Source organism: Thermostichus sp. MS-CIW-38, from assembly GCF_054058415.1.
Genome location: NZ_JBSSAH010000009.1, coordinates 1 through 54,485, shown reverse-complemented (window position 1 = coordinate 54,485; position 54,485 = coordinate 1). Strand labels below are relative to the sequence as shown.

59 protein-coding genes, 2 tRNA genes, 2 pseudogenes and 1 riboswitch (1 of these 64 running past the window's edge) are annotated in these 54,485 nt (G+C 58.3%); of the genes and pseudogenes, 30 read left to right on the top strand and 33 right to left on the bottom strand.

The annotated features are described in order from the left end of the window. A protein-coding gene (locus ACVWXZ_RS05335; protein ID WP_414424518.1) for a PhoH family protein crosses the window boundary here: on the bottom strand, positions 1-399 show its 5' end (the start). The gene continues 585 nt to the left of window position 1, outside the view; 399 of the gene's 984 nt are visible here — the first part of the coding sequence; it begins with the start codon at positions 397-399; the stop codon falls past the left edge of the window. 558 nt (positions 400-957) lie between these two features. On the opposite strand from ACVWXZ_RS05335, the gene ACVWXZ_RS05330 reads away from it, so the two are divergent. After that, positions 958-1,506: a hypothetical protein gene (locus ACVWXZ_RS05330; RefSeq protein WP_457403277.1), complete on the top strand. Its 549-nt coding sequence runs from the start codon at positions 958-960 to the stop codon at positions 1,504-1,506. Positions 1,507-1,661: 155 nt separating this feature from the next. Continuing rightward, positions 1,662-1,752: transfer RNA gene (locus ACVWXZ_RS05325), tRNA-Ser, on the top strand. A gap of 236 nt (positions 1,753-1,988) precedes the next feature. On the opposite strand, the gene ACVWXZ_RS05320 is transcribed toward ACVWXZ_RS05325, so the two are convergent. From ACVWXZ_RS05320 to ACVWXZ_RS05310, 3 genes are all read right to left on the bottom strand, one after another. Further along, on the bottom strand, positions 1,989-2,300 hold the full coding sequence (locus ACVWXZ_RS05320) for a hypothetical protein (RefSeq protein ID WP_457403278.1): 312 nt from the start codon (positions 2,298-2,300) through the stop codon (positions 1,989-1,991). Between the two features lie 182 nt (positions 2,301-2,482). After that, positions 2,483-2,770, bottom strand: coding sequence for a hypothetical protein (locus tag ACVWXZ_RS05315; protein ID WP_011433893.1), 288 nt, complete (start codon positions 2,768-2,770; stop codon positions 2,483-2,485). A 111-nt stretch (positions 2,771-2,881) separates the two neighbouring features. Then, entirely contained in the window at positions 2,882-3,037 is a 156-nt protein-coding gene (locus tag ACVWXZ_RS05310) for a hypothetical protein (protein WP_457403279.1), read from the bottom strand. Positions 3,038-3,312: 275 nt separating this feature from the next. On the opposite strand from ACVWXZ_RS05310, the gene ACVWXZ_RS05305 reads away from it, so the two are divergent. Next, a complete protein-coding gene (locus tag ACVWXZ_RS05305) occupies positions 3,313-4,443 on the top strand; it encodes a geranylgeranyl reductase family protein (protein ID WP_414342010.1) in 1,131 nt (376 codons plus the stop codon). On the opposite strand, the gene ACVWXZ_RS05300 is transcribed toward ACVWXZ_RS05305, so the two are convergent. The 3 genes from ACVWXZ_RS05300 to ACVWXZ_RS05290 form a co-directional block, all read right to left on the bottom strand. Then, the gene (locus tag ACVWXZ_RS05300) at positions 4,420-4,932 is read right to left on the bottom strand and encodes an ATP-binding protein (protein WP_457403280.1); all 513 of its coding nucleotides are present in this window, start codon (positions 4,930-4,932) and stop codon (positions 4,420-4,422) included. The two genes, ACVWXZ_RS05305 and ACVWXZ_RS05300, sit on opposite strands and share 24 nt — an antisense overlap. Before the next feature lie 119 nt (positions 4,933-5,051). Further along, positions 5,052-5,867, bottom strand: a complete 816-nt coding sequence (locus ACVWXZ_RS05295; protein ID WP_414342005.1) for an OmpA family protein — start codon at positions 5,865-5,867, stop codon at positions 5,052-5,054. A gap of 151 nt (positions 5,868-6,018) precedes the next feature. Next, the gene (locus ACVWXZ_RS05290; protein ID WP_457403281.1) at positions 6,019-6,678 is read right to left on the bottom strand and encodes an XRE family transcriptional regulator; all 660 of its coding nucleotides are present in this window, start codon (positions 6,676-6,678) and stop codon (positions 6,019-6,021) included. Between the two features lie 403 nt (positions 6,679-7,081). Here ACVWXZ_RS05290 and ACVWXZ_RS05285 point away from each other — a divergent pair, with 403 nt between their 5' ends. The 6 genes from ACVWXZ_RS05285 (at position 7,082) to ACVWXZ_RS05260 (ending at position 10,589) form a co-directional block, all read left to right on the top strand. Then, positions 7,082-7,330 carry a hypothetical protein gene (locus ACVWXZ_RS05285; protein WP_457388813.1) on the top strand — a complete coding sequence of 83 codons (249 nt, stop codon included), beginning with the start codon at positions 7,082-7,084 and terminating at the stop codon, positions 7,328-7,330. A 100-nt stretch (positions 7,331-7,430) separates the two neighbouring features. Continuing rightward, positions 7,431-7,793, top strand: a complete 363-nt coding sequence (gene ndhC, locus ACVWXZ_RS05280; RefSeq protein ID WP_457482246.1) for a photosynthetic/respiratory NAD(P)H-quinone oxidoreductase subunit C — start codon at positions 7,431-7,433, stop codon at positions 7,791-7,793. Continuing rightward, on the top strand, positions 7,790-8,524 hold the full coding sequence (locus tag ACVWXZ_RS05275) for an NADH dehydrogenase subunit K (RefSeq protein ID WP_457384275.1): 735 nt from the start codon (positions 7,790-7,792) through the stop codon (positions 8,522-8,524). The genes ndhC and ACVWXZ_RS05275 overlap by 4 nt, the downstream gene beginning before the upstream one ends. A gap of 1 nt (position 8,525) precedes the next feature. Continuing rightward, positions 8,526-9,077, top strand: a complete 552-nt coding sequence (locus tag ACVWXZ_RS05270) for an NAD(P)H-quinone oxidoreductase subunit J (protein ID WP_011433902.1) — start codon at positions 8,526-8,528, stop codon at positions 9,075-9,077. A 47-nt stretch (positions 9,078-9,124) separates the two neighbouring features. Continuing rightward, a complete protein-coding gene (locus ACVWXZ_RS05265; RefSeq protein ID WP_011433903.1) occupies positions 9,125-9,298 on the top strand; it encodes a hypothetical protein in 174 nt (57 codons plus the stop codon). Between the two features lie 40 nt (positions 9,299-9,338). Beyond that, positions 9,339-10,589 carry a class I SAM-dependent methyltransferase gene (locus tag ACVWXZ_RS05260; RefSeq protein ID WP_457482245.1) on the top strand — a complete coding sequence of 417 codons (1,251 nt, stop codon included), beginning with the start codon at positions 9,339-9,341 and terminating at the stop codon, positions 10,587-10,589. Positions 10,590-10,624: 35 nt separating this feature from the next. Here the strand turns inward: ACVWXZ_RS05260 and ACVWXZ_RS05255 are convergent, their stop codons facing one another. Continuing rightward, complete coding sequence (locus ACVWXZ_RS05255; RefSeq protein ID WP_457482244.1) at positions 10,625-11,524, bottom strand: hypothetical protein; 900 nt, start codon at positions 11,522-11,524, stop codon at positions 10,625-10,627. A 575-nt stretch (positions 11,525-12,099) separates the two neighbouring features. On the opposite strand from ACVWXZ_RS05255, the gene ACVWXZ_RS05250 reads away from it, so the two are divergent. Next, positions 12,100-13,647: a glycoside hydrolase family 3 protein gene (locus ACVWXZ_RS05250; RefSeq protein ID WP_457482243.1), complete on the top strand. Its 1,548-nt coding sequence runs from the start codon at positions 12,100-12,102 to the stop codon at positions 13,645-13,647. A 35-nt stretch (positions 13,648-13,682) separates the two neighbouring features. Here ACVWXZ_RS05250 and fabD read toward each other — a convergent pair whose 3' ends face one another. The 4 genes from fabD to hmpF all read right to left on the bottom strand — a co-directional run bounded on the left by fabD (position 13,683) and on the right by hmpF (position 18,602). Continuing rightward, positions 13,683-14,549, bottom strand: a complete 867-nt coding sequence (gene fabD, locus ACVWXZ_RS05245) for an ACP S-malonyltransferase (RefSeq protein WP_457482242.1) — start codon at positions 14,547-14,549, stop codon at positions 13,683-13,685. Positions 14,550-14,553: 4 nt separating this feature from the next. Then, positions 14,554-15,555, bottom strand: a complete 1,002-nt coding sequence (locus tag ACVWXZ_RS05240) for a beta-ketoacyl-ACP synthase III (RefSeq protein WP_457403287.1) — start codon at positions 15,553-15,555, stop codon at positions 14,554-14,556. Then, positions 15,542-16,666 (bottom strand): phosphate acyltransferase PlsX, encoded by a 1,125-nt coding sequence (plsX, locus tag ACVWXZ_RS05235; RefSeq protein ID WP_457482241.1) that lies wholly within the window; start codon positions 16,664-16,666, stop codon positions 15,542-15,544. The genes ACVWXZ_RS05240 and plsX overlap by 14 nt, the downstream gene beginning before the upstream one ends. A gap of 208 nt (positions 16,667-16,874) precedes the next feature. Then, a complete protein-coding gene (hmpF, locus tag ACVWXZ_RS05230) occupies positions 16,875-18,602 on the bottom strand; it encodes a pilus motility taxis protein HmpF (RefSeq protein WP_457482240.1) in 1,728 nt (575 codons plus the stop codon). A gap of 263 nt (positions 18,603-18,865) precedes the next feature. Between hmpF and trpC the strand changes: the two genes are divergently transcribed. The 6 genes from trpC (at position 18,866) to ACVWXZ_RS05200 (ending at position 25,114) form a co-directional block, all read left to right on the top strand. Continuing rightward, positions 18,866-19,786, top strand: a complete 921-nt coding sequence (gene trpC / locus ACVWXZ_RS05225) for an indole-3-glycerol phosphate synthase TrpC (protein ID WP_457403291.1) — start codon at positions 18,866-18,868, stop codon at positions 19,784-19,786. A 63-nt stretch (positions 19,787-19,849) separates the two neighbouring features. Further along, positions 19,850-20,089, top strand: coding sequence for a DUF5340 domain-containing protein (locus ACVWXZ_RS05220; protein ID WP_041436722.1), 240 nt, complete (start codon positions 19,850-19,852; stop codon positions 20,087-20,089). Positions 20,090-20,148: 59 nt separating this feature from the next. Further along, positions 20,149-20,343 (top strand): heavy-metal-associated domain-containing protein, encoded by a 195-nt coding sequence (locus ACVWXZ_RS05215; protein ID WP_099813329.1) that lies wholly within the window; start codon positions 20,149-20,151, stop codon positions 20,341-20,343. A 112-nt stretch (positions 20,344-20,455) separates the two neighbouring features. Then, positions 20,456-22,771 (top strand): heavy metal translocating P-type ATPase, encoded by a 2,316-nt coding sequence (locus ACVWXZ_RS05210; protein WP_457403293.1) that lies wholly within the window; start codon positions 20,456-20,458, stop codon positions 22,769-22,771. A 127-nt stretch (positions 22,772-22,898) separates the two neighbouring features. Further along, positions 22,899-23,034: riboswitch (cobalamin riboswitch) on the top strand. Between the two features lie 30 nt (positions 23,035-23,064). Then, positions 23,065-24,108 carry a sirohydrochlorin chelatase gene (locus ACVWXZ_RS05205; RefSeq protein ID WP_457403294.1) on the top strand — a complete coding sequence of 348 codons (1,044 nt, stop codon included), beginning with the start codon at positions 23,065-23,067 and terminating at the stop codon, positions 24,106-24,108. A gap of 97 nt (positions 24,109-24,205) precedes the next feature. Continuing rightward, positions 24,206-25,114 carry a hypothetical protein gene (locus ACVWXZ_RS05200; protein ID WP_457482239.1) on the top strand — a complete coding sequence of 303 codons (909 nt, stop codon included), beginning with the start codon at positions 24,206-24,208 and terminating at the stop codon, positions 25,112-25,114. Positions 25,115-25,122: 8 nt separating this feature from the next. Here ACVWXZ_RS05200 and ACVWXZ_RS05195 read toward each other — a convergent pair whose 3' ends face one another. Genes ACVWXZ_RS05195 through obgE form a run of 4 tightly spaced genes read right to left on the bottom strand, consistent with a single transcriptional unit; the run spans position 25,123 to position 27,993 of the window. Then, positions 25,123-25,752, bottom strand: coding sequence for a PAP/fibrillin family protein (locus tag ACVWXZ_RS05195; RefSeq protein WP_457482238.1), 630 nt, complete (start codon positions 25,750-25,752; stop codon positions 25,123-25,125). Between the two features lie 36 nt (positions 25,753-25,788). After that, positions 25,789-26,502, bottom strand: coding sequence for an L-threonylcarbamoyladenylate synthase (locus ACVWXZ_RS05190; protein ID WP_457403298.1), 714 nt, complete (start codon positions 26,500-26,502; stop codon positions 25,789-25,791). Between the two features lie 18 nt (positions 26,503-26,520). Continuing rightward, positions 26,521-26,895, bottom strand: coding sequence for a hypothetical protein (locus ACVWXZ_RS05185; RefSeq protein ID WP_457403299.1), 375 nt, complete (start codon positions 26,893-26,895; stop codon positions 26,521-26,523). A gap of 60 nt (positions 26,896-26,955) precedes the next feature. Next, entirely contained in the window at positions 26,956-27,993 is a 1,038-nt protein-coding gene (gene obgE, locus ACVWXZ_RS05180; protein ID WP_457403318.1) for a GTPase ObgE, read from the bottom strand. A gap of 195 nt (positions 27,994-28,188) precedes the next feature. On the opposite strand from obgE, the gene ACVWXZ_RS05175 reads away from it, so the two are divergent. Then, positions 28,189-29,157, top strand: a complete 969-nt coding sequence (locus ACVWXZ_RS05175; RefSeq protein WP_457482237.1) for a 30S ribosomal protein S1 — start codon at positions 28,189-28,191, stop codon at positions 29,155-29,157. 315 nt (positions 29,158-29,472) lie between these two features. Here the strand turns inward: ACVWXZ_RS05175 and ACVWXZ_RS05170 are convergent, their stop codons facing one another. The 3 genes from ACVWXZ_RS05170 to ACVWXZ_RS05160 all read right to left on the bottom strand — a co-directional run bounded on the left by ACVWXZ_RS05170 (position 29,473) and on the right by ACVWXZ_RS05160 (position 32,368). Further along, positions 29,473-30,351: a hypothetical protein gene (locus ACVWXZ_RS05170; protein WP_457403300.1), complete on the bottom strand. Its 879-nt coding sequence runs from the start codon at positions 30,349-30,351 to the stop codon at positions 29,473-29,475. Positions 30,352-30,395: 44 nt separating this feature from the next. After that, complete coding sequence (locus ACVWXZ_RS05165) at positions 30,396-31,364, bottom strand: CobW family GTP-binding protein (protein WP_457403302.1); 969 nt, start codon at positions 31,362-31,364, stop codon at positions 30,396-30,398. Positions 31,365-31,942: 578 nt separating this feature from the next. Beyond that, entirely contained in the window at positions 31,943-32,368 is a 426-nt protein-coding gene (locus tag ACVWXZ_RS05160) for a VOC family protein (protein WP_457403304.1), read from the bottom strand. 195 nt (positions 32,369-32,563) lie between these two features. Here ACVWXZ_RS05160 and topA point away from each other — a divergent pair, with 195 nt between their 5' ends. Then, positions 32,564-35,347 carry a type I DNA topoisomerase gene (topA, locus tag ACVWXZ_RS05155; protein WP_457482236.1) on the top strand — a complete coding sequence of 928 codons (2,784 nt, stop codon included), beginning with the start codon at positions 32,564-32,566 and terminating at the stop codon, positions 35,345-35,347. 93 nt (positions 35,348-35,440) lie between these two features. Here topA and ACVWXZ_RS05150 read toward each other — a convergent pair whose 3' ends face one another. From ACVWXZ_RS05150 to grxD, 6 genes are all read right to left on the bottom strand, one after another. Beyond that, positions 35,441-35,608, bottom strand: coding sequence for a hypothetical protein (locus ACVWXZ_RS05150; RefSeq protein WP_457403307.1), 168 nt, complete (start codon positions 35,606-35,608; stop codon positions 35,441-35,443). Between the two features lie 37 nt (positions 35,609-35,645). Continuing rightward, positions 35,646-36,806, bottom strand: a complete 1,161-nt coding sequence (locus tag ACVWXZ_RS05145) for a SpoIID/LytB domain-containing protein (RefSeq protein ID WP_457403308.1) — start codon at positions 36,804-36,806, stop codon at positions 35,646-35,648. Positions 36,807-36,857: 51 nt separating this feature from the next. Then, positions 36,858-38,414 (bottom strand): B12-binding domain-containing radical SAM protein, encoded by a 1,557-nt coding sequence (locus ACVWXZ_RS05140; RefSeq protein ID WP_457403309.1) that lies wholly within the window; start codon positions 38,412-38,414, stop codon positions 36,858-36,860. 327 nt (positions 38,415-38,741) lie between these two features. After that, positions 38,742-39,098 (bottom strand): phage holin family protein, encoded by a 357-nt coding sequence (locus ACVWXZ_RS05135; RefSeq protein WP_457403310.1) that lies wholly within the window; start codon positions 39,096-39,098, stop codon positions 38,742-38,744. Positions 39,099-39,142: 44 nt separating this feature from the next. Then, on the bottom strand, positions 39,143-39,433 hold the full coding sequence (locus tag ACVWXZ_RS05130; protein WP_414383123.1) for a BolA family protein: 291 nt from the start codon (positions 39,431-39,433) through the stop codon (positions 39,143-39,145). A gap of 29 nt (positions 39,434-39,462) precedes the next feature. Beyond that, the gene (grxD, locus tag ACVWXZ_RS05125; protein WP_011433932.1) at positions 39,463-39,804 is read right to left on the bottom strand and encodes a Grx4 family monothiol glutaredoxin; all 342 of its coding nucleotides are present in this window, start codon (positions 39,802-39,804) and stop codon (positions 39,463-39,465) included. A 459-nt stretch (positions 39,805-40,263) separates the two neighbouring features. Between grxD and arsB the strand changes: the two genes are divergently transcribed. Next, a complete protein-coding gene (arsB, locus tag ACVWXZ_RS05120; RefSeq protein WP_457392819.1) occupies positions 40,264-41,274 on the top strand; it encodes an ACR3 family arsenite efflux transporter in 1,011 nt (336 codons plus the stop codon). 282 nt (positions 41,275-41,556) lie between these two features. Here arsB and tilS read toward each other — a convergent pair whose 3' ends face one another. Together tilS and hrcA are read right to left on the bottom strand one after the other, a co-directional pair. Further along, positions 41,557-42,540 (bottom strand): tRNA lysidine(34) synthetase TilS, encoded by a 984-nt coding sequence (tilS, locus tag ACVWXZ_RS05115; protein ID WP_457482235.1) that lies wholly within the window; start codon positions 42,538-42,540, stop codon positions 41,557-41,559. Positions 42,541-42,593: 53 nt separating this feature from the next. Next, entirely contained in the window at positions 42,594-43,745 is a 1,152-nt protein-coding gene (gene hrcA, locus ACVWXZ_RS05110; RefSeq protein ID WP_414344420.1) for a heat-inducible transcriptional repressor HrcA, read from the bottom strand. A gap of 427 nt (positions 43,746-44,172) precedes the next feature. On the opposite strand from hrcA, the gene ACVWXZ_RS05105 reads away from it, so the two are divergent. The 3 genes from ACVWXZ_RS05105 (at position 44,173) to ACVWXZ_RS05095 (ending at position 45,324) form a co-directional block, all read left to right on the top strand. Then, a complete protein-coding gene (locus ACVWXZ_RS05105) occupies positions 44,173-44,475 on the top strand; it encodes an urease subunit gamma (RefSeq protein ID WP_011433938.1) in 303 nt (100 codons plus the stop codon). Positions 44,476-44,524: 49 nt separating this feature from the next. Beyond that, positions 44,525-44,947, top strand: coding sequence for an urease subunit beta (locus ACVWXZ_RS05100; protein ID WP_457403312.1), 423 nt, complete (start codon positions 44,525-44,527; stop codon positions 44,945-44,947). A 122-nt stretch (positions 44,948-45,069) separates the two neighbouring features. After that, positions 45,070-45,324: a hypothetical protein gene (locus tag ACVWXZ_RS05095; RefSeq protein WP_011433939.1), complete on the top strand. Its 255-nt coding sequence runs from the start codon at positions 45,070-45,072 to the stop codon at positions 45,322-45,324. Between the two features lie 95 nt (positions 45,325-45,419). Here the strand turns inward: ACVWXZ_RS05095 and ACVWXZ_RS05090 are convergent, their stop codons facing one another. Together ACVWXZ_RS05090 and ACVWXZ_RS05085 are read right to left on the bottom strand one after the other, a co-directional pair. Further along, complete coding sequence (locus tag ACVWXZ_RS05090; RefSeq protein ID WP_457441805.1) at positions 45,420-47,855, bottom strand: endonuclease MutS2; 2,436 nt, start codon at positions 47,853-47,855, stop codon at positions 45,420-45,422. 7 nt (positions 47,856-47,862) lie between these two features. Next, the gene (locus ACVWXZ_RS05085) at positions 47,863-48,033 is read right to left on the bottom strand and encodes a hypothetical protein (protein ID WP_187147233.1); all 171 of its coding nucleotides are present in this window, start codon (positions 48,031-48,033) and stop codon (positions 47,863-47,865) included. 295 nt (positions 48,034-48,328) lie between these two features. Between ACVWXZ_RS05085 and ACVWXZ_RS05080 the strand changes: the two genes are divergently transcribed. The 6 genes from ACVWXZ_RS05080 to ACVWXZ_RS05055 all read left to right on the top strand — a co-directional run bounded on the left by ACVWXZ_RS05080 (position 48,329) and on the right by ACVWXZ_RS05055 (position 51,630). Continuing rightward, positions 48,329-48,733: an NIL domain-containing protein gene (locus ACVWXZ_RS05080; RefSeq protein ID WP_414344412.1), complete on the top strand. Its 405-nt coding sequence runs from the start codon at positions 48,329-48,331 to the stop codon at positions 48,731-48,733. Positions 48,734-48,841: 108 nt separating this feature from the next. Next, positions 48,842-49,063, top strand: coding sequence for an NAD(P)H-quinone oxidoreductase subunit L (gene ndhL / locus ACVWXZ_RS05075; RefSeq protein WP_414331907.1), 222 nt, complete (start codon positions 48,842-48,844; stop codon positions 49,061-49,063). Between the two features lie 28 nt (positions 49,064-49,091). After that, entirely contained in the window at positions 49,092-49,406 is a 315-nt protein-coding gene (locus ACVWXZ_RS05070) for a DUF3007 family protein (RefSeq protein ID WP_414399663.1), read from the top strand. 289 nt (positions 49,407-49,695) lie between these two features. Next, complete coding sequence (locus ACVWXZ_RS05065; RefSeq protein ID WP_457482234.1) at positions 49,696-50,262, top strand: response regulator; 567 nt, start codon at positions 49,696-49,698, stop codon at positions 50,260-50,262. A 273-nt stretch (positions 50,263-50,535) separates the two neighbouring features. Further along, positions 50,536-51,459, top strand: a complete 924-nt coding sequence (locus ACVWXZ_RS05060; RefSeq protein WP_011433945.1) for an NAD(+) kinase — start codon at positions 50,536-50,538, stop codon at positions 51,457-51,459. Positions 51,460-51,549: 90 nt separating this feature from the next. Continuing rightward, positions 51,550-51,630: transfer RNA gene (locus tag ACVWXZ_RS05055), tRNA-Leu, on the top strand. A 76-nt stretch (positions 51,631-51,706) separates the two neighbouring features. Here the strand turns inward: ACVWXZ_RS05055 and ACVWXZ_RS05050 are convergent. The 3 genes from ACVWXZ_RS05050 to ACVWXZ_RS05040 all read right to left on the bottom strand — a co-directional run bounded on the left by ACVWXZ_RS05050 (position 51,707) and on the right by ACVWXZ_RS05040 (position 52,900). Then, positions 51,707-52,198 carry a pentapeptide repeat-containing protein gene (locus ACVWXZ_RS05050; RefSeq protein ID WP_457403317.1) on the bottom strand — a complete coding sequence of 164 codons (492 nt, stop codon included), beginning with the start codon at positions 52,196-52,198 and terminating at the stop codon, positions 51,707-51,709. Between the two features lie 167 nt (positions 52,199-52,365). Beyond that, positions 52,366-52,662, bottom strand: coding sequence for a hypothetical protein (locus ACVWXZ_RS05045; RefSeq protein WP_011433947.1), 297 nt, complete (start codon positions 52,660-52,662; stop codon positions 52,366-52,368). A 64-nt stretch (positions 52,663-52,726) separates the two neighbouring features. After that, a complete protein-coding gene (locus tag ACVWXZ_RS05040) occupies positions 52,727-52,900 on the bottom strand; it encodes a hypothetical protein (protein ID WP_414332112.1) in 174 nt (57 codons plus the stop codon). Positions 52,901-52,925: 25 nt separating this feature from the next. Between ACVWXZ_RS05040 and lptB the strand changes: the two genes are divergently transcribed. Further along, positions 52,926-53,654 (top strand): LPS export ABC transporter ATP-binding protein, encoded by a 729-nt coding sequence (lptB, locus tag ACVWXZ_RS05035; RefSeq protein ID WP_011433949.1) that lies wholly within the window; start codon positions 52,926-52,928, stop codon positions 53,652-53,654. Positions 53,655-53,666: 12 nt separating this feature from the next. Here the strand turns inward: lptB and ACVWXZ_RS05030 are convergent. Continuing rightward, positions 53,667-54,242 (bottom strand): annotated as a pseudogene (locus tag ACVWXZ_RS05030) (pyruvate kinase); the annotation flags it as partial. A 75-nt stretch (positions 54,243-54,317) separates the two neighbouring features. Here ACVWXZ_RS05030 and ACVWXZ_RS05025 point away from each other — a divergent pair. Further along, positions 54,318-54,485 (top strand): annotated as a pseudogene (locus ACVWXZ_RS05025) (RNA-guided endonuclease TnpB family protein); the annotation flags it as partial.

Here is a 54,485-nt window from a genome sequence, read left to right as displayed (position 1 = left end):
GCGAATGGCTCGCACGTACTCCTGTTGGCGGGGCGTTTTCGGTCGGATAAGCTCCCCTTTGCGGGTGCGGGCCAAAACTCCTGCTTGTGCTTGCTGATAGGCGGCAGCCTCCTGGCCGGAGAGGGCGCGAAAAGCTTGCTCTGCATCGATCACAGTGACGGGGTGCCCAGTTTGCCAAAGCGGCCTCAGCAATTCTAGCCATTGCCGCACCTGCTGCCGCTGTTGGGGAGTGCCTTTCAGGTACAGGTCCTGTCCGCGCAGCGTTACAGAAGCACCGCTGGAGCGACTGATCCACCTCAGGTTGGCCTCCTGAGTGCCCGCCAAAGACATGGCCTGTTGAGGATTGGACAGAGAGATGACTTCGAAATCAGAAGAGAGGGAAGTAGGGTTGTCGTGCATGCCGTGGGCGCCGGGCACCCTGGGAGACCTGTAGGGGTGATCTTACCAAAAACGCTTGTCAGGGCGCTCTGGGCTGTGGAAAGCCGCTGCAGAGCCCAGGGGTCGAGCGCAAGAGTGCTTAACAGGCGATTACACCATTAATGTGTTCCAAAATACAAGCTTCTGGAAGATCTGCAGCAAACCTGGATTTGGGTTCTGGCCTTCATTGGCAGCCGAGTCACAGGGAATTAGCAACTCCCTAAGGTTCCCTAAAAAAGTATTGCAAAGGGCTATCTTTTCGGGAATAGCTTTTATTCATCAAGTAACGTTGATCTATCTGCTAAAGGAGCTTGAACTCCCAACCTCTCATCCGTTTGGGCAAGAGCTTGAGGTTTTCAACTCCGTTGGTCATCGTGCATCTGACATTCTCTACCCAGCAGGGGAGATGTGGATAGGTTGGTCTCTTACAACCCTTCCCTAGACACATTTTTGGGATCCCTGCGGCTCCTCAATCTCTGGGGAGGGAGCCCATCCTTTCTGGAGTCATTTTGAAAAATCAGATGGAAAAAGGAGAGATAGATGTTTACCCAATCTGCGTCTGATACCCTGGGGTTGGCACAACTGGATTTGGCGCAAATTCCGCGGCAGATCACCTGCGATGGCAGTGACTTGGATTGGAGCCAGGCCCTGGCCATCGAAGGGATCCAACCTGAAGAAGAAGCTTTACAGGCTTGGATGGCTTTCCGTGACCTGCGGGTGAACCAAGAGGCGGGCAACATTTTACGCTGGCAAGGGCGTCCGTTGCGGGCCAGCCGTATCCGCTTTTTCCCCAGGAATGTGGCTTGGCGCTATGGCTTCTCGTTTTCCACCAGCATCCGCTCGCCCCTTGGCAAAGGGATCCCGACCCCTGAGGAGTGGCGCTACCCGGGCCTCTGCCGCTACGGGATTGTGCTGTTTCAACCCAAAGCCCAACTGGTGGCCCATCAGGTTTTCGAGTCCTCGCCAGAGCAGCCCCAAGAGGTGGATCTGGATCCCAACCTGGATATTGCCTTCAACATCAATGACGCCAAGGGCAGCTACGGCGACAATAGCGGCAGCTTCGATATTTACCTGCAGGTGGTGAGCTAGACTCACCCAACCCCAGGAGGGATCCCGGCTGATCGCGATAGCGGGACGGAGTCTTTGCAGGGCGGGTCAGGGGGCAGTTGCCGGGTGGGATCCCATCCCCTACAATGAGTGAACTGGTGTCTGGATCCCAGCTTGCCATTGCCCTTCCTGGCCCTGGAGAGGTGGCTGAGTGGTCGAAAGCGGCTTCCTGCTAAGAAGTTACGGGGCCCAAAAGCTCCGTCGAGGGTTCGAATCCCTCCCTCTCCGTCCATATTTGCTGTCCATATTTGCTGACCAAGGTTGTTGACGTCCTCTGCGCGCCGTTAGCTTACTTCCCCATAGCGGTAGGGCGGGGCTTTTCTCAGTAGCTCGGGCGTCTCAGACTAACCTGAAACGACCATAGAGGCCAACTCCGCTACCAGTCATGGGTCGTGGAAGCAGGAAGAAATCAGAGACGTCACCTCCTATTGGGGTTTCGTAAGTTTTTCAGAGGGGTGTAGTCCTCAATCCAAATAGGCGCTCAACTCCTCCTCCAATGTAGGCAGTTGCACCTCTCCCTGCTCCAGCTCTTCCAAATCTTCCAGTTGCTTGCGCAAACGGGCGATCCGCTCTTGCAGGCACTCTTTGATGCCTTTGGCCCCCAAACCGAGGCAGCTGCGGCAGACTTCCCCGTAGATTTGCCCGCGGTCGTTATAGACCACCGCCAGCAACACTTGGTGCCCTTTTTTCTGGATGGGGTTGGCCCATCCCCCACAGATAATGCAGGGCACTCGGCCATTGCCCCCGTAAATGCTGCGTTCCCAGACGATTCTCACGCTCAGCCTCAATGCAACTTGTTGCCCACCAGCATAAAAACCCAGGGGGATCCCTTGCCACCCCAAGATGCCGCGTTCCTTCCCTTCCCATTGCGGTGAAACGGTTTGCTGGTTAAATGCCTGCCCCCCTCTCCCCCTGGGAGAGGGGCTTGGGGGTGGAGGCCAAAAAGGGATCCCAGTGGCTAGGTGCTGGGCCGGGCAGATTGAGAGCGGTCGATGGTGCGATAGGTGAGGCTGGCAGCCACCTCTAGAGCTTTGGCGGCGTCGCGGAAATAAAACCCCAACTCCTCATCCTTCTCCGTGCGGTTGGGCTTATTGAACTTGGCCTTGAACTGCACGTTGCAATACATGGCCAACCCCACCAGAACCTCTGACAGTCCGTGCTGGTTGATCAGCCGCTCCACGTCCGTAAGCAGGCTTTTGATCAAGGCATCGGCTACTGGTTCTGGCAAACTGTCCAGGTCGTGCATGGGGGCTCCTCAACCAACGAGAGCAAACAAGCCAACGGGTCTGGGATCCCGAAGGCAACCTCTCCTGATTTTCCTGCATCTTTTCCAGAATGCCCAATCCCCTTGCCAAGGCTACCACCACTGCCGCAGCCAGCCCCACAGGCCCGGATAACGAATGGAGCGCTCCCGGGCCGCTTGTTCCAGATGATGGGCGTGGTCTTGGATGCCGGGATCCCGCAGACGATTCAGGCGCATCAAATAGGCATAGCGGTGGATCTGTTCTCGCAACTGAACTGGGGGAAGAGCAAAGCACTCTGGGCAAATAGGGCCGAGATTCAGACCCCTATCGTTGAAAAGGCAACGAACTCGCTTCCCGCCCGCAAAACGCTTTCCGCAGGCGGCACAGTAGCAAGCTGAGGGCTGGTTGGCAAGGCGCTGCCAGCGAATTCGCATGGTCTTCCCGACAAAAAGGCAAGCAACGTGCAGGCAATTCGCTGTAGCCATAATAGGCTAGAAGCTGGTGAGCAGAACCCAGGATGGGGGGGCCTGGAGTATCGAAAACCATGCCGCAACTCTACGACTGTGTCATCGTCGGCGCCGGCCCTGCTGGAGGATCTGCCGCCTACCATCTGGCCAAGCGGGGACGCTCGGTGCTGGTTCTGGAAAAGGATCCCTTGCCCCGCTACAAACCCTGTGGGGGCGGCGTTTCTCCTATGGTGGCGGCTTGGTTTGACTTCGACTTTGGCCCCGCCATTTCCCTCAAGATCCGGCAAATCCGCTACACCTGGCGCGGCGGCGATCCGGTGGTGGTCGATTTGGATTTGAAAGAGCCCGTTTGGATGGTGCGGCGGGATGTTTTCGACCACTACCTGATTCAGCAAGCGCAAAAGCAAGGGGCTGCGCTCCAGGCAGAATGCCCCGTCTCCGGCCTTGAGTGGCAAAGCGACCGCTGGCAAGTGATGACAACTGCCGGCCCGGTCTGGGGTCGGTACGTGATCGGGGCCGATGGGGCAAAAGGCTCAATGGCCAAGTGGCTGGGCTTTCAGGAACGCCGCCGTCGCCTGGCTGCCGCCTTGGAAGCAGAAGTGCCCCTCTCGCAGCCGCAAACTGCAGCCGCCCATTTTGACTTCGGCGCCGTCAGCAATGGCTACATTTGGAACTTCCCCAAGGCTGATGGCTACTCGATTGGAGCCGGCACCTTTCGGGGTGGAGAAAAACAAAACCTGCGGGAAATTGCCGCCCAATATGCCCAAAGCTTTGGCGTAGACTTGAAGTCGGTCAAGCCGTTTGGCCATCCCATCTGCCTCTGGGACGAAGATCAACCGCTACACACCCAAAATGCCCTCTTGGTGGGAGATGCCGCCTGCGTCATCGATCCGTTTACCGCCGAAGGGATCCGCCCTTCCCTTCTCACCGGCATGTTGGCGGCCCAGGCCATCGATCAAGCTCTAGGCGGGGATACAGAAGCTCTGGCGAACTACTCTGCCCGCGTGCAGCAGGAATGGGGCTCAGAAATGCGCTGGGCTAAGCGGATTGCGGCGTTGTTCTATCGCTTTCCGGGCGTGGGCTACAGGGTGGGCGTCAAACGACCGGGAGCCACTCGGCGCATGGGCCAGATCTTGGCCGGTGAACTGCGCTACAGCGATGTGGCCAGCTCAGCTATTCGCAAGTTAAGCGGTGGTCTGCTCGCCTAAGCCCGGCACCGACAGACGCGGGCGAGATCCAGGATCGTCGAAGCGCTTGCCGATCAACAGGCAGTTGCGACCATCCGCTTGGCGGCTGTAGCTGAGGTGAGTAGAGAGAGCTTTCATCAGCAGAATACCCCGTCCCCCCTCGGACTCAAGATTGGCGTTGGGCGATGTGGGATCCGACAAGTTCCGAGCAAATCCCTCCAGATCAAACTCCTGCCCCTGATCCCAGATGCGCAACTCCAGCCCTTGCGGCATCAGCAGCAGCTCAATGTCGATGGGCGTACTTTCCGGCAGAGCGCAGTGGGCGTGGCGAACGGCGTTGGTAAACCCCTCTACCAAAGCCAACTGACATTCCGCCCAAATGGGATCCGGGATGCCCGCATTTCGGAAAGACTCAAACCAGGTCAAAACCTGGTCAAGCGCGTCCAGGGTTGTGTCAACCCTCAGCGCAAACGTTTGCCTCTTGTCCAGAGGGATCCCTGCCGCGTTCAAAACCGAACCCCAACGATGAGGATTGAACTCAAGCCCATCAATCCTGGCCGGATTGACCCTACCAGATTCTAGACCAGAGCCCTGCTAGAACGTGTCATCCCCCACTTTGGGGGGTGCAGCTAGGGAGCGATGACCAAATCCACACGGCGGTTCCGCTGCCGTCCGGCTTCTGTGTCGTTATCGGCAACGGGCAAGGTGGGACCAAAGCCAGAGGTTGTCCAACTGATGGGATGGCCTTCCGGCAGCAGCTTCGTCAAATAGTCCTTAACCGCATTGGCGCGGCGCAGAGAAAGGGCCAAGTTGTAGTTTAAGGGCCCGATGTTATCGGTGTGGCCATTCACTTGAACGCGGGCGCCGGGCATAGCTTCCAAGGACTTGGCCACCTGGGCCAACAGCGAGGCTGCTTCAGGTCGAATCTCGGCTTTGTCAAAATCGAACAGCAAATCGCCCGGCAGGCTGATGGTTTGGGTTCCCACCTGAAAAGAGGTCGGCGTTTTGGTCGGGGCTGGGGTGCTTTCTTCTCCTGGGACGATCTCGGCAGCAGTGGAAGATTCCCTGACAGGCTCAGGGGCTGTTTGAGAACGCAGCCGTTGCAGCCGCGACTCCAATTCCTCAATTCTGATCAAGAGCTGGATCACCTGCTGGCGGATCTCCCGAATCTCTGCCTCCAGATCCGTGGGGCTCTCATGATTTTCCTCTGGATCTGCATCTGCTGTTGGGCTGGCCACCGGAGGATTGGCCTGGGGCGGAGCCAAGGTGGGCAGGATCGGTGGTGTGGGAGAAGCGGGTTGAGTGGGAGAGATGTTGGTCTCCGGCTGGGGCTGAGGTTGGGCCTGCTGGGGAAGCACCATCCCGACCCAGATTCCGCTGCTGACCAAGAGGATCCCGCTTAGGGAATGGAGAGCGACTGTTAGGAGCTGGGACGAACGAGCCATTGCAGGCAAACCTCCGGCTGGATGGGCGCAGGCAAGGAGCAGGAACTCCTCTCAACTCAACCCTCAAGACCCATCCTAACCGGCGACCCGATCTCGCCAAGGGGATTCTCGGTCGGTCCAACTGCCACTTCCCGCCATCTGCTGTGGGAGGCTAATCAAAACTGATGCGACCTCGATAACGCCCTATGAGGGTTAGGCCGTTGATGGGATCCGCCAAATCCGCCACAAAAGGGGGAAAGCGGGGATTGTCGCTGATCACCTTCACCTGGGATCCGGGCAGGCGCTGCAGTCGTTTGACCAACAGATCCCCATCCATCTGAAAGACGTAAATGCCTTCACAGCTTAGATCCCCGCCCTCTTGCCGTTCCACAAAGATCCAGTCGCCATCCTCCAACGTGGGAGACATGCTATCCCCCTGCACCCGAATCAGACTTAGATCGGCAGGGTTTCCCTTCAAGTGCGTCCGCAGCCAGTTTCGCTCAAAAGCAACCACCGATTCGATCGATTCTTCGCGCACCAACACCCCCGCTCCGGCAGAGGCGGCTACATCGACAAAAGGCACATACACATACTCTGCTTTCGCGTCGGGATGCAACTGCGGGGATCCCTCCCCTGTAATCAGCCAATTGAGGTTGACCTGGCCCACTTGGGCAATTTTCACGGCCTTGTCAATGCTGGGCACGGATCCCTTCAGGTAGCTGCGCAAGGCCGTATCGCTAATTCCGGCCCGTCGCCCAAACGCATAGACGGCTTCATCGCCAATCACCCATCGCAAGCGGTCTGCAAAAGAAGAGCCAGAGGAGATGGACATCGGCTTAACGCTACATATTGTGTATAAACAGATTTTTACCACTATATCTTGACAAGTCAACGACCGGTGCAGCCATTTGGGGAGAATCTTCAACCTGAGCTGACCAAGCGGCAGAAGGGAAATCTCACTTATTGTTAGCAGGCTGGCTGGGGAATCCTACTGGCGCTACCGTGGTTTTGGGTTGTGTTCACAGCGGGTCAGCAGCGGGCCGGCACAGCTTACTCTACCCAAAAAGGTGCACGTGGGATCTTCACCAAGTGCTGGGGTAAGCTACCCTGTCTGTTGAACTTATTCCGGCAGTCTGTCTGGGTGAAAGATGCTGAGATATCGGCATTAGCGGCCCAAAAGGTTCGGTTCCCAGATTGCCTCTAGGTCTCCTTCAAGCTGCTCTACCTCAATCCCCATGACTTCCTCTGACTTTAAGCGCTGGCTGGATAACTTCCTGATTGCCGTTGTCTTTCTGGTGTTCGCCGGGTTTGTCTGGTTTGTCTTTTCCGTAACCGGGGCTTTTCTTGGGATCCCACTGGGCTACAAACTTTGGATGCGGCTCTGGCTGCCTTTGTTTCAGCCGGCTTTGGGGATCCTGATGGCCGGGGCGGTGGTGAGCGGAGTGTGGGGCTGGCTGGAAAAACGCCGCTCCCAACAATCATGATCATCAATAGAACTGAAGATCCCGTGGCGCAGGGGAGCCCCAGACTGGCTCTATACTGGAAACGTATCTAAATGTTGAGCACCTGAGGCAGTCTGGCGTCGTGTTTGTTCTGTCCGGCTACGAGTATTTGCTGGTTTTCCTGATCCTCTGCTCTCTGCTGCCGATTTTGGCTCTGGGGGCTTCCGTACTCTTAGCGCCAAAGCGGCGGGGATCCCTGCGGCGCAGCACTTACGAGTCGGGCATGGAGCCGTTTGGGCAAGCCTGGATCCAGTTCAACATTCGCTACTACATGTTCGCACTGGTCTTCGTCATTTTCGATGTAGAGACGGTGTTCCTCTATCCCTGGGCAGTGGCGTTTCACCGCTTGGGGCTGTTGGCCTTTGTGGAGGCCCTGATTTTCATCGCCATCCTTGTGGTGGGTCTTGTGTACGCCTGGAGAAAAGGAGCATTGGAATGGTCATGACGTCTGAGAAATCGCAAGTCTTGTTTCCGGGGGCTGCCCCCCAGGTGACTACCGACCTCTCCAACAACGTCGTTCTGACGACGGTGAACGACCTGTACAACTGGGCCAAGATGTCCAGCCTCTGGCCGCTGCTCTACGGCACTGCCTGTTGCTTCATCGAGTTTGCCGCCATGCTGGGATCCCGCTTCGACTTCGACCGCTTTGGCCTGCTGCCTCGTTCTTCGCCGCGCACGGCTGATTTGATCATCACGGCAGGTACGGTCACCATGAAAATGGCGCCGGCGTTGGTCAAGCTCTACCAGCAAATGGCTGAGCCGAAGTACGTGATCGCCATGGGGGCCTGCACCATCAGCGGTGGCATGTTCAGCTCCGATTCCTACACGGCAGTGCGGGGGGTGGACAAGCTGATCCCGGTGGATGTGTACATTCCCGGCTGCCCTCCTCGTCCAGAAGCGATCATGGATGCCATTGTCAAGCTGCGCAAGAAGATCGCCGCCGAGGACATGCGGGAACGAGGCCGTCTGCAGCAAACCCACCGCTACTACACGGTTAAGCACAACCTCAAGCCTGTGCCGGAGATCATCACCGGCAAGTATCTGGAGAGCGAGACTCGCCAAGCTCCCCCGCCAGAGCTGGCTGCGGCCATTGGCTTGCCAGTGCCCCCGGCTTTGCAAACTGCCGACTTTAAGCGGGCGGAACAGCAGCTCAAAGCCTTGCAGGGAGGAGTGTGAGATGGCAGAGGAGAATGCCCAGGAAAAACAAGCGCCGCCATCCGCAGGCGAGCAGTCGGAACCCTTGGTGACGTTGGAGCGGGGCCCGGTTTCCCAGTTTCTGGCCGACAACGGCTTCGAGCACCAGTATTTGGGGAGAGACGCAGCGGGGGTAGAGCTGTTGGAGGTGGAGCGGGACTTTCTCCTACCCTTGTGTACCGCCCTCTATGCCTACGGCTTTAACTACCTGGAGTGCCAGTGCGGATATGACCTGGGGGCAGGGCAGCCACTGGTCAGCCTTTACCACCTGATCAAGCTGTCAGACGGGGCGGATCGCCCTCAGGAGGTGCGGCTCCAGGTAAAGTTGCCTCGCCAGGATCCACGCCTACCTTCCGTATACTGGATTTGGAAGTCGGCGGATTGGCAGGAACGGGAAACCTACGACATGTATGGCATTGTTTTCGAGGGACACCCGAACCTGAAGCGGATTTTAATGCCGGAAGACTGGATAGGGTGGCCCCTGCGCAAGGACTACATCACGCCTGATTTTTATGAGCTGCAGGATGCCTACTGATTGGGGATCCCTGACCTGGTGAGCAGCGTTGAACAGGATGGGTTGAGATGTGGCCTTTTTTGCTCTTGGCAATCTATGCAGGTGGAGTTTGGTACTCGGCCCGCAAGGCGGATCGCATCTATTCGGGATCTGGGAAGTGGCTGGTATCGGCCCTCTGGCCGGTGCTGCTGCTCTCAAACCGTCAGTTTCGCCAAAATTGGCGTCGTCCCCTGAACAAGTAAGTTTGAGTTGAGTAAGTCTGGATCCCTGGAATCCTCACCTGTGATCGCTCCTGAGCAACACCTACGCGACCCGAGTCTTTCTCTATCGACACCTCAGGCCACGCAGAAGTTGCGGGAGTTGATTGTCAGCCGCATTCGCGCTCAGGGACCGGTGACCTTTGCCCAGTTTATGGAGTGGGCTCTCTACGAGCCAGGGTTGGGCTATTACGAGCAGGGATCCCCGATTGGCCCCGACTACCTCACCTCTCCCCACCTGGCGGCGGACTTTGCCCAACTGTTGGCGGAGCAAATCCACCAGTTCTGGCACATTTTGGGATCCCCCTCTGCCTTCACGGTCATCGAGATGGGGGCAGGCAGCGGTCGCTTGGCCCAGGATTGGCTGACCTACGTGCGCTCTGCAAGGCCTGCGGCCCGCTTACGCGAACAGCCCTCTTTTTGGCAGGCGCTGGACTATGGGATTTTGGAGCGTTCTGCCCATCTGCGGCAGCTCCAGCAGGAGCGGTTGGCCCCTTTTGGGGAGAAGGTGCGCTGGTTGGATTGGGACGGGATCCCGGATGAGTCGGTCACAGGCTGTTTCTTCTCCAATGAGCTGGTGGATGCTTTTCCGGTGCATCGGGTGCAGGTGCAGGATGGGGCTTTGCGAGAAATCTATGTCGATTGCGGCGAGGCTGCAGAAGCCAACTTCCGGGAAGTGCTGGGGGATCTGTCCACCCCTGAGCTGAGGGAGTATTTTGCCCGCTTGGGGATCCCTGTAGAAACCTATCCGTCGGGCTACCAAACCGAGGTGAACCTAAAAGCCTTGGAGTGGCTGCAGCTCCTGGCCCGCAAGCTCCGGCGAGGCTACGTGCTCACCATCGATTATGGCCACACCGCCCAGCGCTACTACAGCCCCCACCGCGCCCAAGGTACGCTCCTGGCCTATCGACAGCACGGCAGCTACACGGATCCCTATGTTCGGGTGGGATCCCAGGATCTCACCGCTCATGTGGACTTTACCACCCTAGAGCAGGTGGGAGAATCTCTGGGGCTAAAATGTCTGGGGTTCACCCGGCAAAGCAGCTTTTTGGTCAACCTGGGATTGACCGAGCGGCTGGCCGCCCTTAGCCAAATGGGGAACCCGGTTGATGGCGAAGCTGTGGATGTGGGCCAGGTTTTGCGGCGGCGACATGCTCTTCACGCGCTGCTGGATCCCATGGGGTTGGGGGGCTTTGGGGTATTGGTGCAGGCTAAGGGCTTGATCCCCTCAGAACACGCTCACCCTCTGCGGGGCTTTGGCGAGCCAGAGCTGTGAACCGTTTCGGTGCTATTGGGATGGGATGTCTGCCCCTACCGGCTACCGTTGCCTTCCATCGATGCCAGTTCTGCCATTGCTCTGGCGCTATCTTCCAGGTTGTCGATTCGCTCCTCGAGGGTTGCAAAGACTTCGTCATATTTGTCGGCCCATGCGACGCCGGCGGCAGTTTTGGTCATGCGGGCCGAGCCAAGAGATACGTCTGAAGACCCTTTCGCGGGCATAGGTGACCGTTTAATGGAGTTACTAGAGCCTGTTGACCGACAAGCCTGGGTTAAGCGGGCAGTATCCTGCTTCAGGAGATTCTGTTTTGATTGGAGTTGTTCTACCTTGGCTATGCCCTCCTTATGGGACTGAATGAGTTTCTGTTTCTTGGCTTGTAAATCTCCAATCGAGGCTTTCAGGCTTTGCTCTTCTGCGCGTAACTGAGGAAGTCGTTCTTCTTGAGATTGGATCTGGATCTCTGTTTCAAAATGAAGCTGAGGAGTTTGAGCTTGCGAACGAGCCTCATCATAAGGTTGGGCAGCAGCCACCCCCTTCTGCTGGACTTTTGCCCAATCTTCAAGGGCAGCACGCAGGTTGGCCAGTTCGCTTTGCAGTTGCTGTAGGTCTGAAGGAGTGATTTCGTTTTGCTTCTGTCGATTTTCGAGGTGCTGCAGAAGCTGGATTTTGGCTTTGGCCTCGCTTCCAGATAGAGCAGAAGCCACATAGCCCGTCATCCCCGTGGCCAAACCTGCTGCTCCTGCCTGCCACAGGGATCCTCCCGCCCCAAGGCCGCCAATAGCCACCGTAACTCCAGCCAACGCGGGAAAGGCAGTTATCCAAAGCTGGCGGCAGGAGAAAGGCAACATCATCGACCCCAGGGTGGAAGAGGAGATTGTCTTGAAGATTGTTTTGACCATAGGTAATGTTTGGGTAGGTTTTCTCTCACTCACAACTCCTCTTTTTTTAAGGAGAAAGGGGAGCTAGAACCAACACAAAGAACAAAGAACGCCTTAGAGACAATTTTACTGCACTATTTCACTGCACTTCATCACTGCACTTCAAGATGACTCTGGTGTACTGCTGAGGTTACAGTTCTTTACGCCATCCCTCCAGTATGGCCACAACTACAAGTCAATCGCCACTCTAAACCTGCAAGAGCCACTTCAGCTAGAAATTGCAGGAGCCCCGCACTGTACCCGTAGGGTCGGTGTCGGGAGGAATGCTATAATAATACTGCGGACACCAGAAACGGTTGTTTAAGGCACTGGTAACGGTCGATTGGGGGTGCTGTAAACCACCCCAGAGGCTCGTGGTTGGCTTGCTAACTGCAGGGCTACTAAAAGCCCGCTCCGTACCGCCTAGCGGTTGGTGTCGGGTAGTTTACGCTCATCCTGACCGGCTTTCTTGGCAGCGACGCCCAAGGACATCTGCTTTGACATGCTCGATAGGACTCCGTCCCGCTGACGCGAAAGGACCCCGTCCCGCTGCCGCAGTGGATCCCAGGGCTTGGAGCCTTGAGGAGAAAGTGGGGCAACTGTTTCTGGTTTATTTTGAGGGAGCTGAGTTTTCCTCCGCTGGAGCTGAGTTTTCCTCCGCTCTCGAGGAGATGATCCAGGACTACCACGTGGGCGGGCTGATCTTCTATTCGATTGCCGGCAACATTCAAACGTTGCCTCAGGTGGCCCAGCTCATTGCCGCCGCTCAGGCACAAGCCCTTGTCCCCCTGTGGATAGCCATTGATCAAGAGGGGGGGCCGGTGGTGCGCCTTACCGAGGGGGTGACGGTGTTCCCCAGCGCCATGGCAGTGGCAGCAGCGGGATCCCTGGCAAAGGCGGAAGCTATGGCCCGTGCGGTGGGAACGGAGCTGAAAAGTTTGGGGTTTAACCTCAACTTCGCCCCTGTTGTGGACGTGAACAGCAACCCCCACAACCCCATCATCGGCATCCGAGCCTTTGGGTCAGACCCGAAACAGGTAGCGGACTATGGCCTGGCCCTGTGGCGCGGCTATCGGCAAGCCGGGATCCTCTGTACGCCCAAACATTTTCCCGGTCATGGGGACACCGATATGGATTCCCACCTGGGGTTGCCGCGGGTGGATCGCCCTCTGGAGGCGCTACAGACCACGGAATTGCGCCCGTTTCAGGCTTTGATCCGGGCAGGGGCAGAGGCGGTGATGACGGCGCATGTGGTGATGCCGGCTCTGGGATCCGTCGGCGACAGCGGGACGAAGTCCTTGCAACCGGCAACGCTGGCCCCTGAGGTGGTGTCCGGCTGGCTGCGGCAGAAGCTGGGTTTCAAGGGTCTTGTCCTGACGGATTCCCTGACCATGGGGGCCATTGCCCGCACCTACGGCATTCCCGAAGCGGCAGAACTGGCCTTTAGGGCAGGAGCCGATGTGCTGCTGTTTGGGGCAGATCCCGGCTTTAGCCCGGCCATCCAAAAAGAAGCCTATGCCCATCTGCTGCGGGAGTTCCGTGCCGGTCGTTTGTCGGTTGAGCAGTTGGATCGGTCAGTGGAGCGAATTTTGACCTTGAAGCGGCGCTACAGGCTGGGATCCCCCTGCCCCCCTTTCCCCCCTGCCGGCTTGGAAAACCACCGGGCACTGGCCCGCCAAATCGCCCAAGACAGCATCACCCTAGTACGGGGATCCCTGCCTCCCTTGGCCCCTGACCCGCTGCTTATCACCCCTGTACCTTTGTTGGGGGAGCTGCTGCAAAAAGCCTGTCCCGCTGCCCAAGTGTTCTCCATCCCTCTGGATCCCACCCCCGAACAGCAGCGGATTGCCCAAGAAGGGGCTCAAAGGGCTGCGCAGGTGCTGGTGGGATCCCTGGAGACGTGGCGGCATCCGGCGCAGAGGTTGCTGCTGGGATCCCTTCCGCCGGAAAAGGTGATTGGGTTGGCCTTGGGATCCCCCTACGACGCCTTTGCCCTGCCCCAGATCCCGGTCTATTTGGCCTGCTACGGCACTACCCCCGTCTCTCTACAGGCGTTGCTGCAGGTGTTGTTGGGACAGATCCCGGCCCAGGGTCGCTTGCCGGTTGGATCCCACTTGGAGGGATCCTGGTCGCGTTAGCGGGACAGAGCTCTTTCCCGTTAAAAACAGATCCACTAACTGCTGAGGCTGCTGACAGTGCGCCGCGTCAGGGTCGGCACCGTTCGCCTCACCAAGCCCGTCAGCACGTTGCCGGGGCCGATTTCCCACACCTCTTGGATGCCGTCGGCGGCCATCTGCAACACGGTTTCTCGCCAGCGGACAGGGGCAGTCATCTGGGCCAGCAGCGCCTGCTTAAGGGCTTGCGGATCCCGGCTGGCGGTGGCAGTGCAGTTGCTGTAGACGGGCACTCGCGGCGGCTGAAAGTCAACAGCGCGCAAGGTGTGGGCAAACTCCTCGGCAGCAGCCTGCATAAAGGGCGAGTGAAAGGCGCCACTTACCTTGAGGGGAACGGTGCGCTTGGCCTGCAACTGCTCACAGACGGCCCGCACCCCCTCCACTGAGCCGCTGATCACCACCTGATCCGGGCTGTTGTCGTTGGCAAGGGTGACATCGGGGATCATCTGGCACAGGTGCTCCAGCTTGTCGCGGTCAAACCCCATCACTGCCGCCATGCTGCCCGGGGGATCCCCTGCGGCTTCCATCAGTTGGCCCCGCAGCGCCACCAGCCGTAGGCCGGTTTCGAAATCAAACACGCTGGCAGCGTAGAGGGCGCTGTATTCGCCCAGACTGTGGCCAGCAGTGCAGGCAGGAGCCTGTCCCTGGGCGTAGAGATAGTCCGTCAACAGGGCCGATACGGTGAACAAAGCCGGTTGCGTGTAGCCGGTCTGGTGGATCTGGTCTTCCGACAGAGCTAAGGGATCCCATCCCAACATCTCACGGGCCAAAGCCAACTTCTGGGCTGCTCCCTGCCAGTTCCGCAAGTCCCTTCCCATGCCCACCGCTTGGGATCCCTGGCCGGGATAGATCCAGGCAACGGTCATCAATTCATTTCCCCCAACGAAACACAATCGCCCCCCAGGTAAGGCCGGCGCCAAAGCCCGCCATCACCCCCAGATCGCCGGCGCCAAAGCGTCCCTGCTCGATCCAAGTGGCCAAGGCAATCGGCACCGAAGCGCCCGAGGTGTTGCCGTAATGCTCTAAGACGCTGGCCACCCGCTGCGGATCCAGTTGCAAACGCTTGGCTACCGCATCGAGAATGCGCTGGTTGGCCTGATGAATAAAATATCCCTGTACTGCTTCCGCCGGGATCCCAGCCCGAAAGAGAGCCTTCTCGATGATCTCCGGCACCGCCTGGACGGCAAACTTGTACACCTCGCGGCCATTCATGGTGATGGGGCAGCAGCGATACTGCCCCACCTGCAGGGATCTCACCAGGGGCTTGGCCTCTGTAGCCATGGACAAGCTGAGCAGCTGGCTGCCACTGCCATCGCTGCGCAGCTCAATGCTGAGGATCCCGCCGGTTTCCCCCGCCTCCAGAACCACCGCCCCGGCCCCATCTCCAAACAAGACACAGGTGGTGCGATCTGCCCAGTCCACCGTGCGGGAGAGCACATCCGCCGCCACCACCAAGGCCCGCCGGTACAGCCCGGTTTGCAAAAACTGCGCTGCCGTGGCCACTGCAAAGACAAAGCCTGTGCAGGCTGCCGTCAGATCAAAAGCCACCGCCCGCGTTGCTCCCAGAGCTGCCTGCACCTGAGGGGCCGAGCCAAACCGATCGACACCGGTGGAAGTGGCCAGCAGGATCAAATCCAGGTCTTGAGGCAAGATCCCGGCCTGAGCCAAAGCGGCCTTGGCTGCCTGGACCGCCAAATCCACCAAGCTCAGCTCAGGGGGCAGAATGCGCCGCTGACGAATGCCGGTGCGGGGCCAGATCCATTCGTCGGAAGTTTCGACGATCTGGCCGAGATCGTCGTTGCTCAGGCAGGGATCCGGCAGGGCAGCCCCTGCCCCCACCAGCCGCACGGTCGGGAGGCTATGGCTGGGCATCTTCCACGGGTTCGGGACAGCGGGAGGAAGTCCTTTCCAGGGATCCCAACGGCAAGACTTCCGGGCCAGAGCCAGAGTAGACCTGAAGGGGCCGGGTGCGCCGCCTGGGGTTGGATTCAGGTTCGCGAGGGTCAACCATTTCCGCCTGCAGCCGCTGTAGGATTTTCTGTTCTGCCGCCTCTTTGGCCAGGCGAATGGCGTGGTAGACCATCGGCGCCTTGGAGCTGCCGTGGGTAATCACGCAGATGCCGTTGACGCCGAGCAGCAAAGCACCGCCATACTCCACGTAGTCCATGCGCCGCTTTACCTGCTTGAGGTTGGGCCGGAGCAGCCAGCAGCCCAACTTGCCGCGCCAGCCGCGGGGCAGCTCCTCCCGCAGCACCTGGGTGATCACCTGGCCAACACTTTCGGCAAACTTGAGGAGGGCATTGCCCACAAAGCCGTCACACACCACCACATCAAACTCCCCGGTCAGCACATCCCGCCCCTCGGCATTGCCGGCGAAATGGATCCCTGGCAACTGGGCCAGACGCTGGTGGGTGGCCAGAGCCAAATCATTGCCCTTGTTGGGCTCCTCGCCGATGTTGAGCAGGCCCACCCGCGGACGCTCGATCCCCAGCACGCACTGGCAGTAGAGGGATCCCATGCGGGCAAACTGCTCCAAAAAGCGGGGCCGGCAATCCACATTGGCCCCCACATCCAGCAGCAGCACCGGCTTGCCTTTCAAAGTGGGCAAAAGAGCGCCAATGGCCGGGCGATCGATCCCTGCCAGCCGGCCCAAATTCAGGTAGGCCGCAGCCATCGCTGCTCCGGTATTCCCGGCGGCCACCACGGCATCCGCTTGGTTGGAGCGCACCTGTTGCATCGAGATGTTGATGGAGGCTTTGGGCTTTTTGCGCACCATCAGCGGCTCTTCCGCCATGCCCACATCGTCCTCGGCAGGCACGATGGTGATCCCAGCAGGCAAGGGCTGAGGCAAAAAGGGCTTGAGGGAATCTGGACGACCGACTAGTGCAATCCCGACCCGGAGCTGCCGATGGGCCAGCAGGGCGCCCTTGATGATCTCTTCGGGAGCGTAGTCACCCCCCATCGCATCGACCGCAATTCGCACAAGCTGACCTCACACTGGAATATCCTTGGCAACTGCAAGCAAGAAGCGGGGCAAAACGCACTAACCTCTGCAGTCCCCTCGCCCGAGAATTGGGAGCCCCAGTGGCTGCAGGGTGCTAGCGAATTTTACCAGATTTGTTTTCCTCAATTAAGGCCGCAGTTCCGCTTGCGCCGGTTCTCCCCACCCCCCACAGGAAACTTGAACTCCCTCACGCCTGCGCGAGGGTAGCCAGGAGAAAGTGTACCTGTTGGACGTGGTCGCGTGCGGTGGAGTTTCTGGCTTGGTGTTGGCTCAGCTCCGTCTCCAACTGCGCCAATTCTCCCGCCAACGCTGCCCACCGATCCCGCTCTGGGTAGAGGGTGGCCTGCAGGTGATTGAGGCGACCCCAGGTTTCTGCCATGGCCTGGGCGCGCGCCCGCAGGGATCCCTCCTCTTGCTCCAGGTGTTGCCACTGCTGCTCCAATTCCTGCCGTTGGCGGGCGAGCTGCTCCTGCTGAGAAGGCAAGGACGATTCCAGTTGTTGAATGAGGGTTTGCAGACGACCTTTTTCTTGGAGAAGATCCTGCTTCTGGCTGCCGATCTGTTCCAGAAGCGGCCCAATATCGACCTGAACCGGGGCAGCAGCTTGATTTTGCAGCTGTCTAAGGCGGGCTTCCTGGCGGGTCAACTCTTCATACTCTCGCTGCAGGTTTTTTTCCTGAGGCAGCAGGGCTTCTTCCAAAGCACTGCAGGCAGACTGGGCATAGTCGATATCCATCTCGATGTCAAACCGCTCCTCTGGAGAGGCGCTGGCCAGCCGCTCTTGCAGCTCCCGCAGGGTTTGCCGGTTTTGCTCCAGCTCGGCCCGCTGCTGGCTGACCTGGGCCGCCCGCTGCTCGTAATCCCGGCGCAGTTGGCTGACCAAAGCCGCCAGCTCCTCGACCGAGATCGCCGGCTCCCCAGCCCTGCCGTTGCTGCTGCCATCGACGATAAAGTCGTACTCCTGCACCAGACGAGAGGCTTTCTGGTATAGGCTCTCTTGAGATTGCAGCTGCTGGAGAATCCTCTGCAGGTGCTCTTGATGGGCTCGCAGGGATCCCTGTCGAGTTTGCCACTCTGCTTGGCTTTGCTCCAGGGATTGTCGGGATCCCCACCAAGCGGTGTGGCGTTCTTGCCAAGCGCGGTAGTCTCGATCCAGCTCGTCTTGCCGGGCCTGGGCCTGCTGACGTTCTGCTTCCAGTTGGGCAATCTGTTGATTCAAGTGCTCCTGCTGCTGCTGAATGTGGCTTTTCAAGCTTTGCAGAAGCGCCAAGGGATCCCCAGCCGGATGTAGAGTCTCCTGGAGCTGCTGCACCAAAGCCTGTAGCTGCGCTGCTTCTGCCTCCCCCAAGCGGCTGGAGCGAGCTTCTTGCAACTGGGCTTCCAACTCTTGCCGCTGCCGATTCAGAGCTTCCCGCTGCTCTCCGAGCAGGCGCTGTTGTTCAGCCAAGTAAGCTTGCTGGGCTGCCAGTTCCTCTTTGAGGCTGTCCAGAAGTTTGCGATCTTCCTCCACACTCTTGTATTGCTCATACAGCCGCTGCACCTCTTCTTCCTGGGCTGCTAGCTCCATCTCGCGGCGGGTAAGCTCATGCGCCTGAAAGGTGAGGGACTGTTTCCAAACCTCGATCTCCTCTTCCTGGCTGCGGGCTCTGAGCTGAAGTTGGCTGAAGTTTTGCAGATAGGTCACCAGTTGGCGAGCGGCTTCGCTGATGCGGGCGACCTGACGGTTGCCGGAGATTTCCGCCAGCACCAATGACCCATCCTTGAAGCGCCCAGCCTCCTGGGCGATGCGGCCTTCCAAGGTAATGGATTCTTCGTTCACGGCCACCCAGGTATTGTCCTGCTGCTGCTTGGCCAGCAATTGCAGAGACGACTTGGCAAATCCAATCGGCTTGGATAGCTCTGCTAGGTACAGCACGCCTGAACTCCTCTAAAACAGCATGGACAGCACCAGCCTTGACCCCACCGAGCCACTGCCCCTGGCCGGGGAAAAATGGACGGCCGCCAGAACATGGCTCGCCGAGGCGCACAAAGACTACACCACCTTTCTAGACTCAACCATAGGGTAAAAAAAACGCCTTCGCCAGATGAGTTTTGGGGATGCCTGGGGTAGCTATTCAAACCGGTGGCGGAGCACTAAGGTAGTCTAGGGTGTGGTGTAGGGTTCTGCTCAGGGTTTGTATGGAGCTGCAAGGTGAGCCGCTTTCTATTCGTCGGCGTTCTCCTGCCCCGCCGGTGGTCGTAGCCTCTCAGGTGTACCAGACAACAGCGCCGGAAGCCAAGCCGCGCCACATTTTGGAAGAGATCGTCTGGCACAAAGAACAGGAGGTGGAGCGCCAACGGGAGCAGCTTCCCCTGAAGCAATTGCAACGGCAACTGGATCAAGCCCCGCCGGTGCGGGATTTTGTGGCGGCTCTTACCCAGTCGCCTCACCCTGTTTCCTTGATTGCCGAGGTCAAAAAAGCCTCCCCCAGCCGCGGCGTTCTCCGGGATCCCTTTGACCCGGTAGCCATTGCCCAGAGCTATGAAGCCGGTGGGGCCAGTTGCCTCTCGGTGCTCACAGATGAGCGGTTCTTTCAGGGCAGCGGCGAGTATCTGCGCCGGATCCGTCAGGCAGTAGGGATCCCCATCCTCTGCAAGGAGTTCATCCTCTACCCCTACCAAATCCTCTGGGCCCGCAGCCTGGGGGCAGATGCGGTGCTCTTGATTGCCGCCATTCTCTCGGATGCGGATTTGGGCTACTTTCTCAAGCTGATTCGGCAATTGGGCATGGCGGCTCTGCTGGAGGTGCACACTTCCCAAGAGTTGCAGCGGGTGTTGCGTTTGCCTCAACTGCAAGACTCCAGGGGGCAGGTGCTCATTGGCATCAACAATCGCGATCTGAGAACCTTTGCGGTGGACTTAAACACAACGCGCAACCTGTTGGCCGCCCACTCGGAGCTCCTTGGCGATCTGCCTGTGGTCAGCGAGTCCGGCATCCATACCCCCGCCGATCTGCAGCAGTTGCGGGCCTGGGGGGTGCGCTCTGTGCTGGTGGGGGAAGCGCTGGTGACCCAGCCGGATCCCGGCCAAGCTGTGCGCCACCTGTTGTCATCTCAGTGAATGAAAACCATTTATCAATGGATCTCTGCGAGAACAATTGATCTCTAAGGATTGCTTGGATCGATGAAACGTATTCCTGTGCCGGCTCATATCCACTACGAATTTCTGCTGCGGGTGTTGGAGCGGCAAACCTTTCCGGCAGTGGAAGAACAGGATTTTGGCAACCGAGGCCGCACGCAAGAGCTGATCAACTCCCTGCGCAAAGCCCTCACCCAACAGGTGCAACTGGAGGAAGAGTGGCGACAGCGGGGCTATCAGGTGGACTACCGCTGGAATATGGACGAGCCTCAGCCTCCCTCTTGACCTTCCAGCCCACTGTAAGGTTTAGCATCCTTTCAGTGGCATTGGGGGGGTTTTCCAAGATGCAGGTTGTTTTGACGGTGCCCAAGCTGGCCTGTGGGGCCTGTATAGACACCATTGCGCAAGCGGTGCGGCAACTGGATCCCCAGGCGCAGGTGGAAGGGGATCCCAAAACCAAACAGGTGCGGATTACTTCTGAGCGGCCTGTGGGCGATTTGCGGCAGGCCCTCACCCAGGTGGGATATCCCCCGGCCTAGTCAAGGCTGGGTCGAGAACGGTCGGGCGTCTGTTTTGAATTCCTGTACAGATGGCTGCCTTCGCCCTGCCCAGGGTGGAGAGTAGCTGTCGTTTCATCAACAAGGTGTTGCCATGCCTGCCCCTGAAAAGTCATCGGCTGCACTATCGGCCTCTGCGCCTTCTCCTGAGGGCACTTGGCAGTTGGCCCTGCAAGGGATGAGCTGTGCCTCCTGCGCCCGCAGCATCGAACAGGCCCTCGCTCAGGTGCAGGGGGTGTCCCACGGATCAGTGAATTTTGCCAGCGAGCAGGCCACCGTCAAAGGGGATCCCAGGCTGGTGGATCCGCAGGCGTTGATTCGGGCGGTGGAGCGGGCGGGGTATCGGGCGCGCCTTATCCAGGAGGATTGGCAGCTGGACGATCTGTCGGATCCAGAGCGGATCGCCCAACGGGCCGCAGAACGGGAACTGAAGCTCAAGGTGGCGATAGGGGTGGGCATCAGCACGGTGCTGGTGATCGGATCCCTGCCGATGATGCTGGGGATGGACATCCCGGGCTTTCCCATGTGGCTGCACAATCCTGGGTTGCAGTTGCTGCTGACGGCTCCGGTGCAGTTTTGGGTGGGCAAGCATTTTTATCGAGGCGCTTGGGCCGCTTGGCAACGGCGTTCGGCGGATATGAACACGCTGGTGGCCTTAGGGACGAGCGCGGCTTTCTTCTATTCCATTTTCCCAACGGTTTTCCCCGACTCTTTCCATCGGCAGGGACTGCATCCCGATGTGTATTACGAAGTGTCGGCGGTGGTCACCACCCTGATTCTGGTGGGTAAGTGGATGGAGCAACGGGCCAAAAGGCAAACCTCTGAGGCCATTCGCAAGCTGATCGGGCTGCAACCGAAAACGGCAAGGGTAATTCGCCATGGGGTGGAGCAGGATATTCCGATTCGGGAAGTGCAGGTGGGGGATCGGATCCGGGTGCGCCCCGGCGAGAAGGTGCCGGTGGATGGGGTAATCCTAGAGGGATCCTCCACCCTCGACGAGTCGATGGTGACCGGCGAGAGCCTGCCTGTACTCAAGTCGGCGGGGGATGAGGTGATTGGGGCAACGCTGAATCAGACGGGCAGCTTTGTGATGGAGGCGCGGCGGGTGGGCAAAGACACAGTTCTGGCCCAGATCGTGCGCCTGGTGCAGGAAGCTCAGGGATCCAAAGCCCCAATTCAACAGGTGGCGGATCGGGTGACTGCCTGGTTTGTGCCGGCAGTGATCGGGGTGGCAGTTCTAACTTTTGTGCTCTGGTGGGTGTTGGCGGACAACCTGACGCTGGCCTTGGTGAACACGATTGGGGTGCTGATCATCGCCTGCCCTTGCGCGCTGGGGTTGGCAACCCCCACCTCGATCCTGGTGGCCACGGGACGAGGGGCAGAATTGGGGATCCTGGTGAAAAGTGCCGACAGCCTGGAATTGGCCCACCACTTGCGCACGGTGGTCTTGGACAAAACCGGCACCCTGACCGAAGGTCGCCCTACCGTCACCGATATTTGGGCTAATGGCTCCTCTCCCCTGACGGTGTTGCGCCTGGCAGCGGCAGTAGAGCGGCACTCGGAACACCCTTTGGCCCAGGCGGTGGTGCAGAAAGCCGAAGCCGAAAAAATTGTGATCCCTCCTGCCTGGCACTTTCAGGCAAGGGTAGGCAGTGGGGCAGAAGCCTGGGTGGAAGACCAGTGGATCCGCATCGGTCGGCTGAGCTGGCTACAGGAGATGGGGATCCCTTGGGATCCCTCTTGGTCAGAGCGGGTTCAGAATTGGGAAAGCCAGGGCAAAACGGTGATCGGCGTAGCCCAATCCCAGAGCCTGGTGGGGCTGCTGGCCATTGCCGATCCGCTCAAACCCACCTCTCCTGAGGCAGTGCAACAGCTGCAACAGATGGGTCTAGAGGTGATCCTGCTAACCGGGGATAACCCCACCACGGCCCAAGCGGTTGCCCGGCAGGCAGGCATTCAGCGGGTAATTGCCCAAGTCCGTCCGGATCAGAAGGCCGCTTACATACGCAGCCTAAGACAACCGCGACGGCGGGTGGCGATGGTGGGAGATGGCATTAACGATGCTCCGGCTCTGGCAGAAGCGGATGTGGGGATCGCCATCGTTACGGGTACGGATGTGGCAATGGCCGCCAGCGATATTACCCTCATGTCGGGAGATCTGCGGGGAGTCGCCACTGCCATTCAACTCAGCCGGGCCACCCTCAACAACATCCGCCAGAACCTCTTCTTCGCCTTTATCTACAATACGCTGGGGATCCCGATTGCCGCTGGGGCGCTCTATCCCTTTACAGGCTGGCTGCTCAACCCCATGCTGGCGGGGGCAGCCATGGCCCTGAGTTCCGTTTCGGTGGTCGCCAATGCCCTGCGCCTGCGACACTTTCAGCCCCCCAGACCAGCGGGCCGGCGTTAGGCCCTCTCCCAGGGGCAAGGGGGATTAGCGCGGCAACAGTTTTGCTGCCCTTTGAGCATGAGTCTGCCGTACCGCTCATGCCTCAGGGCTATCTTCTGGCAGGCAAGAACATCCCCCCCGGGAGCTTGGTGAATGGCAAGCGGCAAGCTAACCTAAAAGGCTCAGGCAGACTGGGGAAAGCGCGGTGCAAGTCCGCCACTGTGACGCAACTGTGATGGGATCCCTCCCTCAGCCAGAACACCCACCTGCCGTTGTCCTGTACCCCTTGCGATTCACAAGGAACGGAGTTTTTTGTGTTGAATACCCTCAGTGTTTCCCCTCCCCTTTCGGTTGGGCAGCTTGCTTCTCCTTCATTGCCCCTATTGCTTATCGGCCACGGATCCCGCGACCCTGAAGGGCGGCAAGCCTTTCTGGAGTTGGCCCAAGTCTACCAATCCCTCACTCCCCATCGACCGGTGATCCCTTGTTTTCTGGAGCTGACCCAGCCAACCATTGCCCAGGGGGTAGAGCAGTGCTTGGCCCAAGGGTGGCAGGAGATCGTGGCCCTGCCGCTGTTGCTGTTTGGGGCCCGCCACAACAAGTTCGATGTGACGATGGAATTGGATCGCCTGCAGGCCCTCTATCCCCAGTTGCGCATTCGTTACGGTGGGCCGCTGGGGATCCGCATCGAGATCCTGCAACTGCTGCGAGACCGATTGGCTGCTCTGATAGCTGCCCAACCGCAGCGGATCCCAGAAGCAGAAACCGTGCTCCTGTTTGTGGGTCGCGGCTCCAGCGATCCCGAGGCCAATGCCGAAGCCTGTAAACTGGCCCGGTTGCTTTGGGAAGGATCTGGGTTTGCCGCTGTGGAAACTTGCTTTATCGGCATTACCCATCCCCGCCTGCCCGTGGGATTGGAGCGGGCCTTGTCCTGGCAGCCGCGCCGGGTGATCGTGCTGCCCTACTTTCTGTTTACGGGGGTGTTGGTGAAAAAAATCGAGGCGGCAGTGGAGAAACAACGACAACGACAGCCGGAAATCGACTGGCTGATGCTGCCGGAATTGGGCCTTGTGGATACGGTGCTGCACAGCCTGCAGCAACTGGAGCAGGAAGCCCTGCAGGGCCAAACCCCGATGAACTGCCACCTGTGCAAGTTTCGCCTGGCCGTGAGCGCAGAGGTCAGAGCTGGGCATACCCATCACCATCCTCACGAGCATCATCACCACCATCACGGGCACGGATCCCATCACCACCCTCATTCTCACCATCACCCTCAGCACGGCCACACCCACGCAGCGGCTGGGGATCCCTGGGCCCAATTAGAGGGCTACCACCAACGGGCTTGGCAGGTGCCCTAAGAGGGAAACAGAGGCTGCTGGCGGGATAAACTGAGTGCAGACAGGCCATTTTTGAACCTGGTTTTCCCGCTCTAGCGGTTGTGATGACGAAAAAACGATGATGCTCTCCCGCTCCTCTTGGGTTTCAGGTGCCGCTGCCGCGGGGAGCGGGATCTTTGTTTTCGCCCTGGTGGTGGGGCTGCTGGATCAGATCCTGCCCACCCTGCCCAAGGTTTCCTTATCCTTGGCCGGGATCCCTGGGATCCTGGCTGGAATTGGGTCTGCCTATGGGGTTTGGCAGGTGGTTCAGATGGGTCTGCAGTCGGCTTCCTGGAGCGACTTTCGAGAATCGCTGGTGGCGACCCTGTCTCCCTTTGATCCTGCCGATTATGGCGGCAACCCTCGGCAACCCGAGGAGGATTCTCTCCCTTTGCAGTCGGTTGACGAGGATCCTCAAACCCAGATCCGCGATCGACAAATTCTTGATCAAGCTGAGCAGCAGACGGAAACTGAAACCGAAGTAAGCGAACACACTCAAGTAAGACTGCAGGGCGAGCAGCACCAGGATCAAGCTTCGCAGGCCAAGGCCCAACAGTTGCAGCCCCTACAAGAATTGTCATCACCTTCTTCCCCAAGCCCTGAGTCGGCAAAACCCACACCAGAGCCAGAGCTCAACCAAAAACTTCGCCAACTCCAGATGCAGGTCGCCCAGATGCAGGTCGCCACTCTGAAAATAGAACTGGAACTCCAAGAAATCCAACTGCAGCAGTTGGAGGTGAGGCGGACTCGGCTTCAGCAGCAGAAGCAGAAACTCAAGCACGTTCTGCGTCGCACGGCGTCCGAAAATCAAAGGCTGCGCTTCTTACAGGAGCAAAAAGCCCGGCAACTGGAGCAAACTCAGCAAGAGCTGCAAGCTTTGCGGGAGTCCTACCGCGCCTTGCAAGTTCTACAGGAAATAAGCTTCACCCTAACCCAAAACCTATCTCACAAAATAGCCGAAACGGAACCCTCTAAGCCCTCCGGCTAGCCGAAGTCTCAACTCACCCGTTTCAGGACAAATACACTCCCCTCGCTGCCCCGGCCCATCCGCAAATCTTCATCCAAATAGGTGATATCCAGCCAACCCGTTGGCTCGCGGCGGCGGATATCGATTTGAATAGCCGGGATCCGCTCCGGAGCCCGCTCGAGCAAATAGAGAAAACTCTCGATCTCGTAGCTCATCAAAGCTTGGGATCCGAGCACCAATCGCTCGAAAATCACCCTCACCCGGCGCTCAGATTCGGGGTAAAAGCGCGCTGATACAGCCAAGACTCCCCGTGGCATCCAAGCCTCCAGCCAACCGGATCCCTGGATCTCCGCCACGTTGAAGACCCGTCCAGCTTTGGCCCGAATACACTGGTAGATCTCGCCGGTGGTCAAAAAAGGCAACTGTGCCAGCCGCAGCAGAGCTGTGCTGGTGGTAAAGAGGGTGAGCCAGTTCCCCTCCAACCCTTCAGGGGCCGATGTTGGCTTGGGGGTGGGGTTGAGCGCTTCTAGGACGGCAATTTGAGACAGGATCTGGGCTTGCTGCTCAGGGGAGACTTTCCGGCCCCGGTCGGTCGCCTCCAGCAGGTGCAGCAGAGCCGATTTTTGCTGAGCCAGGGCCATGAGCACACTCCAAGGCATCAACCCCATTTTAGAGAACGCCAGATCCGGCTGCCCTCAACCGTCTTCTTCTACGGGTTTCAGATTTAGATCTGCCACCTGCTCATACCCTAGCCCGGCCCGCACCACCAGCGGCTCGGATCCGGTCAAATCGATTACCGTAGAGACCTTGGCCCGGCGGGGGGCATCGTCATCCAGCACCAGATCCACCTGTTTTTCCAACTGCCGCATCTCTTCAGCCGCAAAGATCCCACCCTCATCCCAGGGGTCGCTCTCCCACTCCCAGGCTTGCCCAGAACTTAAGTCCAGGGATCCGACGGGATCCCCCCCCAGCTTGGCAGAGGTGGAGACAATTGGATTGCCCAACTCTTCCAGCAAAGCCTGACAAATGGCCGAGTCGGGCACCCGGATGCCGGTGGTTTTCCGCTTGGGATCCATCACCAACCTGGGCACCAGCTTGGTGGCCGGCAACAGAAACGTAAACGGGCCGGGGATCAGCCGCCGCATCAGCCGATAGGCCGAATCGGTTACCTGGGCATAGTGGGCAATGCGTGAGAGAGAAGGGCACAAAAAGGTAAGAGGCTTGTCGTTGGAGAGCTGCTTGATACGGCGTACCCGCTCCACTGCTTGTTTGTGGGTCACATCGCAGCCAATGGCATAGACTGTATCGGTGGGGTAAAGCATCACCGCCCCCTCCCGCAAAGCCGCCGCAATCCGCCGGATGGAACGGGCCTGGGGCTGTTGCGGATGCAGCTTAAAGTACTCGGCCATCGGGCAGATGGGAAGAGGTCAAGACTCGGAGCAGCTCCCCCCCAAAGGGTTTTCCACAAGAGGGCGAGGGGTCGGTGGCACCGACGCGGGCGGGGATCCCTGAGATTCGGGCCAGTCCTTCAGTTGTTGCATCAGGGCTTGGATGTGCAGACGGGGCAGATAGGGCCAGTCGCCGGCTTCTTCCAAATCCTGAAGCACCCGATACAGAGCTTGACGGGTGTTGGGCAAAGACTCCCGAAAGGCACCTTCCAGGATCGCGCGGTGCAACTCCTCCAGCAGCCGCAGGAGCATCAGCAGCTCCACACACGCTCCCGCCCTCGCCTGAGCCGCCTGTTCAACGGCCAACATAATCTGACGCAAATCCGGTGGCAGATCCTCCGCCGAGATATACATGGCCACTCGTCTCTGGGTTCTGGGAAGGCAGGGGCTTTCCCATTCTAAGATTCTTCTGCCTTAGGACTGGATGGCTCCCACAAGATCCAACTGCGCAGGCTGTTGGGATCCCCGACCCAGGCACTGCCACACCCGCTGCAAGAGGGGATCCAGCCCCTGCTTGGCAATCGCAGAAATGGTCACCACCGAAGTGCCGGCAGCAGCAGACAGCCTCTGGGCGCGCTCGGCAACCTGCTGGGGATCCAGAACATCGATCTTGTTCAAAACCAGGATTTGTGGCTTATCGATTAACCCGTGGCCGTAGGCGCGCAGCTCCTGCTGAATAACCTGGTAATCCTTGACGGGATCCGCCGCCGTGCCATCCACCAAATGAATCAGTACCCTGGTACGCTCCACATGGCGCAAAAACTCATGGCCCAGCCCCACCCCCAAGTGCGCCCCCTCGATCAGCCCCGGAATATCGGCAAACACCACCCCATCTCCCGATGGATGGGGCACCACCCCCAAATTGGGCTGCAGCGTGGTGAAGGGGTAGTCAGCAATCTTGGGCCGGGCAGAGGAGACCACCGAAATCAGAGTGGACTTGCCCGCATTGGGCAGGCCGACAATGCCCACCTCGGCAATCAACTTCAGCTCCAGGCGCAGGCGCACCCGTTCTCCCGCTTCGCCCTTGGTAAATTGGCGGGGGGCACGATTGTGGTTGCTCAAAAAATGGGCATTGCCTAAGCCGCCTTTGCCCCCACGGGCTACCAGCAATTGATCCCCCTTGCCCACCAGATCGCCCAACAATTCCCCCGTCTCCGCATTGAACACCACAGTACCGCAGGGCACCCGCACCAGCCGATCCGCACCACTGGCCCCGCTGCGATGGTTGGGCCCCCCTTTGGCCCCGTGTTCCGCCTTGATCACCGGTTGAAAGCGAAAATCCAACAGAGTTTGCAGGCCGGGATCGGCCACCAAGATCACCGAGCCGCCCCGCCCGCCATTGCCGCCGGATGGCCCCCCAGCCGGCACATACTTCTCACGGCGGAAGGCAATGATGCCATCCCCGCCATTTCCCCCTTGCACTTCAATTTCGGCTTGGTCGATAAAGTGCAATCGTTCTTCTCCCAAATCTTCTATCTTCCAGCTTGGCAAGATGCCGGAAAACTTGCCACAAAAGACGCTCCTCTAAGCTACGATGGTATTTCCCAGCCACATCCTCCCCAGGTGGGAAAGTGGAAGTGGGATCCTGCCAAACTCGATTGGCCTTCTACCCTTTATCCCGCGCAACTGATCTGTTACTGCACCCCTATGAGTCGATTCACTGCTGCCGATGTAGGTTTTACCACTGAAGACTTTGCCGCCCTTCTGGATAAGTACGACTATCACTTCAGCCCTGGCGAAATTGTGGCGGGTACAGTATTCTCGGTGGAGCCACGCGGTGCTTTGATCGATATTGGGGCCAAAACGGCTGCCTTTCTGCCGCTCCAGGAGATGTCGATTAGCCGCCTGGAAGACCCGCACGAGATGCTGCAGCCGGGAGAAACCCGCGAGTTTTTTATCCTCACCGAAGAAAACGAAGAGGGACAGCTGACCCTCTCCATCCGCCGCATCGAGTACATGCGGGCCTGGGAACGGGTACGGCAGCTCCAGAAAGAAGATGCCACCGTTCGCTCAACCATTTTTGCTACCAACCGAGGTGGAGCCCTGGTGCGGATTGAGGGGCTGCGGGGCTTTATCCCCGGATCCCACATCAGCACCCGCAAGCCAAAAGAAGAGCTGGTGGGCGAAGAGCTGCCCCTGAAGTTTTTAGAGGTGGACGAAGACCGCAACCGCTTGGTGTTGAGCCATCGCCGCGCCTTGGTGGAGCGGAAGATGAACAAGCTGGAAGTGGGCGAGGTGGTGGTTGGCACGGTGCGGGGCATCAAGCCCTATGGTGCCTTCATCGATATTGGCGGCGTCTCCGGCCTGCTGCACATTTCCGAGATCTCCCACGATCATGTTGACACGCCCCACAGCGTCTTCAACGTCAACGACGAAGTGAAGGTGATGATCATCGAGCTAAATGCGGAGCGGGCGCGGATCTCGCTGTCCACCAAGCAACTGGAGCCCAATCCCGGCGACATGATTCGGGATCCCAAGCTGGTTTACGAGAAGGCTGAGGAAATGGCAGCCAAGTACCGTGAGCAACTGCTGGCCGCTAAGCAAGGACAAGCGGCAGAGGCCCCACCGGAAGTGGTGGAAGAGGAGCTGGAATACGCGGCGACGGCTGTGGAATGATCACAAACTTTGCGTATTTCTGCCTGCTACAAGGCTTAGCTAGGCCGCCGAGAAGCCCGGCCCTCTCTCGCTTTAGCGGCGCGGAGCGCTTTGCATCAGCATGAGTGCGGAAGTATGTCACGGCATGAGCCTTTGGTTCCATCAGTGTGAGTGGGGAGCTGAGGAGCGATCCATAAGCCCGTGGGGGCGGGGGCAGTCCAAATGTCCGAAGAGACGGGTACTGCTGCTGTGGCGAAGTAGGCCGACGGCGCTCACGCAGGGCTGCAAACCTGCGCCAGTAACGGGAATCCCCCGCTCCTGAGCTTGAGGAGATGGTCAAAGACTGTAGATCTGCCCATCCATGAGCAGATGGGTGATGCCTTTCTTTTGCAGTTGGGTGCGCACAATCTCCAGGATGTAGCCGGGAAACTGGATCACCCGGTAGGGCGGGTAGGTGTTGCTGCCCCGACGGCTCATTTCGGAAAAGCGACGGGCCACCTTGTGGTTGTCGAAAATGGGCAGCGTATTGGCGTTGTCGATCCCTTCGATGGGCAGGGATCCCGAGCCAAAGAATTCTTTGAGAGGGCGGGTGGTCAGTTCTTGGTAGCGGTCAACAACGACATAGCAGGTTTCCGGTAGGGTGAGCTCTTCCAGGGGTAATACCTGAATTTGATAGCTGGGATCGGTGAGGGGATCCTCTTCTGGCCCATCTTCATCTTCTAGGAGATAGTCAGGGTCGTCCTCATCTTCGTCCTCGTCTTCAAGGTCACGGTCTTCTTCGGTCTCTTCCTCCACATCCTCCAGATCTTCCCGAAGCCCAGCCGCCAACGGCAGTTCTTCTGGGGGCAGTTTTGGCAGAGACTCTGTTCCAGCGGTGTTATCCTCGCCTTCCTCGTTTGCGTTCGGCTCTGCGGGGGGCTCCGGCAAGGGACATGGAGAAGGCAACTCCGGCTCCAGCGGCAAAATCTGCTGCTCTGGGGCTGGGATCCCGCCAACAACAGCTTTTTCCCCCATGTCTTTGCGGCGGGCAGCCGAGCGTTTGAGATGGATCAACCGCTGATACTCATCGGCAGCGATATTTTCCTTCAACACGCGGGTGATGGTGGTGATGCTCACCTGAAATTGCTCCGCCAATTCGACGGCGGTCGCTGCTGAGCCGCGGTAGGCGCTAACAATTTGCTGTTGTTCTTGCTCTGAAAGTTTGCTGCGAGCCATCCCAGGTCACCCAATCCAAAAACCGAAAAAACTGAAGAGGATCCTTAGCCAGCGGCGGTTGCCCCACACACCCGGCTGAGGCCGGCAGCCAGCTGTTCCGGCTCCAGCCCTTTGCCAATCAACACAATTTTGGACAAGCGGGGCTCATCGGGATCCCAGTCCCGTTCCAGAAAAAGGGTTTGCCGCTGGCCCACCTGATGAAAGATAACCCGCTGCGGCTCATCCACAACCCACAGCACCCCCTTGGCGCGAAAAAGGGTCTCGGGCATGTCTTGTAGCCAATCGCGAAAAGCCGCCAAATCCAGCGGCTGCTGCAGTTGAAAGCTCACCGATTGGATCCCGTCTTCCTCGAGGTGATGGCTATGGTGGGCCTCAGTCTCTGCATTGGGGAGCCTGGGATCCCACAATTCCGGACGAAAGGCATGCACATCCAAGATGCGGGCCAAGGGCACCTGGGCATGGGTGGTGAGCAGGCAAGGGGCATCGGGGTTGTAGCGGCGCAGATCCAGAAGGATCCGCTCTCGTTCGGCTTCGCCGATTAAGTCCACCTTGTTGAGCAACACAATGTCGGCACTGCTGATCTGGTGGGCAGCAGTTTGCGAGCGCCGGAAATTCTGCCAGTATTCGGCCCCATCCACCAACGTCACCACACCATCCAGGCGCAACTCCTCATGAAAAGTCCTCTGCACAAATAGCTCCGTCACCTGCCTGGGATCCGCTACCCCACTGGTTTCCACCACCAGGTAATCCAACGCCTGGGCACGCTGCAGCAGCTCTCGGGCTGCCTGTTCAAAATCTTCTCGCACCGTGCAACAAAGGCAACCATTGCTGAGCTGCATCAGCCCCTCTTCGGGCAGATTGATCAGCTCTCCATCGATGGAAATTTCGCCAAACTCGTTGAGGATCACTCCAATGCGCAACCCATGCTCCTCCTCCAAGATGCGCTTGAGTAGGGTAGTCTTACCACTGCCCAAAAAGCCCGTCAAGAGGGTAACCGGAAGCTGAGTTTTCATTGCCAATTCGGTCTACAACCAACAAATCCTCTCTAGTTCCCCACAGGCTCTACCAAGAAAACTGGGTTTAAAGCCCCGCCCTTCCAGGGCAGCTTTGTACTACTTTATACGTTTGTTATAGTTATATGTGTTTGTTAGCAGGGGCAGGGTAGTCAACTGCTCTCGCCTACGGCGGCGCGGAGCGCTATAAAAACCCGACAGTCTCGCGACTGGATCCAACCTAAACTAAATAGGTTTTAGTGCTATCGCAGAACCAGGAACCAGAATCCCTTTCCTTCGGGCAGGGGGGATATCAACAGCTTAGCCTTAGACTTACAGTCATTTCGATTCAAACTAGGACACTTTGCCCACACCTAAACCGTTGGTCGCGTCGTCGCGTCAGCGTTGCGAAGCAATATAGGGGGCCAGAAGGCTTTTCTCAGTAGCTCAGGTTCCCCATCTTAACCTGAAACAACCATAACCATAATTTTGGATTCCACCCAATGGCAAGTCCAACAGAAGGATCGGCAGCTCAGCAAACGTCGGCGCCACTTCTCTGGGTGAAAGCCTCAACCACTCCCCTTGCCGAATGCAGACTGCTAACCCCGTTCGGATTTTGGGGATCCCTGTAGGCGGAGCAACTCGATGGGTAGGCCATCGGGATCGGCAATGAAGGCCACCTCGTAGATTTGATTGCCGATTTGCTGCTGCTGGGGCGGGAGCAGCAGGGTGAACGGCACTTGCGCCTGCAGATGCTCCAAATAAGCGGCCAAGGATTCCCATGCAGGCTCGATCTCCAAAGCGGGATGGTAGTAGCCCACATAGTGGGGATCCCCAAAGGGATCCGGGGCAGGCCGGGGATCCGGCACCTGCATCAGCTCTAAGCGCCCCCAGGGACCACGCATCCAGCAGGCCAGCGTGATCCCGGCAGTAAAGCGTTCTTCCACCGCAAAGCCCAGCCCCTCGTAAAAAGCGATGGAGCGGAAGATATCGGCGGTGCGAATGGAAAAATGGTGTAGTTTCATCGTCCTGCAAAGCAGCCAGATGGGGCCAGACCGCTCGGATCATCGCCGATGACGGCTGGTCAAGCGCAGGTAGACTTGCTACGCTCCAGAAAAGTAGGCTGTCTATCTTAAGCACCTCTTGCAGTGTATGCTGGCCCGCCCAATCCTTGGGGCGGGAAATGCGACAACCTAAGCCGATTGCTGCCAACCTCAATTATGCCTAAGCTGGTCATTGTCGAATCTCCCACCAAAGCCCGTACCATCCGTGGATTCTTGCCCGCAGGGTACGAAGTTCAGGCCTCGATGGGACATGTGCGGGATCTCCCCGATTCGGCATCTGAAATTCCAGAAGAATTGAAAGGAGAAGAGTGGAGCCGCCTGGGGGTCAATGTCCACGCCGACTTCGAGCCCCTCTACGTCATCCCCAAGGACAAAAGAAAGGTGGTCAAGGAGCTGAAGGAAGCGCTCAAGAAGGCGGACGAGCTGATCCTGGCCACCGACGAAGACCGCGAAGGGGAAAGCATTAGCTGGCACTTGCAGCAGGTGCTGCAACCCAAAGTGCCCACCCGCCGCATGGTGTTCCACGAGATTACCCGCGAGGCCATTCAGGAGGCGCTGCAAAACTGCCGTGAGGTGGATGAACAACTGGTGCGTGCCCAGGAGACCCGCCGCATCTTGGATCGCCTGGTGGGCTATACCCTGTCGCCGCTGCTGTGGAAAAAAATTGCCCCCAAACTCTCGGCAGGGCGGGTGCAGTCGGTGGCGGTCAAGCTTTTGGTGGATCGAGAGCGGGAGCGGCGCGCCTTCAGAAAAGCCTCCTACTGGGATCTCAAAGCGGAGCTGCAGCCCAAAACGACCGTCGCCGGCCAGCAGGCTGTCTTTCCAGCAGAGCTGGTGAGCTTGGGTGGCAAACGCCTGGCCAATGGGCAAGACTTCGATCCCAGCACCGGCCAGCTCATTGCCGGGCGGGATGTGGTGTTGTTGGATCAGGCCCAGGCCGAGGCCCTGCGGGATCGCTTGCTGGGAAAAGCCTGGATCGTCAGCTCTGTGGAAGAGCGCCCCTCCACCCGCAAACCTGCCCCTCCCTTTACCACCTCCACCCTGCAGCAGGAGGCCAACCGCAAGCTGCACCTGTCGGCCCAGCAGACGATGCGCATTGCCCAAAAGCTCTACGAAGAGGGCTACATCACCTACATGCGCACCGATTCGGTCCACCTGTCGGAGCAGGCCATCCGCGCTGCCCGCGCCTGCGTGGAGTCGATGTACGGCAGAGAATATCTCAGCCCCGAGCCCCGTCAGTACACCACCAAAACCAAAGGGGCGCAAGAAGCCCACGAGGCCATTCGTCCTGCTGGATCAGAGTTTCGCCTGCCCAGCCAAACCCCCCTCTCCGGCCAGGAGCTGGCCCTCTACGACCTGATCTGGAAGCGCACCGTCGCCAGCCAAATGGCTGAGGCGCGGCAGACCCACACCATCGTACTCATCGCCGTAGACGATGCGGTGTTCCGGGCCAGCGGCAAGCGCATCGATTTTCCCGGCTTTTTCCGCGCCTATGTGGAGGGATCCGACGACCCCGATGCTGCCCTAGAGGATCGGGAGGTGCATCTGCCCCTGTTGCGGCAGGGGGATCCCCTCCGCTGCCAGAAGCTGGAACCCGTTGCCCACGAAACCCAGCCTCCAGCCCGATATACGGAAGCCTCCTTGGTCAAGGTGTTGGAAAGTGAGGGCATTGGCCGCCCCAGCACCTACGCCACCATCTTGAATACGATCATGAGCCGTGGCTACGTCAGGCCGATGGGGAATGCCCTCGTGCCCACCTACACGGCTTTTGCAGTCACCGAGCTACTGGAAAAATACTTTCCCAACCTGGTGAATACCCGCTTCACCGCCGAGATGGAGCAAACGCTGGACGACATTGCTTCTGGACAGGCGGAGTGGCTGCCCTATCTGCGCCATTTCTTCTTGGGCGAGCAGGGTCTCGAGGGACAGGTGAAGGCGCGCGAGCTGGAAATTGATTCCGGCCTGGCCCGCTCCATCCATCTGGAGAACCTGCCTGTCAAGATCGGCATTGGCCCCTATGGCCCCTATGTAGCAGTTGAAACTGAGTCTGGAGAGGTGCGCGCCAACTTGCCGGAGGATATTCCCCCCGCCGATCTGAGCGCAGAACACATTGCGGAGCTAATCCAGCGGAAGCAGGAAGGCCCCAAGCCCATTGCCTTTCACCCGGAAACCCAAGAGCCCATCTACGTGATCCCGCAGGGCCCCTATGGCCCCTATGTGCAGTTGGGGGAAGTTTCTGAGGACAACAAAAAACCCAAGCGCACCTCCCTGCCCAAAGGGTTGAAACCGGATCAGGTCACGCCAGAGATTGCCTTGGGGTTGCTGAGCTTGCCTCGCACCTTGGGGGAACACCCGGAATCGGGGAAAAAGGTGCAGGCCGGTATTGGCCGCTTCGGCCCCTACGTAGTCTGTGATGGCGATTTTCGCTCTCTGCCCGCCGAGGAGGATGTGCTGACCATCAGCCTGGAGCGGGCGCTGGAGCTGCTGGCCCAGCCCAAGAAAAGCCGTGGGCGCGCCTCGGCCAAGCCGCTGCGGGAGCTGGGATCCCATCCTGAGGATGGTGAGCCGGTCAATCTGCACGACGGCCCCTACGGGCTGTATGTCAAACATGGCAAGGTCAATGCCTCTTTGCCCAAAGGGATCCCTGCCGAAGCGGTTACCCTGGAAATGGCTCTGCAGGTGCTGGCTGAAAAAGAAGTCTCTTCTGCAGAGGTCAAGGGGAAAAGCCGCTCGACCGCTTCTGCAGGTAAAGCCCAAGCCAAAGCTGCCTCCAGCAGCCCTACAGCCCAGCCGGCTGGAGATGCTGTGCCGCAGAAGCGGCGTAAAGCACAAACCACTTCCACCGGCGGCGGGATGGCCAAAGAGCCGCAAGCGAATGGGTCAGCCCAGGTGGGATCCCGTCCCACCATTGTGAAGATCACCCCCAAAGCCCCCGCCTGAGGTCAGCTTCTTGGGGTGCGATGGCCCAAGGTCGCCTGCTCAAGGTGGCTTAGGGGTTAGCCATGTAACAGTTTTGCTGACGACACAACTGCTTCAAGGGCCGCAAGCAGCGGCCACAGCGGCTTCCCGATTGGCAATGCAACCCATTGCTTCTGCAAACGGCAAGGGATCCTGCTGCTGGCGCTTGAGAATCTGGGCATGTTCCAGCTCACTGCAGTAGCAGTAGGCAGGATGGCGACGATGGGGGTGTGCAAGGGACACGGGAGTAAATGAGAGTTGGAGTCGGGGCCAACAGCCTTCAGCTCAACGTTATCACCTGGGTGCCGGGGAAGTAGTGATTGAGGATTTGCGGCGCTGTGTAGCCCTGCTCGGCCAAGCCGCGGGATCCCCACTGACACAGTCCCACCCCATGCCCGGCTCCGCGATAGGTAAAAAGGTACACTTCCTGCTGGCCGGCCTTTGGCTGGAGACGTTCCCATGTGAAGCGGTTGCTGGGGAGGATCCCCCAACCCAGGGTTTGGCCAAGGCGCAGCACAAACTCTTGGCCAGTCAACAGTTGGGATCCAACGCGGATGCGCAGGGGGCGACCCCAGGGATCCGACTGCACAATCTCCAGATCGCCGTTGCCGAAGGCTGGCTCCAACTCCCGTCGGCTGAGCCGGACGCTGTGAGGGCCATAGAAGGGAGAGGCGCGACACCCGTCACAGATCACCCCTTGTAGGTAGGGGCGGGCGGGTGGGGCAAAAATATCCTGATTGGCGCTGGTGTGGCCCCCACAGGTGGAGTGAAACAGAACCTCTATCGGCTGGCCGGCATGGGTTAGGATCTGCCCTCGGGTTGCCCGCACCGCAGCAGTGGTCGCCGCCGTCTCATAGGCCAGGCCACCATAGAACTGGTGGGCGGTGGAGTCTTGCAATGGCCTTATCGGGGCAGAGGGCCATTCTCTTCTGGGGCCGGGGTGCAGATGGGGAATGGCCAAAGTGCGGGCCAAGATGGCTTGCGCCTGCAAGGCGGCGGCTGGCCAATCGGCAGGCATTTCGCTGGGCACCAAAGCCAGCAGATAGTCTTCCAACTTGACCCAGTTCACCAGATGCAGGCGACCTGAACCCTCCGGGCAAATCTGTACCCAACCCCGATAGCGACGCTCCTCCCCTGCGAAGCGGCGCAGGGCTCCCCCCTGTAGCCAAAGGGATCCCTGGTAGCGACGAGGCTGTCCCGGCCCGGTCAGAAGGAGCTCTTGGCGGCGAACCTGTAACTTCCAGGTGCCTGTTGGAAAAGGCTGCTGATTTAAAACAAAAGGGCCCATCAGCTCCAACTCGACCAAGGGATCCGCACTCCAGCGGCTGAACAGCTCCACGGCCAGCCAATCTCCGCGCCCGGACGTTTGGGCCTGCCGAGAGCCTCCCCAAACAGCCCACAGGGATCCCAGCACCATCGCCCCCAACTGTCGTCGCCGCATAGGCCCCATCCGGGCATCCTCTATCGATAGACCATTCCCCCAGAAATACTGTCAAGATGAGCTGGCCAGCAAAGGATCGTATCCCAGTTGCTGGGTAAGCCGGGCGCGGGCCAATTCCCGATATTCCCAAAAGTGTTCTCCTGCAGCGCAGAGGCCCAAATATAGGTTCAGCAGGCTCGGTTTCTGTCGCCAAATCGTCCATAGCTGCCGCCAAAATTGGGCGCGGATTTCGGGATGAAGGATCCCTTGCCGCCAGATGAGTTGTAGAAGCAGATGGATCCCTTTGCGAAGGGGCAGCTTCATCATTTGCCGCCGGCCATCTTTGATGCCGATATTCAGGCATTGTTGCAGGCAGCGAGACAAATATCGTGCAGGATCATACAGTTTCCAAAAACTTTCCAGATACTCTCGGGCAATCTCCGATAGAGAACGGGTGGGAATGAAATTCATCAGCGTATTTTGATCGCCGAACTCAGTCACGCCGATCCCTTCCAGCAAACGTTCCTCCTTCTTCAAGCGATTCCAGAGTTGCGTGTTTGGCAAAGCCTGTAAAATGCCTAACATCGGCTGAGGAATACCGGTTTGCTCGACAAAAGCCTGAATGCGCTCCCCTGCTCCTGGCCGCTCTCCATCAAAGCCCAGAATAAACCCAGCATAGATCAGCAGTCCGGCCTCGTTGATCTTGCGACAGGCCTCCACCAAAGGGTGACGGGTATTTTGTAGCTTTTGAGTCATCTGTAAGCTGTCTTGGTCTGGGGTCTCAATGCCCAAAAAGACAGCATAGAAACCCGCCTCTACCATTAACCTCATCAGTTCTTCATCTTCGGCCAGGTTGACTGAAGCCTCTGTCATAAAGGTAAATGGATAGTTGCGCTTCTGGCTCCAGGGGATCAGCTCTCGTAAAAATCGCTTGACGTTGCGCTGATTGCCGATAAAATTGTCATCCACTACAAATACCGAACCCCGCCAGCCCAAGTCATAGAGGGCCTGTAGCTCAGCTAGCACTTGACTTGGCTCTTTGGTTCTTGGCTTGCGTCCGTAAAGAGAGATGATATCGCAAAACTCGCAATTGAAGGGGCAACCTCGTGAAAACTGGACTGACATCATGAAGTATTGATCCATGGGCAGCAGATCAAACCTTGGCAAAGGACTTTGGGTTACATCCGGTTTTTCCGCAGCCCGAAAAATGCCCGACTCTTGCCCAGCTTCTAGAGCCTTGACAAAGGCCGGTATGGTCACTTCCCCTTCATCCAAAACCAAATAGTGAGCACCAGATTCCAGGGCATCCTGTGGCACAGAAGTTGGATAGGGTCCGCCCACCGCTACTTTTTTGCCCAACTGCACCGCTTTGCGAATGAGGGCGTGGAAATCCTGCTTCTGCACCAACATGGCTGACAAGATCACCAGATCGCACCACTGCCAATCGGCTTCTGTTTCATCAGCTACATTGCGATCCACAAAGCGAATCTCCCAGTGTTGGGGCAGCAAAGCAGCAACGGTGATCAAGCCCAGAGGTGGCATTAGCGCTTTTAGCCCCACCATCTCAATGGTGCGATTGTAAGACCAGAATGATTGAGGAAAACGCGGATAGAGCAGCAACGCCTTCATACCAACCAGCTCCTGAGTTGCAGATCGACCAACTTGATCCCCTACTGGTTTCCTATCGATTTGCTAGGCTTAGATAAAGCAGCCACAGATCAAACGCCTGCTCGCAATATCCTGCTGATGTTAGCCATTGGCAGATCTTGTGCAGGCTATCTGTGGAGAATCCTATGGTTCTGCGGCAAAAACTTAGCGGGCAGGGCCAATGGAGTAAAGCTTATCGGGATCCCTTAAAGTTGGTTTTGGTTATCGTCGGGCTGAGTGTTGACGTTCCCCTAGCGTACCCCCTGCAATCTTGAACCAAACCCTGCCCTCTCACGGCTGGGGACGAAGTCAGTTCGGCGCACCTTGCTCAAAAACCTGCTGAACCAAGCCGCTGACGATGGAAAGTACAATTGCGCCGATAAACGCCCAGCCGAAATTATCGATGTTGAAAGCATTCCCGGCCAGCTTATCGGCAATGACCAAGCAGATGCCGTTCAAAATTAGCCAAAACAAGCCCAGGGTAAGAATTGTAATCGGCAGGGTGATCAACCGGAGAATCGGCCTGACCAAACCATTGACCAGACCAATGGCCAGAGCCGCCACCAAAGCACCCCCGAATCCAGAGACGTGGATCCCGGGCAAAAGCCAAGCCAGGATCATTACACTCAAGGCTGACATCAGCCAGGTGGCCAAAAGAGTTGCCATGCTCCCTCCTCTGCCCTGATGGGGCCGCGATTTTGCCCTCTATGCTAGCCGATCTGCTCAGGGATCCCTTGCGCAGAAACCTCTTCAGGGCTGTAAGTTTGCAGGGCCAAAGCATGAATGCTCCGCCCCATGTGTTCCGCCAGAGCGGCATACACCAGGCGATGTCGCTGTAGGGTCGTTTTGCCGACAAACGAAGGCGACACTACTTGAACTCGGTAGTGCCCTCCTGTCCCGCCCCCGTGGCCGATGTGAAGGTGGGACTCATCCTCCACCTGCACATGAAGAGCCTGCAGCTTCTCCATCAGGTGCTGCCGAAGGTAGTCGGGGGTAAGCATGGCAACCCCTCTGGATGAGATGGGATCCCTTAAGATTGAGCCGTGGCCTTAGCAAAGGCTGCCTCGACCAGCGGACGCAGCTCGTTGCGGGCGTGCATCTCTTGGATGATGTCGCAACCGCCCACAAACTCCCCATCAATATAAATCTGCGGGATAGTAGGCCAGTTGGAAAACTCTTTAATCCCCTGGCGGATCTCAGGATCCTCGAGTACGTTAATCGCCGTGTAGGGGAAGCCCAAACTATCCAGCACACGAACGGCGGCATAGGAAAACCCACATTGGGGCATTTCCGGGGTGCCCTTCATGTAGATGAGCACCTTGTGGGTGCGGATTTGCTCACGGATTTTCTCTTCCAAAAGGGGATCCAGCATGGTGTTCAGCCACTATAGCGACAACAGTCGATAGGCAAACTAGCATCCTATCGAGATCTCATTTTCGTCTACTTTTAACATGCTCGACACTTTTCCCACGGTTGGGCCGAGAGATTCTCTCATAGACTCTGTTCTACGGACGCCACCAGCAAGCCCCATTGCCCAGGGCTGGCCCAAGCCCCCAACCTATCCAACCTATCCAGGCAGCGACCCCAGGATCCATGTTAATTTCTACACCAACATGGTTAGCGACAGGGTCGGCGACAAACCTCAAACCCTGATTCTTCCGTTGACCCGGTCGATCCCGCTCTGGGCAAGGGTTTCAGGCCCCTCGGCGGAGAAAAACAAGGGGAAATTGCAGCCGAAAACAAGACCTCTGGGCAAGGGTTATAATCGGGGGGAGTCGCTTCCCTTCGGGGAAGTGGAATTAATGGAAACGCTGTAATTAAATTTCAACCCATGAAGTTTTTTGAAAAATACCTTACCGTTTGGGTCTCGCTATGCATTGCTGCAGGCATTGGTCTTGGGAAAATACTGGGGAATTCTGTTTCGGTGCTTGAAAGCTGGCAGATATATACCATCAACATTCCGGTAGCGGTGTTGGTTTGGATGATGATCTACCCGATGATGGTACAGATTGATTTTTCATCGATAGGCGGTGTTTCAAAAAATTGGAAAGGACTGGCGCTGACAGTTACTGTAAACTGGCTGATCAAACCTTTCACCATGGCATTGTTTGGATGGATTTTCTTTAAAAATCTGTATGCTACCTGGATCACTCCGGAAGATGCAGACCAGTACCTGGCAGGCGCCATTCTGCTGGGTGCCGCACCCTGCACAGCCATGGTGTTTGTGTGGAGTTATTTGGTAAGAGGCGATGCCAATTATACGTTAATACAAGTTTCAGTCAACGATCTTATTCTGCCGGTTGCATTTGTACCCATTGTAAAATGGCTGCTGGGAGTAACCAACATACAGATACCGTATGAAGTACTGATTACTTCGGTGGTTGTTTTTGTTGTTATACCGCTAACTACGGGCTATCTGACCAATCGGATATTGCTTCAACGAAAAGGAAAGGATTGGTTTGAACAAAAATTTCTTCCGGCACTTCGTCCTGTTTCCATACTAGCATTGCTTTCAACCCTGGTTTTACTCTTTGCCTTTCAGGGCGAACACATACTGGATCATCCATACACCATTTTGTTGATAGCCATACCACTGACCATTCAAACCTACTTCATATTTTTTATAACCTGGCTGGGTGGAAAATTGCTCCGTTTATCACATCCGGTTTGTGCACCGGCTGCGATGATTGGTGCCAGTAATTTTTTTGAACTCGCAGTTGCCGTGGCCATATCACTTTTTGGTCTTAATTCAGGTGCGTCGTTAGCCACGGTGGTTGGTGTACTCATAGAAGTACCCATCATGTTATCGTTGGTAGCCATCGCTAACAGTTGGAGGTATTAAATAAATCCAGATAAGTAACATTTCCCCATCCACTTCGCAATTGGAATCTGATTCTGGCGGCGGTTTGAGAAGCATACGGGCTTAAATCTATTGTCTTGGTTGCCTATTGTGATGGGGTAGGTACAAATGCAGTGGTCATATCAGGTGCTGTAGCCAATGGACTCGGGCCTGTATTATTACCATAAGATGCTAATCGTATCCAAGTATTGCCACAATCAGTGGTGATACTTACTATTAATGAATCAGTCGCTTCCCTTCGGGGAAGTGGAATTAATGGAAAAATTAATGGAAACAAACCAAGTGATCCCCTTTCACTTCCAGCCAGTGCCCACCTGGATAATCGGGGCTACGGCTGCCTCGGTCTGCTTTTAAGAGCTGGATCCCGGCTTCTACCTGTTCAAAGGTGGGGTGGTGGGGCAACACCAGGGACAAAAACTGGAACATTACCTGCCGCTGCAGAGCCAAGGGGGCAGCCCGCAAGGGATCCCGTCGCAGCCCTGGCAAAGCGGGCTCATATACCTGTGGCCATAGCTGAGCTGCTTGAGCTACCACCAGCTCATGTTCTGCTTGCAGCAGTGTGGCAGCCCGATTCAGGGCCGCTTCCAGTTGCGGATTAAAGTGCTGTTTCAAGTAAGGCATCACCTCTAGGCGGAGACGGTTGCGGCAATGGGCCAGATCTTGGTTGCTGCGATCCGGCCAGACCGGCAATTGGTGCTGCTGGCAAAATTGTTCGGTTTCCCAACGGTATAGACCCAGCAGGGGTCGCACCACCTGGGCAGAGGTGGGATCCCGGTCGTCTAGGTGCCGCTGCCAATCCAGGCTGCTCAGCCCGGCGGCTCCTGTTCCCCGCAACAAGTTCCACAAAAACGTCTCTGCTCGATCCGTGGCCGTATGCCCCATCACCACGGCGCTGCAATCCCAGATGCGGGCCCATTTGTCCAGTTGTTGGTAGCGCCAAGCCCTGGCCCCTGCTTCGTCTCGGCGGATGGGATCCGCAGTCTCAACAGCATGAGGCAGTCCCTGCTGCTGCAGCCACCCCTGCAAAAAGCGAGCACACTCCGTTTCATCTGCCGACCAGCGGTGATCGCAATGCAAAACGAAGAGCTGCCAGCCCCAGCGAGGCTGTAGATCCCGCAGGATTTGGAGCAGGCAAAAAGAATCTTGCCCGCCCGAAAAAGCCACCAGCAGTCGCTGGCCAGGGTGAAGAAGTTGCCGCTGCCGAATGGCGCACTGTACCCGCAGGTGGAGAGGAGAGAGCCTGGCCACAGCTTGCTATTGCTCAGGTGCAACCCAGACCCTGCCTGCCTTCATGGGATCCCTTAGGCAAGAGCTCGGGTCAGATGAGAGGCCACCGCCTGCACAGCAGCAATGCTGCGCTCGTAGGCCATTCGGGTCGGCCCCAGCAAGGTGACCGTACCCAGAGGAGCTGAGCGACGGTGGTAAGTGGAGGCGATAACCGTACAGTGGTGCAGAGACTCCAGTGGATTCTCGCTGCCAATGTAGATGATCACCGGGGTCTTGCGGGCAGACTGTCCCGACTCCTGATCCATCTCCGTTGAGCTCGGCAGAGAGGGCAAACCCCCATCGGCAAAATGGAGCCCAATCATCCCCTGAAGTTGCTTGGCTCCCTCCTCGATCAACTGCATCACTGCCTGCACCTGCCGGGCCTGGGAAAACTCCGGCTGACGCATCAACTCGGCCATACCGGCACTGAACACCTGCCCCAGAGAGGGCTGTAGACAGCGTTGCACCACCGAGCGCAGCAGTTGCTGGAGCCAATGGCCGTAGGTACGAAATTCTTCATCCAGTTTCAGCCAGCTCAGATCCTGCAACTCGGCAAAGGTTTTGCCCCGCAGCTTCAGGGTGAGAAAGTTGCTGAGCAATTGCAATTCATCTTCCAAATCCTCTCGGGAGTCGCTGGGCCAGTCGGGGGGGCTGACCAGAGCTGAATGGGTTTGATAGGAGTCGGTTACCACCAACACCATCACCCGCCCTGGCGCTACCGACACCAACTGCACATGATGAATGGCTACCACCGGCCCCTGAGGAGGAGTGATGAGAGCAATGCAACCGCTCAGATGGGCCAAAAGCTGAGCTACCCTTTGCAGGAGGCTGTCTAGGTCGTCTCCCAGCTCACGGCCAAGCTGATCCATCAACTGTTGCAGAGCGGGATGGGGATCCGGCTGAGGAGCATCGTGGGGGATCCCACCGCTGTTGGCAGAGGTCAACAAATCGTTGACATAAACCCGATAGCCAAAGTCGGAAGGAACCCGTCCGGCGGAGGTGTGAGGCTGAAACAGCAATCCCACTTGCTCAAGGGTGGCCAGGTCGTTACGAATGGTGGCCGTGCTCACCCCAAAGTTGTAGGACTGGGCCAAGGTTTTGGAACCGACAGGTTCAGCCGTCGCAATGTAGCTGCGCACCGTCGCCCAGAGAATCTTCCGCTGGCGGGGAGTCAGTTCGAGTTTCATAGCCGATCAAAAGAACCCAGTCAACGCCTATCAAAGGAAACTGTTAATACAGAGCCGGTAAATTGCTCCAGGATAAACCAACTCAGAGCTGAGATAGGAATCCAGACAGACTTTTACATCTTCTAATCTATATGCATCTATTGTTACTCTTTATATAGCGGGTTGCCTAGGAAGGAAGTTGCAAAACCCGATGTCGGAAGAGGTTGAGACTGCTGCTTGTGCAGGAGAGAGTGAAATCTCTTGTAGCCTGGGCTCCCCTTTTTTGCCCAGAGGTGGTAGAAGATGAACTACGGCTAGCCACCTTGTTGCGTAGCAACAGTCCGCTGCGCCAAGACTGGGGATTTCTGCGCATGAGTTCGGTCAACTCTAGGCCAACTGGGCCTGCTGCTGTCCCCCCTGTATCCTTTTTTATCTTTGAGGTTGTCCCGTGTACTTATCCCCCCAGGAGAAAGACAAGTTGTTGATCTACCTGGCTGCCCAGTTGGCTCGGGATCGGCGGCAGCGGGGCCTCAAACTCAATTACCCTGAGGCGGTGGCCTACTTGAGCGCAGCAGTCTTGGAAGGGGCGCGGGAGGGGAAAACGGTCGCCCAACTGATGAGCGAGGGGCTGACGTGGCTGACCCGCGAGGACGTGATGCCCGGGATCCCAGAGATGATCCCGGAAATTCAAGTGGAGGCTACTTTCCCCGACGGAACCAAGCTGGTTACCCTACACCACCCCATTCGCTAGGGATCCCCCAGATGCTCCAAAGACCCAGAGACTTCAGGAGGTCGTCCCCATGGCTCGCCAATCCAGAACCAACCCTGCTGCCAACGCAGAGCCGGCCCTGATCCCAGGGGAACTGTTGCTGGCAGAGGATCCCATCCAAGCCAACGTCGGACGGGCCACCGTGACCCTGGAGGTTACCAACCGAGGGGATCGGCCCATTCAGGTGGGATCCCATTTTCACTTTTTTGAGGTGAACCGAGCCCTGGTTTTCGATCGCGCCGCCAGCTTTGGCATGCGCCTCAACATCCCTTCCGGCAACGCAGTGCGTTTTGAGCCAGGGCAAACCCATCGGGTAACGCTGGTGGCTTTGGGGGGCAAGGGGTTGGTGCATGGCTTCAATCGGCTCACGGAGGGCACGATACGCTCCGCTGCCCAGAAGCGGCTGGCTCTGGCCCGATTGCAGGAGTGGCTGGGTGAAGCAGCCCATCCGTAGGGGGAATATGCCCCCCTCAAGTGTGCAGCTTTGGGCAGCGGTGTCAAGGCTCAACCCCATCCCCGTCTCTGCTCAGATTCAGGACAGTAGGGCTATCCTATTTCTCCTCTAGGAGCTGACAGATGTCAGAGCGCGAGACTGTCTTGTGGATGTGGGTGCAAGGCTTGGGGCTAAATCTTTCTGGGTTGGCGCTGTTGGCAGCAGCAGGCGCCGCCTTTGGGCCTCTCAGTTGGACAGGTGCAACGGTGGCGGTGATGTTGAAGCTCATTGGGGATAGCCAACTGGTGCGGGGCTACTGGCTCTGGCAAAGCCAGCGGCAACAGAAGGGATCCCAGCCCGTCAGCTCAGCAGCGGCAGTGCTCCACAGTCAAGCTTGAGACATTGCCCGGCACTTGTCCGGTCTCCGACTCGAGAATGCCAACGCGACCACCTCTACTCCCTTCTGGCACTGGCAAGCCTCACTGTACAAGCCTCACTGTAAATGAGCCACGGTCACTCCAGTACCGCCGTCTTCGGGATCAGCGGCTGAAAAACGCTGAACGCGCGGGTGATTTTGGAGATAAGCCTGGACGCCGGCTTTCAGGCGCCCTGTGCCGTGGCCGTGGATGATCCAAACCGGGCCGGGAGGAGCTTGGGCAAAGTGCTGTTCCAGAATGGCCTCAGCATCAGCAACGGTTTTCCCCCTCAGATCGAGGGTGTTCTGGCTGGTGCGCAGGTTCAGGGGAGCGGTGGCTGCAGGGGAGGGAGGTGGGGCTTTGGGGCGTTGGCGTTGCTTAGCCTGGTGTTCATCAATGGGATCCAACTGCCCCCGTGGCACTGTGAATTTGAGGATGCCGCTGCGCACTACATATACATCTCCTTCGATGGCGATCACCTCTCCCGTCTGCCCCAAGCCTCTCAGCCGCACCCGATCTCCCACCTCTGGCACAAACTCCATATCCACGGGCGGCGGTGGGGGAGAGTAGCGCTGCTGGATTTGCGCCAGCTCGGCAGTAATGCGTTGGGGATCCTCTCCCTGCTGCAATCTGCGGATGGCGGCAGCCACTTCCTGACGGGCAGCAGCCAACAGGGCTTGCAGTTCTTGGTTTTGCTTGTGCTCCAGTTGAGCTTCTCGCTCGGCAATTTGGCGGCTGCGCTGCTGCATTTGTTGATGTAGGCTCTCCAGCTCTCGATGCAGGGATCCCACCTGGGCCGCCCGCTCTTCCAATTGAGCCCGCTGCGCTTCCAGGCCGGCAATGACCCTATCCACCTGGCTTTCCCCTTGCAGGTGCCGATGGGCCCGCCGCAGAATCTCTGGATCCAACTGCAGCCGTTGGGCAATGGCCAAGGCGTTGGAGCGGCCTGGGATCCCCCACAAGAGGCGATAGGTGGGGGCCAGGGTGACCTCGTCGAACTCCACCGAGGCATTTTCAAAGCCGGGATGTTGGTATTTCAGGGCCTTTAGCTCGCCGTAGTGGGTGGTAGCCAGGGTGAGCAGTGCCCTTTCCGAGAGGTACTCCAATAGCCCAGCCGCCAGGGCAGCTCCTTCGGTGGGATCCGTGCCCGCCCCCACCTCATCCAACAGGACAAGGGCCGGCTCCGGAGCAGACTGCAGGGCCTGCACGATGCGGCTGATGCGGCGGATGTGCCCCGAAAAGGTGGAGAGATTTTGTTGCAGCGACTGCTCGTCCCCAATGTCGGCGTAAACCCCGTCGAACCAAGGCAGCTGGGGCGGATCCTGAGCCGGCAGGAAGATCCCCGCCTTGGCCATGAGCACCAGCAGGCCCAGGGTTTTCAGGGCAACGGTTTTGCCGCCGGTGTTGGGGCCGGTGATAACCACGACACGAATGGAGTCCGCGAGGGTGAAGTCGATGGGGACAACGGCAGAACCTTGACCCTCCGAAGGGGCGGCGGCGCGGGACTGCCAGAGCAGCAGAGGGTGCTTGGCCTGACGCAGGCGCAATCCTGCCGAGACAAACTGGGGACGATTGCCCTCCAGCCAGAGGCTGTAGCGACCCCGAGCCAGAGCCACATCCAACCCCACCATCACCCCCTGCAGATGCTCCAGATCGGTGGCGACGGAAGCCACCTGAGCCGAGAGCGCGGCCAAGATCCGCTCTTCCTCCGCCTGAATCTGAGCTTGGGTTTCTCGCCAGCGGTTGCCCAGTTCCACCACAGCGTAGGGCTCCACATAGAGGGTGGCTCCACTGGCAGAGCTGTCGTGCACAAGGCCGCGGATGAGATCCCGATGGGTGGCCTTCACCATCAGGACAAACCGCCCCTGCCGCTGGCCAATCAGGGTATCCTGCAGCGCCTGGGGGTACTGGCTCATCAACTGTTGCAGCTGCTCTTGGATCTGGCTGCGTTGCCGCCGCTGCTGCTGGCGCAGATCCGCAAGGGTAGGGCTGGCGCTGTCCCGCACCTCACCATGCTCCTCCAGGCAGCGGAAGATCTCCTGCTCCAGCTCCGGGTAGGTGCGCAGGTTGCTCACCCAGGCCTGCAGGTGGGGCAGATGGTCATGATCATCGATCAGACGACGAATGCGGCGGGCCGCCCCCAGAGTTGTAGCAATCTGCACCAGCTCTTCCCCGCTCAGGATCCCCCCCCGTTCGGCCCGTTCCAAAGCCGGCAGCAAGTTGTGGATCCCTGCCATAGAAAGTCCCCCGGCCTGTGTGCGATCGAGGCGGATCGCCTCTTCCGTCTGCTCAAGGTAGGCTTCGCTGTCGGCGCGGCTCTGCCAGGGATCCAGCTCCAAGCAGGCGCGGCGGCCCAAGGGTGTGGCCGCAAAGGTGGCCAAGTGCTGACAAAGACGGGGCCACTCCAGCAATTCCAAGGTTTCTTGCCGTTCGCCTTGGCAGGCCGTAGGCCTTGGGGAGGGATCGGGCTTGGAGAAGACTGGCAGCGGGTGCAAGGTGGGGACGGTGGGCATTAACCATTCAGCGATGCAAAGAACCCTGGAGACGCAGTTGCTTCATCTCTTGCAAAAACTGCTGTTGATACTTGAGGAAGGCAGTGTGCCACTCGCGGAAGCGACGTTCGCCATCCCGCACCAGCATCTGGCGGTACTGCTCTGAGTTGAGACGGGGCTGAGCAAAAGATGGGTTCATAGGGATCGGGGACGCTCTCCATCCTATTGTGGCAGGCTCTGGGTCGGCTTCCACAGATAGCTTTTGGTGAGAGGGGCACGCTGATAATGGCGCCGTTGTCTCACGCGCTGCCTCTGGTGATTTTCCCAAGAAGCTGAGCTCACCGAAAAACTGGGTTCAAAGCCCCGCCCTACCGCTGTGGGGTTCGCCTTGGGTGTCCTGTGGAGGGTGGAAGTGAGCTGCATTCACGGCCAAACTGAACCTCACAAGCCTGCCATACTGAAGGAAGTTGCTGCACTCAAAACACTCAAGATCCGTGCGCAAACGAGTCACCCTCATTTTCCCCCGCCATTTGGTGAATGTGCCTCTCACCTATCGGTTGGCCAAAGACTTCGATGTGGCTGCCAATATCGTGCGCGCCAGGGTAGCCCCCAACGAAGTGGGTACTTTGGTGGTGGAGCTGTCGGGGGATATCGACCAGGTGGAAGCAGGCTTGGAGTGGGTACAGTCTTTGGGCATTGAGGTGACTGAACGGGCCAAGGAAATTCAAATCGACCCAGACTTGTGCGTGGACTGTGGATTGTGTACGGGAGTTTGCCCAACCGAGGCCCTGAAGATTTCTGCTCCCAGCTGGAAGCTGGAGTTCTCTCGCAACCGCTGTGTCATGTGCGAACAGTGTGTTGCCACCTGCCCCGTTGGGGCGATCAGCACCAGCTTGTAGTCAGTTTGTGGTCAGTTGGCTGAGTTACGAACTCCCCCAAGCTGACAAATCCCTTTACAATCCTGTTAGATTTGTTGGACATAGGTCTAGCTGCGGAGCGCACTCGACATGGCTTCTACTACATCGTTGATTGGGTTAACTTATGCCGGTTTGGCTGTTCTCTATTTGCTGGTGCTGCCTCTGTTGTCTCTGCTGTACGTGGACAAACGCTGGACTTCAGGCAGTGCTTGGGAAAAGGTGCTGATGTTTTTCTTGGTCTTGTTTTTCTTTCCCGGCATGGTGCTCTTGGCTCCCTTCATGACGTTTCGGCCCAAGCCTCGGTCGCTGTAAGGTCAGCCGTTTGTCGATCCACTGAGCCATGCGCAGATTGGACGTTCTTGGCATAGGCTTGGCCCTGCTGCTGGGGGGAGGGATCCTCTACGGCCTGCTGCTTTGGGCGGGCTTGGATACGGGGGCCGCGCAGCAGATATCGAGCGTGGTGCTTCTATTGGCCTGCTTGGGGTGGACTTTTGGCTACCTGAGGCGGGTGCTGCGGGGGGAAATGACCCTGAAGGCTCAGTGGGCCAGCTTTGAGACCCAGCAACTTCAAGAGAAACTCCACTCGCTGTCTCCGGAAGAGTGGCAGGCCCTGCAAGCTGAATTGGAAAGTGAGAAAGAAGGGATCCCAGATTGAATTGAGCAAGACAAACGTTGAGGCTGTCGGACAGGCCGCACCCAGAAATTGGCTGTCGGCTGCTGGGGATCCCGATTTAATCCGGATTTAATTTGTAGAGTGTTGGGCCTAAACAGCAGCACTTGTATATCCGGTCACCATTTGCTCCCCTTAAGGATGCTACATTACTCCCCGCGCAAGATTCTGGCGTACGACGGATTATTAAGTGGTGCAAGCCTTTGCCTTTCCTTCTACTCGCATATCTCCATCCACTGTGAGAAAAACCATACTGCTAGCTCAGGGCCAGCCCTTGCAATCTCATCTCTGGCAGTTGGGGCTGGAGTCTCAGGGGCACTCTGTGGTGCCGATTTCCCCACGTGAAGATCTGCTAGAGGCGGCAACAAGCCAGCCGCTGGATCTGATGGTGGTGGACATGACGACGGGGCTGTTTAACCCCTATGCCTTTTGTCGAGAGTGTCAAAGCAGGCTGCCCAACATCCCTGTTATCCTGACTCATCACCCCCGCCGCCACATCGAGCCCGCAGAGCGGCGCTGGGCAATCTACCAGGGGGCAGCAGATGTGATCCCTGGCTTGGCGGAGGCCGGCGACCTTCTCCACTCCCTCGAACGGATTTACGAGGCTGCCAGGTGGTTTTTGCCTATTGACACGGAGGCGCTCCACAGGGCTCTGAAGCAGGCGGGCTTATGGCCGGCGGAGGTCAGCCGTACATCTTCTTCCACCCCTCCCCCGCAGCCGAGCGCCCACTCTCCCACCGCCCCTCCACAACCCATCACCGCGGAAGGGGATCCAGGGCAAAAAGACTTGACCCCGCAGGTGAAGTACCGACTGATGTACCGGGGTCGCCCTGTCGATTGAGGTACTCGTTCCAACCTGCCGTCACTCGTTTTTCCTCGTAGCTTCTCGTAGCTTCTTGCCCTGCCAGGGTTGAGCTGCCGATTGGCAACGAGCAGGATGCAATCGCTGCAGCCCCGGGCAGCAGTGTATGGCTTCGCCATGCAAGCTACCCGTCTTGTTCAGCGTCAATGTATCAGCGAAGTCTGCTGGCAGAAATTGTGGAATGGATCACCTGGCCAGCAGAGGGGCCTGCAGAACTGATAGAGTTTTGGCACCTCTGCCTTCCCATTGCCCATGACCAAGCCCAAAGCCGGGATCCTCTACAACGACGCCAAACCCGCCGCCAAACGCAGCAGCGAAACCCTAGCCCGCTGGTTTCAGGAGCAGGGCTGGGAAGTCTGTGTGGCCCCCAACTGGGGCGGTATCCTCGGTTATGCCAAGCCCGACAGCCCCATCTGCCTGACCAAAGTAGATAGCCTGGCCCCGGCTGGATTTGATCAAACCATGAAGTTTGCGGTGGTGTTGGGGGGAGATGGCACCGTCTTGGCAGCAGCACGGCAACTGGCCCCCAAAGGGATCCCCTTGTTGGCGGTGAATACGGGCCATCTGGGCTTTCTGACGGAGACCTACCTTCCTCACCTAGAAGAGGCAGCCAGTGCCGCCATTGCCGGGGAATACACCCTGGATCGCCGCAGCATGTTGCTGGTGCAAGCCTACCGAGGGCAAGAATTGCGCTGGGAGGTCTTGAGCTTAAACGAGATGGTGTTGCACCGCGAGCCTTTGACCAGCATGTGCCACTTCGAGATCACCATCGGGGATCACTCACCTCTGGATGTGGCTGCCGACGGAGTCATCTTGGCTACTCCCACCGGCTCGACGGCCTATGCTCTCTCGGCGGGTGGGCCGGTGATCACACCGGGGGTGCCGGTTTTGCAGCTGATTCCCATCTGCCCCCATTCCATGGCGTCGCGGGCCTTGGTCTTCCCCGATTCGGAGGAGGTATGGATTAGCCCCGTTACCCCTCAGCCACTGGTTTTGGTGGTAGATGGAAATGCCGGCTGCTACATCATGCCGGAAGACCAGATTCGGGTGGTACGTGCCCCCTATTGGACAGATTTGATGCGCCTGCGCCGACCGGAATTTTTCCGGGTTATGCGAGAGAAGTTGGGGTGGGGACTGCCCCACGCTTCCAAGCCCACGTCGGTGGAGTTGCCTTAACTTTGCCGAGGCAGGACAAGCCATAGCTGCAAAATGGCCAATGCCCTTAACAACTCCACCCCTCTGTCGCTATGATGGTTAGGCTCGGAAGCGGATGTGGCGGAATTGGTATACGCGCACGTTTGAGGGGCGTGTGGCTTTGCCTTGCGAGTTCGAGTCTCGCCATCCGCATTACGCAATTAGTACGCGTTATTCATTAGTCCCTCTCCCAGAGAGGGAGAGGGGAAGCTGGCTTCGGCCTTTGGCACTATTCCCGAACGGCACCCTGCAGGCGTGCGCCCCAGGTGCGAGCAAAGCGCAGGTCAGCCCCAACCAGGTTGGCGTCGCGTAGATCGGCCCCCCGCAAGTCGGCGCCGTACAGGGATGCAGAAGAGAGATCGGCCCCCCGCAGGTTGGCCCCCCGCAAGTCTGCCCCCTCCAGGTAAGCGCCACTCAGGTTGGCTCCGCTCAATTGGGCCCGTCGCAAATTGGCCCCCACCAGGTAAGACTGGCTGAGATCGGCACCTGTCAAGATGGTGCGCTCCAGATTGGCCTCGATGAGATCGGAACCGCTGAAATTGGCCTCCGCCAAATCCAGATTGCTCAGCTCAATGGATCCCAGGCGGCAGTTGGGACAGGTGCGGGAAGCCATGAGGTAGCGCATAAAACAAGAGTTGTAGGTTGTGGCTGCGGCAGAGGAAGCCAAGGCTGCCGTGGCCAGTATTGCCCAAATGGCGGGAACTTTGAGATTGAGGTTCATGGTTACCAAGCCTCACAATTTTGAAGGTTTACGTGAAGGGACACAGCAGAGGGGGATGGTTCTGCGCTGGTCACATGATAGTGGCATCTTCTGGCTTCGGCCACTCCGCAGGTCTGTCTGGCCCACCTGATAGCAGGCTCTCTCAGGGCGGGATGACGTTTGGAGTCCTATCGTCCCGAAGCTGCCGGGCCGTTGCCAACACTGGGAAGGGGTGGATCTTTGAGCAGCGGCTGCACCCAATGCCAAGACAGTTGCCCCAACCCCACCAAAACCCCGAGTATTGCCGAGGAAGTCAGGACGCGATCCCAGCGGATTTCCCGCCAGCCGGCAGGGCTGGTTGTTGGCCTTCTTGGGTTGAGTTTCTCGGCAACAGGAAGCGGGCGATGGCGCAAAAAGTGCCCACAGCGACGACAGCGATAATCGGAGTTGGAGTTGAGCCAGTAGCAAGCTGGGCAGCGAAGCATGGGAAGGCCAGGGATCCCCTAGTGAAATGATCCCATTTTGAGGGGGGCGAGCAGTTGCCGTGAGCTATGAGAACCCCATTAGGGATCCCTCCGGTTGGCTTGAGAGGGATCCACTTTGCCTACACTCCCCTGGATTGTGGGCGGGGTTTGGGGCATCTTTGAGGAAGTAGCCTGTGCGCTGCGGCAGCCGGGATCCCTGTCGGTTGGAGAGAATCAGCCCTACAGAATCAGTAAGCATTGATCAGCAGCCCTGTGCCGGCCCTATGCAGATCTACTTAGAAAACATCTGTAAGCGCTATGGCCGCCGTGAGGTGGTGAGCGACGTTAGCCTGAACATTCAGCAGGGGGAAATCGTGGGGCTCCTGGGCCCCAATGGGGCGGGGAAAACCACCACGTTCTACATCATGACTGGCCTGATCCAGCCCAACCGCGGCCATGTCTGGTTGGATGACCAAGACATCACCCACCTGCCCATGCATCGCCGGGCCCAATTGGGGATCGGCTACCTGGCCCAGGAGCCGAGTATTTTTCGTCGCCTCAGCATCCAAGACAACCTGCTGCTGATCATGGAGCAAACGGGGGTGCCTCGCCGCCTCTGGCAGCAGCGGCTCAACCAACTGCTGGAGGAGTTTCGCATCGCCCACGTGGCCCACAGCCTGGGCCTGCAGGTATCGGGGGGGGAGCGTCGCCGAGCGGAGATCGCCCGTGCCTTGGCCGCTGGGATCCACGGGCCGAAATTTCTGCTGCTGGATGAGCCCTTTGCGGGGGTGGATCCCATCGCGGTGGCGGATATTCAGGAGGTGGTGGCCAAGCTCAAGCAACGGGGCATCGGTGTTTTGATTACTGACCACAACGTGCGGGAGACGCTGGAGATCACCGACCGGGCCTATATCCTCAACGACGGGGCCATTTTGGCCAAGGGCACGGCGGCGGAGCTGGCGGCGGATCCCTTGGTGCGCAAGTATTACCTGGGGGAGAAGTTCCGTCTCTAGGGCAGCTCCAGGTCACCTCCAGGAGTACAGAGCTCGCAGGCGTTGGCTTTTCTTGTGCTGGTGGGTCTGCATCCGAGCCAGCAGCTCGTCCAGGAGGGCAACCGCCTCCAGCAGGTAGGGGCCCTTGTTGAGCATCACACATTCGGCGCGGGCAGACATCACCGCATCGGAAAGCTCAGGCCGCGAGGGCAAGCCCTCCTTGGTGAGCTGATCCAGCACCTGGGTAGCCCAGACCACCGGCACCTGGGCTGCCTCGCAGATCCACAGCAGTTCCTCCTGGATCTCGCCCAAGCGCAGCCAACCGATCTCCACAGCCAGATCGCCACGGGCAATCATCACCCCCAGGGGCCGGCAGCCGGCAACGGTCGCGATCAAGGCCGGCAGATTTTTTACCGCCCGCTGCGTTTCCATCTTGAGGATCAAGCCCAAATCGGGGCGAGCCTGCCGCCGCTCCAGCTCAGAAACCAGCAACTGCAAGTCCGCTGGCTGCTGGACAAAGGAATAGCCCACCAAGTCGGCATGCCGCACCACAAAGTCCAGGTCTTGGCAGTCTTTGTCGGTAAGGGAACGGATCTGGAGCTGACTGTCAGCTAGAAATCGCAGGAGCCCCGCACTGTACCCATAGGGTCAGTGCCGGGAGGAATGCGAGGTTACAATATAACCATGACCCAAGTCCTGACCGTCTCCTGCAAGCTCAAGGTACCCCAGTCGCAAGCCGCCAAATTGGACGCGACGATGGAGGCTTTTGGCCAAGCCTTGAATTGGGTCAACCAGAACACGCCGGAGAAGATCGTCAACGCGGTCAAGCTGCAATCCCTTTGCTACTACGAG

Bases quoted from the DNA above. Each gene is read 5' to 3' on its own strand.
- ACVWXZ_RS05215 (WP_099813329.1), top strand. From the start codon at position 20,149: ATGCAGGTTGTTTTGACGGTGCCCAAGCTGGCCTGTGGGGCCTGTATA.
- hrcA (WP_414344420.1), bottom strand. From the start codon at position 43,745: ATGAAACTCGAACTGACTCCCCGCCAGCGGAAGATTCTCTGGGCGACG.
- ACVWXZ_RS05200 (WP_457482239.1), top strand. From the start codon at position 24,206: ATGATGCTCTCCCGCTCCTCTTGGGTTTCAGGTGCCGCTGCCGCGGGG.
- ACVWXZ_RS05170 (WP_457403300.1), bottom strand. From the start codon at position 30,351: ATGGCTCGCAGCAAACTTTCAGAGCAAGAACAACAGCAAATTGTTAGC.
- ACVWXZ_RS05240 (WP_457403287.1), bottom strand. From the start codon at position 15,555: ATGCCCAGCCATAGCCTCCCGACCGTGCGGCTGGTGGGGGCAGGGGCT.
- ACVWXZ_RS05160 (WP_457403304.1), bottom strand. From the start codon at position 32,368: ATGAAACTACACCATTTTTCCATTCGCACCGCCGATATCTTCCGCTCC.
- ACVWXZ_RS05270 (WP_011433902.1), top strand. From the start codon at position 8,526: ATGGCAGAGGAGAATGCCCAGGAAAAACAAGCGCCGCCATCCGCAGGC.
- trpC (WP_457403291.1), top strand. From the start codon at position 18,866: ATGGAGCTGCAAGGTGAGCCGCTTTCTATTCGTCGGCGTTCTCCTGCC.
- ndhL (WP_414331907.1), top strand. From the start codon at position 48,842: ATGGCTTCTACTACATCGTTGATTGGGTTAACTTATGCCGGTTTGGCT.
- ACVWXZ_RS05070 (WP_414399663.1), top strand. From the start codon at position 49,092: ATGCGCAGATTGGACGTTCTTGGCATAGGCTTGGCCCTGCTGCTGGGG.
- ACVWXZ_RS05175 (WP_457482237.1), top strand. From the start codon at position 28,189: ATGAGTCGATTCACTGCTGCCGATGTAGGTTTTACCACTGAAGACTTT.
- ACVWXZ_RS05060 (WP_011433945.1), top strand. From the start codon at position 50,536: ATGACCAAGCCCAAAGCCGGGATCCTCTACAACGACGCCAAACCCGCC.
- ACVWXZ_RS05130 (WP_414383123.1), bottom strand. From the start codon at position 39,433: ATGCTTACCCCCGACTACCTTCGGCAGCACCTGATGGAGAAGCTGCAG.
- grxD (WP_011433932.1), bottom strand. From the start codon at position 39,804: ATGCTGGATCCCCTTTTGGAAGAGAAAATCCGTGAGCAAATCCGCACC.
- topA (WP_457482236.1), top strand. From the start codon at position 32,564: ATGCCTAAGCTGGTCATTGTCGAATCTCCCACCAAAGCCCGTACCATC.
- ACVWXZ_RS05295 (WP_414342005.1), bottom strand. From the start codon at position 5,867: ATGGCTCGTTCGTCCCAGCTCCTAACAGTCGCTCTCCATTCCCTAAGC.
- ACVWXZ_RS05190 (WP_457403298.1), bottom strand. From the start codon at position 26,502: ATGGCCGAGTACTTTAAGCTGCATCCGCAACAGCCCCAGGCCCGTTCC.
- ACVWXZ_RS05315 (WP_011433893.1), bottom strand. From the start codon at position 2,770: ATGCACGACCTGGACAGTTTGCCAGAACCAGTAGCCGATGCCTTGATC.
- ACVWXZ_RS05085 (WP_187147233.1), bottom strand. From the start codon at position 48,033: ATGAACCCATCTTTTGCTCAGCCCCGTCTCAACTCAGAGCAGTACCGC.
- ACVWXZ_RS05290 (WP_457403281.1), bottom strand. From the start codon at position 6,678: ATGTCCATCTCCTCTGGCTCTTCTTTTGCAGACCGCTTGCGATGGGTG.
- ACVWXZ_RS05100 (WP_457403312.1), top strand. From the start codon at position 44,525: ATGGCTCGCCAATCCAGAACCAACCCTGCTGCCAACGCAGAGCCGGCC.
- ACVWXZ_RS05305 (WP_414342010.1), top strand. From the start codon at position 3,313: ATGCCGCAACTCTACGACTGTGTCATCGTCGGCGCCGGCCCTGCTGGA.
- ACVWXZ_RS05220 (WP_041436722.1), top strand. From the start codon at position 19,850: ATGAAACGTATTCCTGTGCCGGCTCATATCCACTACGAATTTCTGCTG.
- ACVWXZ_RS05330 (WP_457403277.1), top strand. From the start codon at position 958: ATGTTTACCCAATCTGCGTCTGATACCCTGGGGTTGGCACAACTGGAT.
- arsB (WP_457392819.1), top strand. From the start codon at position 40,264: ATGAAGTTTTTTGAAAAATACCTTACCGTTTGGGTCTCGCTATGCATT.
- ACVWXZ_RS05095 (WP_011433939.1), top strand. From the start codon at position 45,070: ATGTCAGAGCGCGAGACTGTCTTGTGGATGTGGGTGCAAGGCTTGGGG.
- fabD (WP_457482242.1), bottom strand. From the start codon at position 14,549: ATGACCGTTGCCTGGATCTATCCCGGCCAGGGATCCCAAGCGGTGGGC.
- lptB (WP_011433949.1), top strand. From the start codon at position 52,926: ATGCAGATCTACTTAGAAAACATCTGTAAGCGCTATGGCCGCCGTGAG.
- ACVWXZ_RS05285 (WP_457388813.1), top strand. From the start codon at position 7,082: ATGACTTCCTCTGACTTTAAGCGCTGGCTGGATAACTTCCTGATTGCC.
- ACVWXZ_RS05050 (WP_457403317.1), bottom strand. From the start codon at position 52,198: ATGAACCTCAATCTCAAAGTTCCCGCCATTTGGGCAATACTGGCCACG.
- ACVWXZ_RS05265 (WP_011433903.1), top strand. From the start codon at position 9,125: ATGTGGCCTTTTTTGCTCTTGGCAATCTATGCAGGTGGAGTTTGGTAC.
- ACVWXZ_RS05275 (WP_457384275.1), top strand. From the start codon at position 7,790: ATGACGTCTGAGAAATCGCAAGTCTTGTTTCCGGGGGCTGCCCCCCAG.
- ACVWXZ_RS05210 (WP_457403293.1), top strand. From the start codon at position 20,456: ATGCCTGCCCCTGAAAAGTCATCGGCTGCACTATCGGCCTCTGCGCCT.
- ACVWXZ_RS05195 (WP_457482238.1), bottom strand. From the start codon at position 25,752: ATGCCTTGGAGTGTGCTCATGGCCCTGGCTCAGCAAAAATCGGCTCTG.
- ACVWXZ_RS05185 (WP_457403299.1), bottom strand. From the start codon at position 26,895: ATGTATATCTCGGCGGAGGATCTGCCACCGGATTTGCGTCAGATTATG.
- ACVWXZ_RS05135 (WP_457403310.1), bottom strand. From the start codon at position 39,098: ATGGCAACTCTTTTGGCCACCTGGCTGATGTCAGCCTTGAGTGTAATG.
- ACVWXZ_RS05040 (WP_414332112.1), bottom strand. From the start codon at position 52,900: ATGCTTACTGATTCTGTAGGGCTGATTCTCTCCAACCGACAGGGATCC.
- ACVWXZ_RS05145 (WP_457403308.1), bottom strand. From the start codon at position 36,806: ATGCGGCGACGACAGTTGGGGGCGATGGTGCTGGGATCCCTGTGGGCT.
- ACVWXZ_RS05165 (WP_457403302.1), bottom strand. From the start codon at position 31,364: ATGAAAACTCAGCTTCCGGTTACCCTCTTGACGGGCTTTTTGGGCAGT.
- ACVWXZ_RS05090 (WP_457441805.1), bottom strand. From the start codon at position 47,855: ATGCCCACCGTCCCCACCTTGCACCCGCTGCCAGTCTTCTCCAAGCCC.
- ACVWXZ_RS05045 (WP_011433947.1), bottom strand. From the start codon at position 52,662: ATGCTTCGCTGCCCAGCTTGCTACTGGCTCAACTCCAACTCCGATTAT.
- ACVWXZ_RS05140 (WP_457403309.1), bottom strand. From the start codon at position 38,414: ATGAAGGCGTTGCTGCTCTATCCGCGTTTTCCTCAATCATTCTGGTCT.